This is a genomic window from Streptomyces sp. NPDC052299, from assembly GCF_040679335.1.
GTDB lineage: Bacteria > Actinomycetota > Actinomycetes > Streptomycetales > Streptomycetaceae > Streptomyces.
Window position 1 is genome coordinate 171626 of sequence record NZ_JBFAUP010000004.1, and the last position, 53129, is coordinate 224754.

60 protein-coding genes (2 of these 60 running past the window's edge) are annotated in these 53129 nt (G+C 72.6%); 28 read left to right on the top strand and 32 right to left on the bottom strand.

What is annotated here, in order from left to right:
• Nucleotides 1-1266, top strand: partial view of an MFS transporter gene (locus AB0L33_RS08525; protein WP_365678933.1) — the 3' portion only. The gene continues 51 nt to the left of window position 1, outside the view; only the last 1266 of its 1317 coding nucleotides appear in the window; its start codon lies off the left edge, out of view; its stop codon occupies nt 1264-1266.
• Between the two features lie 39 nt (nt 1267-1305).
• Here the strand turns inward: AB0L33_RS08525 and AB0L33_RS08530 are convergent, their stop codons facing one another.
• The 8 genes from AB0L33_RS08530 to AB0L33_RS08565 all read right to left on the bottom strand — a co-directional run bounded on the left by AB0L33_RS08530 (nt 1306) and on the right by AB0L33_RS08565 (nt 7996).
• Nucleotides 1306-1851 carry a GNAT family N-acetyltransferase gene (locus AB0L33_RS08530; RefSeq protein ID WP_365678935.1) on the bottom strand — a complete coding sequence of 182 codons (546 nt, stop codon included), beginning with the start codon at nt 1849-1851 and terminating at the stop codon, nt 1306-1308.
• 60 nt (nt 1852-1911) lie between these two features.
• The gene (locus AB0L33_RS08535) at nt 1912-2508 is read right to left on the bottom strand and encodes a TetR/AcrR family transcriptional regulator (protein ID WP_365678937.1); all 597 of its coding nucleotides are present in this window, start codon (nt 2506-2508) and stop codon (nt 1912-1914) included.
• Nucleotides 2496-3233 carry an enoyl-CoA hydratase family protein gene (locus AB0L33_RS08540; protein ID WP_365678939.1) on the bottom strand — a complete coding sequence of 246 codons (738 nt, stop codon included), beginning with the start codon at nt 3231-3233 and terminating at the stop codon, nt 2496-2498. The genes AB0L33_RS08535 and AB0L33_RS08540 overlap by 13 nt, the downstream gene beginning before the upstream one ends.
• 82 nt (nt 3234-3315) lie before the next feature.
• The gene (locus AB0L33_RS08545; RefSeq protein WP_365679436.1) at nt 3316-4518 is read right to left on the bottom strand and encodes a hypothetical protein; all 1203 of its coding nucleotides are present in this window, start codon (nt 4516-4518) and stop codon (nt 3316-3318) included.
• A gap of 5 nt (nt 4519-4523) precedes the next feature.
• Entirely contained in the window at nt 4524-5687 is a 1164-nt protein-coding gene (locus AB0L33_RS08550; RefSeq protein WP_365678941.1) for a protein kinase, read from the bottom strand.
• A gap of 16 nt (nt 5688-5703) precedes the next feature.
• Nucleotides 5704-6645, bottom strand: coding sequence for a trypsin-like peptidase domain-containing protein (locus tag AB0L33_RS08555; protein WP_365678943.1), 942 nt, complete (start codon nt 6643-6645; stop codon nt 5704-5706).
• A gap of 9 nt (nt 6646-6654) precedes the next feature.
• A complete protein-coding gene (locus tag AB0L33_RS08560; protein WP_365678945.1) occupies nt 6655-7128 on the bottom strand; it encodes a hypothetical protein in 474 nt (157 codons plus the stop codon).
• 127 nt (nt 7129-7255) lie between these two features.
• Nucleotides 7256-7996, bottom strand: a complete 741-nt coding sequence (locus AB0L33_RS08565; protein WP_365678947.1) for a phosphotransferase — start codon at nt 7994-7996, stop codon at nt 7256-7258.
• A 118-nt stretch (nt 7997-8114) separates the two neighbouring features.
• Here AB0L33_RS08565 and AB0L33_RS08570 point away from each other — a divergent pair, with 118 nt between their 5' ends.
• Entirely contained in the window at nt 8115-8654 is a 540-nt protein-coding gene (locus tag AB0L33_RS08570; RefSeq protein WP_365678949.1) for an AAA family ATPase, read from the top strand.
• Nucleotides 8655-8679: 25 nt separating this feature from the next.
• Here AB0L33_RS08570 and AB0L33_RS08575 read toward each other — a convergent pair whose 3' ends face one another.
• Complete coding sequence (locus tag AB0L33_RS08575; RefSeq protein ID WP_365678951.1) at nt 8680-10347, bottom strand: hypothetical protein; 1668 nt, start codon at nt 10345-10347, stop codon at nt 8680-8682.
• Nucleotides 10348-10502: 155 nt separating this feature from the next.
• Here AB0L33_RS08575 and AB0L33_RS08580 point away from each other — a divergent pair, with 155 nt between their 5' ends.
• The gene (locus tag AB0L33_RS08580; protein WP_365678953.1) at nt 10503-11081 is read left to right on the top strand and encodes a hypothetical protein; all 579 of its coding nucleotides are present in this window, start codon (nt 10503-10505) and stop codon (nt 11079-11081) included.
• Here the strand turns inward: AB0L33_RS08580 and AB0L33_RS08585 are convergent.
• Nucleotides 11078-11665, bottom strand: a complete 588-nt coding sequence (locus AB0L33_RS08585) for a CGNR zinc finger domain-containing protein (protein ID WP_365678955.1) — start codon at nt 11663-11665, stop codon at nt 11078-11080. The two genes, AB0L33_RS08580 and AB0L33_RS08585, sit on opposite strands and share 4 nt — an antisense overlap.
• Nucleotides 11666-11766: 101 nt before the next feature.
• Between AB0L33_RS08585 and AB0L33_RS08590 the strand changes: the two genes are divergently transcribed.
• The 3 genes from AB0L33_RS08590 to AB0L33_RS08600 all read left to right on the top strand — a co-directional run bounded on the left by AB0L33_RS08590 (nt 11767) and on the right by AB0L33_RS08600 (nt 13537).
• The gene (locus AB0L33_RS08590; RefSeq protein ID WP_365678957.1) at nt 11767-12507 is read left to right on the top strand and encodes a metallophosphoesterase; all 741 of its coding nucleotides are present in this window, start codon (nt 11767-11769) and stop codon (nt 12505-12507) included.
• Between the two features lie 2 nt (nt 12508-12509).
• Nucleotides 12510-13118 carry a LysE family translocator gene (locus AB0L33_RS08595; RefSeq protein ID WP_365678959.1) on the top strand — a complete coding sequence of 203 codons (609 nt, stop codon included), beginning with the start codon at nt 12510-12512 and terminating at the stop codon, nt 13116-13118.
• Nucleotides 13119-13258: 140 nt separating this feature from the next.
• On the top strand, nt 13259-13537 hold the full coding sequence (locus AB0L33_RS08600; protein ID WP_365678961.1) for a hypothetical protein: 279 nt from the start codon (nt 13259-13261) through the stop codon (nt 13535-13537).
• Nucleotides 13538-13834: 297 nt separating this feature from the next.
• On the opposite strand, the gene AB0L33_RS08605 is transcribed toward AB0L33_RS08600, so the two are convergent.
• Both AB0L33_RS08605 and AB0L33_RS08610 read right to left on the bottom strand, forming a co-directional pair.
• Nucleotides 13835-14032, bottom strand: coding sequence for a DUF397 domain-containing protein (locus tag AB0L33_RS08605; protein ID WP_365678963.1), 198 nt, complete (start codon nt 14030-14032; stop codon nt 13835-13837).
• Nucleotides 14019-14906 (bottom strand): helix-turn-helix transcriptional regulator, encoded by an 888-nt coding sequence (locus AB0L33_RS08610; protein ID WP_365678965.1) that lies wholly within the window; start codon nt 14904-14906, stop codon nt 14019-14021. Before AB0L33_RS08610 ends, AB0L33_RS08605 begins: the two co-directional genes overlap by 14 nt.
• A gap of 257 nt (nt 14907-15163) precedes the next feature.
• On the opposite strand from AB0L33_RS08610, the gene AB0L33_RS08615 reads away from it, so the two are divergent.
• Genes AB0L33_RS08615 through AB0L33_RS08625 form a run of 3 tightly spaced genes read left to right on the top strand, consistent with a single transcriptional unit; the run spans nt 15164 to nt 17348 of the window.
• Nucleotides 15164-15625, top strand: a complete 462-nt coding sequence (locus tag AB0L33_RS08615) for an ATP-binding protein (RefSeq protein ID WP_365678967.1) — start codon at nt 15164-15166, stop codon at nt 15623-15625.
• A 34-nt stretch (nt 15626-15659) separates the two neighbouring features.
• The gene (locus AB0L33_RS08620; protein WP_365678969.1) at nt 15660-16199 is read left to right on the top strand and encodes a CYTH domain-containing protein; all 540 of its coding nucleotides are present in this window, start codon (nt 15660-15662) and stop codon (nt 16197-16199) included.
• A 33-nt stretch (nt 16200-16232) separates the two neighbouring features.
• A complete protein-coding gene (locus tag AB0L33_RS08625) occupies nt 16233-17348 on the top strand; it encodes a radical SAM protein (RefSeq protein WP_365678971.1) in 1116 nt (371 codons plus the stop codon).
• 23 nt (nt 17349-17371) lie between these two features.
• On the opposite strand, the gene AB0L33_RS08630 is transcribed toward AB0L33_RS08625, so the two are convergent.
• Nucleotides 17372-18337 carry an oxidoreductase gene (locus tag AB0L33_RS08630; protein WP_365678973.1) on the bottom strand — a complete coding sequence of 322 codons (966 nt, stop codon included), beginning with the start codon at nt 18335-18337 and terminating at the stop codon, nt 17372-17374.
• 55 nt (nt 18338-18392) lie between these two features.
• On the opposite strand from AB0L33_RS08630, the gene AB0L33_RS08635 reads away from it, so the two are divergent.
• Nucleotides 18393-18806 (top strand): MerR family transcriptional regulator, encoded by a 414-nt coding sequence (locus tag AB0L33_RS08635; protein ID WP_365678975.1) that lies wholly within the window; start codon nt 18393-18395, stop codon nt 18804-18806.
• A gap of 29 nt (nt 18807-18835) precedes the next feature.
• On the opposite strand, the gene AB0L33_RS08640 is transcribed toward AB0L33_RS08635, so the two are convergent.
• The 8 genes from AB0L33_RS08640 to AB0L33_RS08675 all read right to left on the bottom strand — a co-directional run bounded on the left by AB0L33_RS08640 (nt 18836) and on the right by AB0L33_RS08675 (nt 29300).
• Nucleotides 18836-19417, bottom strand: coding sequence for a Uma2 family endonuclease (locus AB0L33_RS08640; protein WP_365678977.1), 582 nt, complete (start codon nt 19415-19417; stop codon nt 18836-18838).
• An 80-nt stretch (nt 19418-19497) separates the two neighbouring features.
• Entirely contained in the window at nt 19498-21084 is a 1587-nt protein-coding gene (locus AB0L33_RS08645; RefSeq protein WP_365678979.1) for an AMP-binding protein, read from the bottom strand.
• Between the two features lie 69 nt (nt 21085-21153).
• Entirely contained in the window at nt 21154-22314 is a 1161-nt protein-coding gene (locus AB0L33_RS08650; RefSeq protein ID WP_365678981.1) for an acyl-CoA dehydrogenase family protein, read from the bottom strand.
• A complete protein-coding gene (locus AB0L33_RS08655) occupies nt 22311-24314 on the bottom strand; it encodes a biotin carboxylase N-terminal domain-containing protein (protein WP_365678983.1) in 2004 nt (667 codons plus the stop codon). The genes AB0L33_RS08650 and AB0L33_RS08655 overlap by 4 nt, the downstream gene beginning before the upstream one ends.
• Nucleotides 24315-24320: 6 nt before the next feature.
• A complete protein-coding gene (locus AB0L33_RS08660; protein ID WP_365678985.1) occupies nt 24321-25919 on the bottom strand; it encodes a carboxyl transferase domain-containing protein in 1599 nt (532 codons plus the stop codon).
• Nucleotides 25916-27616, bottom strand: a complete 1701-nt coding sequence (locus AB0L33_RS08665) for an acyclic terpene utilization AtuA family protein (protein WP_365678987.1) — start codon at nt 27614-27616, stop codon at nt 25916-25918. The genes AB0L33_RS08660 and AB0L33_RS08665 overlap by 4 nt, the downstream gene beginning before the upstream one ends.
• A complete protein-coding gene (locus AB0L33_RS08670; RefSeq protein WP_365678989.1) occupies nt 27613-28407 on the bottom strand; it encodes a TIGR03084 family metal-binding protein in 795 nt (264 codons plus the stop codon). Before AB0L33_RS08670 ends, AB0L33_RS08665 begins: the two co-directional genes overlap by 4 nt.
• Before the next feature lie 128 nt (nt 28408-28535).
• Nucleotides 28536-29300, bottom strand: coding sequence for a helix-turn-helix transcriptional regulator (locus AB0L33_RS08675; RefSeq protein ID WP_365678991.1), 765 nt, complete (start codon nt 29298-29300; stop codon nt 28536-28538).
• Between the two features lie 88 nt (nt 29301-29388).
• Between AB0L33_RS08675 and AB0L33_RS08680 the strand changes: the two genes are divergently transcribed.
• Nucleotides 29389-29775, top strand: a complete 387-nt coding sequence (locus tag AB0L33_RS08680; protein WP_365678993.1) for a nuclear transport factor 2 family protein — start codon at nt 29389-29391, stop codon at nt 29773-29775.
• 15 nt (nt 29776-29790) lie between these two features.
• Here the strand turns inward: AB0L33_RS08680 and AB0L33_RS08685 are convergent, their stop codons facing one another.
• A complete protein-coding gene (locus AB0L33_RS08685) occupies nt 29791-30753 on the bottom strand; it encodes an EamA family transporter (protein ID WP_365678995.1) in 963 nt (320 codons plus the stop codon).
• A 250-nt stretch (nt 30754-31003) separates the two neighbouring features.
• On the opposite strand from AB0L33_RS08685, the gene AB0L33_RS08690 reads away from it, so the two are divergent.
• From AB0L33_RS08690 to AB0L33_RS08715, 6 genes are all read left to right on the top strand, one after another.
• Entirely contained in the window at nt 31004-32446 is a 1443-nt protein-coding gene (locus AB0L33_RS08690) for an ATP-binding protein (protein WP_365678997.1), read from the top strand.
• Nucleotides 32443-32880, top strand: a complete 438-nt coding sequence (locus AB0L33_RS08695) for a roadblock/LC7 domain-containing protein (RefSeq protein WP_365678999.1) — start codon at nt 32443-32445, stop codon at nt 32878-32880. The genes AB0L33_RS08690 and AB0L33_RS08695 overlap by 4 nt, the downstream gene beginning before the upstream one ends.
• On the top strand, nt 32877-33242 hold the full coding sequence (locus AB0L33_RS08700) for a DUF742 domain-containing protein (RefSeq protein ID WP_365679001.1): 366 nt from the start codon (nt 32877-32879) through the stop codon (nt 33240-33242). Before AB0L33_RS08695 ends, AB0L33_RS08700 begins: the two co-directional genes overlap by 4 nt.
• A complete protein-coding gene (locus tag AB0L33_RS08705; protein WP_365679002.1) occupies nt 33223-33885 on the top strand; it encodes an ATP/GTP-binding protein in 663 nt (220 codons plus the stop codon). Before AB0L33_RS08700 ends, AB0L33_RS08705 begins: the two co-directional genes overlap by 20 nt.
• Before the next feature lie 92 nt (nt 33886-33977).
• Nucleotides 33978-35096 (top strand): phosphoserine transaminase, encoded by a 1119-nt coding sequence (gene serC, locus AB0L33_RS08710; RefSeq protein ID WP_365679004.1) that lies wholly within the window; start codon nt 33978-33980, stop codon nt 35094-35096.
• A gap of 149 nt (nt 35097-35245) precedes the next feature.
• Nucleotides 35246-35872: a Uma2 family endonuclease gene (locus AB0L33_RS08715; RefSeq protein ID WP_365679006.1), complete on the top strand. Its 627-nt coding sequence runs from the start codon at nt 35246-35248 to the stop codon at nt 35870-35872.
• A gap of 4 nt (nt 35873-35876) precedes the next feature.
• On the opposite strand, the gene AB0L33_RS08720 is transcribed toward AB0L33_RS08715, so the two are convergent.
• On the bottom strand, nt 35877-36371 hold the full coding sequence (locus tag AB0L33_RS08720; RefSeq protein WP_365679008.1) for a GNAT family N-acetyltransferase: 495 nt from the start codon (nt 36369-36371) through the stop codon (nt 35877-35879).
• A gap of 82 nt (nt 36372-36453) precedes the next feature.
• Between AB0L33_RS08720 and AB0L33_RS08725 the strand changes: the two genes are divergently transcribed.
• Both AB0L33_RS08725 and AB0L33_RS08730 read left to right on the top strand, forming a co-directional pair.
• The gene (locus AB0L33_RS08725; RefSeq protein WP_365679010.1) at nt 36454-36849 is read left to right on the top strand and encodes a PPOX class F420-dependent oxidoreductase; all 396 of its coding nucleotides are present in this window, start codon (nt 36454-36456) and stop codon (nt 36847-36849) included.
• A gap of 56 nt (nt 36850-36905) precedes the next feature.
• Nucleotides 36906-41687, top strand: a complete 4782-nt coding sequence (locus AB0L33_RS08730; protein WP_365679012.1) for a CHAT domain-containing protein — start codon at nt 36906-36908, stop codon at nt 41685-41687.
• 21 nt (nt 41688-41708) lie between these two features.
• Here the strand turns inward: AB0L33_RS08730 and AB0L33_RS08735 are convergent, their stop codons facing one another.
• The 3 genes from AB0L33_RS08735 to AB0L33_RS08745 all read right to left on the bottom strand — a co-directional run bounded on the left by AB0L33_RS08735 (nt 41709) and on the right by AB0L33_RS08745 (nt 43631).
• The gene (locus tag AB0L33_RS08735; RefSeq protein WP_365679014.1) at nt 41709-41894 is read right to left on the bottom strand and encodes a hypothetical protein; all 186 of its coding nucleotides are present in this window, start codon (nt 41892-41894) and stop codon (nt 41709-41711) included.
• Complete coding sequence (locus AB0L33_RS08740) at nt 41863-42534, bottom strand: DUF6338 family protein (protein ID WP_365679016.1); 672 nt, start codon at nt 42532-42534, stop codon at nt 41863-41865. Before AB0L33_RS08740 ends, AB0L33_RS08735 begins: the two co-directional genes overlap by 32 nt.
• A gap of 107 nt (nt 42535-42641) precedes the next feature.
• A complete protein-coding gene (locus AB0L33_RS08745; protein ID WP_365679018.1) occupies nt 42642-43631 on the bottom strand; it encodes a WD40 repeat domain-containing protein in 990 nt (329 codons plus the stop codon).
• 58 nt (nt 43632-43689) lie between these two features.
• On the opposite strand from AB0L33_RS08745, the gene AB0L33_RS08750 reads away from it, so the two are divergent.
• From AB0L33_RS08750 to AB0L33_RS08760, 3 genes are all read left to right on the top strand, one after another.
• Nucleotides 43690-44415, top strand: coding sequence for a GDSL-type esterase/lipase family protein (locus AB0L33_RS08750; RefSeq protein ID WP_365679020.1), 726 nt, complete (start codon nt 43690-43692; stop codon nt 44413-44415).
• Between the two features lie 79 nt (nt 44416-44494).
• A complete protein-coding gene (locus AB0L33_RS08755; protein ID WP_365679022.1) occupies nt 44495-44950 on the top strand; it encodes a hypothetical protein in 456 nt (151 codons plus the stop codon).
• A gap of 213 nt (nt 44951-45163) precedes the next feature.
• Nucleotides 45164-45502, top strand: a complete 339-nt coding sequence (locus AB0L33_RS08760; RefSeq protein WP_365679024.1) for a hypothetical protein — start codon at nt 45164-45166, stop codon at nt 45500-45502.
• A gap of 31 nt (nt 45503-45533) precedes the next feature.
• Here AB0L33_RS08760 and AB0L33_RS08765 read toward each other — a convergent pair whose 3' ends face one another.
• The 4 genes from AB0L33_RS08765 to AB0L33_RS08780 all read right to left on the bottom strand — a co-directional run bounded on the left by AB0L33_RS08765 (nt 45534) and on the right by AB0L33_RS08780 (nt 48450).
• Complete coding sequence (locus tag AB0L33_RS08765) at nt 45534-46121, bottom strand: helix-turn-helix transcriptional regulator (RefSeq protein WP_365679438.1); 588 nt, start codon at nt 46119-46121, stop codon at nt 45534-45536.
• A gap of 44 nt (nt 46122-46165) precedes the next feature.
• On the bottom strand, nt 46166-46840 hold the full coding sequence (locus AB0L33_RS08770) for a TetR/AcrR family transcriptional regulator (protein WP_365679026.1): 675 nt from the start codon (nt 46838-46840) through the stop codon (nt 46166-46168).
• A 96-nt stretch (nt 46841-46936) separates the two neighbouring features.
• Entirely contained in the window at nt 46937-47815 is an 879-nt protein-coding gene (locus tag AB0L33_RS08775; protein WP_365679028.1) for a hypothetical protein, read from the bottom strand.
• Between the two features lie 209 nt (nt 47816-48024).
• The gene (locus tag AB0L33_RS08780) at nt 48025-48450 is read right to left on the bottom strand and encodes a hypothetical protein (RefSeq protein WP_365679030.1); all 426 of its coding nucleotides are present in this window, start codon (nt 48448-48450) and stop codon (nt 48025-48027) included.
• Between the two features lie 117 nt (nt 48451-48567).
• Between AB0L33_RS08780 and AB0L33_RS08785 the strand changes: the two genes are divergently transcribed.
• Both AB0L33_RS08785 and AB0L33_RS08790 read left to right on the top strand, forming a co-directional pair.
• Nucleotides 48568-49350, top strand: coding sequence for a helix-turn-helix transcriptional regulator (locus AB0L33_RS08785; protein ID WP_365679032.1), 783 nt, complete (start codon nt 48568-48570; stop codon nt 49348-49350).
• Nucleotides 49340-49579, top strand: coding sequence for a DUF397 domain-containing protein (locus tag AB0L33_RS08790; protein WP_365679034.1), 240 nt, complete (start codon nt 49340-49342; stop codon nt 49577-49579). Before AB0L33_RS08785 ends, AB0L33_RS08790 begins: the two co-directional genes overlap by 11 nt.
• A 7-nt stretch (nt 49580-49586) precedes the next feature.
• Here AB0L33_RS08790 and AB0L33_RS08795 read toward each other — a convergent pair whose 3' ends face one another.
• Nucleotides 49587-50390 (bottom strand): carboxymuconolactone decarboxylase family protein, encoded by an 804-nt coding sequence (locus AB0L33_RS08795; protein ID WP_365679036.1) that lies wholly within the window; start codon nt 50388-50390, stop codon nt 49587-49589.
• Between the two features lie 94 nt (nt 50391-50484).
• On the opposite strand from AB0L33_RS08795, the gene catA reads away from it, so the two are divergent.
• Entirely contained in the window at nt 50485-51141 is a 657-nt protein-coding gene (catA, locus tag AB0L33_RS08800) for a type A chloramphenicol O-acetyltransferase (RefSeq protein ID WP_365679041.1), read from the top strand.
• Nucleotides 51142-51154: 13 nt separating this feature from the next.
• Here the strand turns inward: catA and AB0L33_RS08805 are convergent, their stop codons facing one another.
• Complete coding sequence (locus AB0L33_RS08805; protein WP_365679043.1) at nt 51155-51493, bottom strand: SH3 domain-containing protein; 339 nt, start codon at nt 51491-51493, stop codon at nt 51155-51157.
• A 387-nt stretch (nt 51494-51880) separates the two neighbouring features.
• On the opposite strand from AB0L33_RS08805, the gene AB0L33_RS08810 reads away from it, so the two are divergent.
• The 3 genes in view from AB0L33_RS08810 to AB0L33_RS08820 are tightly spaced (at most 60 nt apart) and all read left to right on the top strand, a layout consistent with a single transcriptional unit that may run on beyond the window.
• Complete coding sequence (locus AB0L33_RS08810) at nt 51881-52306, top strand: hypothetical protein (protein WP_365679045.1); 426 nt, start codon at nt 51881-51883, stop codon at nt 52304-52306.
• Between the two features lie 60 nt (nt 52307-52366).
• A complete protein-coding gene (locus tag AB0L33_RS08815; protein WP_365679047.1) occupies nt 52367-52834 on the top strand; it encodes a hypothetical protein in 468 nt (155 codons plus the stop codon).
• A 27-nt stretch (nt 52835-52861) separates the two neighbouring features.
• Nucleotides 52862-53129 carry the 5' portion of a hypothetical protein gene (locus AB0L33_RS08820; RefSeq protein WP_365679049.1) on the top strand. Its footprint extends 188 nt past the window's final position, so the window shows 268 of its 456 coding nt (coding positions 1-268); its start codon is at nt 52862-52864; the stop codon falls past the right edge of the window.

The following is a 53129-nucleotide window of genomic DNA, read 5'->3' on the forward strand; positions in this document are numbered from 1 at the left end:
GGCGCCCGGCCCTCGCTGTGGCGCAACCGGGACTACGTCGGCTGGTGGGCGGGGCACGGCCTCTCCGCGCTCGGCACCAGCGTCTCGAACATCGCCTTCCCGCTGCTGATCCTGTACGCCACCGGATCGGTCGCCCGGGCCGGGGTGATCACCGCCGCCACGATGGTCGGCACCCTCGCGACCACGCTCCTCGGCGGCGCACTCGCCGACCGGGTCTCCCGCCGGCTCATCCTGATCACCGGCCCCCTGGTGCAGGCGGCGGCGCTCGGCGCGGTCGCGTACGCGGTCCACCGCGGCGACGCGGCGGTGTGGCTGCTCTCCGCGCTCGCCTGCGTGGCCGGTGCCGCGTCCGGGATCACCTCGGGGTCGACGATCCCCTCGCTGCGCCGGATCGTGCCGAAGGAGCAGATCGGGGAGGCCACCGCCCGCTCGATGGGCCGGGACATGGCGGCCCGCGTCATCGGCGCCCCGCTGGGCGGGCTGCTGTTCTCGGCGGCGCGCTGGGCGCCGTTCCTGGCGGACGCGGTGTCCTTCCTCTTCGCGTCCCTGGGCGCCGCGCTCATCCGCCGCCCGCTCGGCCCGGACCGGGAGCCGGGGGCGGAGCGCCCCGGCATCGGCCGGGACGTGGTGGCCGGTTATCGCTTCGTCCGCGACCACGCCTATCTGCGGTTCACGGTGATCTGGATGGCGCTGCTCAACGCGGTGGCCCAGGGCTTCTTCCTGCTGCTGATCGCCCTCGTGAAGCACCGCGGCGGCGACCCGCAGACCATCGGCTTCGTCAACGCGACGGCCCTGGTCGGCGGGGTCGTCGGCGCGGTGATCGGCCCGCTCCTGCTGGCCCGGGTCCGCGCCCGGACCGCCCTGCTGGTCTCCGCCTGGGTCTTCGTGGAGTCCTTCGCCGTGGTCGCGCTGGTCCCCGAGCCGTGGCAGATCGGCGCGGTGCTCCTGGTGGCGACGGCCGCGATGGTCCCGCTGAACGTGATCCTGGAGACGTACGAGGTCCGGCTCGTCCCCGACGAGTACAGCGGCCGGGTCTCCGCGGTGAGCCGCTTCGGCATGCAGGCCCTGCAATGGACGGGCCCGCTGGGCGCCGGTTTCCTGGGCGACCGGATCGGGGTGCAGGGCGCGGTGCTGTTCCTCATGGTGCTGATGGCCGCGCTGGCGGTCACCCTGCACCTGACCCGCTCGCTGCGGGTGCTGGACGGCCCGGTGGACGCGGTGGAGGAACTGCCGGTGCCAGGGGCGCGCGAGGAGGCGGGGGTCTGAGGCGTCGGGGGTCCGGGGCGTCGAGGTCCGGGGCGGGCCTCAGTCCCGGTCGAGCGCCCAGGTCTGCAGGGCGTACGGACGCCCCTTCTCCTCGCCCTCGATGAGCGGTACGCCGAGCAGCCGGAAGCCGTTCGCGGTGGCGACGGCGACGCTCGCCGCGTTCTCCGCCTCCAGTTCCAGGATGACCCGGTCGACGCCCAGCTCCTCGAAGGCGTACGCGGCCATCACCCGCACCGCCCGCCCGGCGAGCCCCTGCCCGCGGTGGGCGGGGCCGACCGCGTAACCCAGCTCCGTGCCCTCGGGGGCGCGCCGCAGCATGACCTCGCCGAGCGGGGCCCCGCCGTCGAGCGTGATGGCGAGCAGGACGGCCGTGCCGTCCGCCCGCAGCTGCCGGGCCTTCACCAGCCGCGTGCGGGCGGCCTCGGCGTCGAAGGGCGAGACGATCGGCGTCCAGTACGCGATGTCCGGGTGGTCGAAGAGCTCCGGCATGGCGGCGAGGTCGTCCTCGGCCCAGTCGCGCAGGACGAGCCCCTCGCCCGTGAGCTCGATGTGCTGGGGGAAGGGGGGCGTGGCGCTGCTGGTCATGGTGGGGACCCTATCCGGGCGCTCCCCGGACACCAAGGCGTTTGTGCCGCCCCGGTCCGCTCACCCCAGGGCCCGGTCCAGGAGTTCGGCCCACTGGGCGACCACCTTGCGGCGGCGGGCGGTGTCGTCGGTGAGGACGTTGGCGAGGCCGAGCCCCCGGGCCATGTCGAGCAGCCCCTGCACGGTCTCGCGCACCCCGGGCCGCTCCTCGTCGGCGCGCAGGAGGTGGACGGCGATGCGGTGGGTCTCGCGGCCGACCCGGGCCTCCAGCTCCGTCACGCGGGGCCGCAGTTGCTCCTCGTTGGACGCGGCGACCCAGAGCTGGAGGGCGGCGCGGAAGAGGGGGCCGGTGTAGAGGTCGACCAGGGCGGCGACGACGGCGGCCCGGTCCTGGTCGGGGACGGCGCGCAGGGCGGCGGAGCGTTCCTCGGCGACGTATTCGACGGCGGCGGTGAACAGGTCCTCGCGGGTGGGGAAGTGGTGCTGGGCCGCGCCCCGCGAGACCCCGGCCCGTTCCGCGACGACGGCGACGGTGGACCCGGCCCAGCCGTGCTCGGCGAGGCAGGCCACGGCGGCCTCCAGGAGACGGCGGCGGGTGGCGCGGCTGCGGTCCTGTTTGGGGCCCGGGCCGGTGGAGCCCGGAGTCACAACGCCCATGCGGGGTCCCGTCGTTCGAGGAAGGCCGTCATCCCCTCCCGGGCCTCCTCGGAGGCGAAGAGCCGGGCGGAGCGGGCGATGAGGTCTTCGGCGTGCTGGTCGAAACTCTGCAGCACAGTAGCCGTGACCAGCGCCTTGGAGGCCGCCAGCCCCTGCGGGGAGGCCCGCCGCAGATCGTCCAGTACGCCGTCGACCGAACCGTCCACGTCGTCGGCGGCCATCGTGACCAGCCCGATGCGCTCGGCCTCGTCCGCGTGGAACTTCTCGCCGGTCAGGTAGTAGCGGGCGGCGGCGCGCGGGTCGATGCGCGGGAGCAGCGGCATCGAGATCACGGCGGGCGCGAGCCCGAGCCGGGACTCGGTGAGCGCGAAGGTCGCCCCGGCCCCGGCCACGGAGATGTCGCACGCCGCGAGCAGCCCGAGCCCTCCGGCCCGGACGTGCCCGGTCACCCGGGCCACCACGGGCTTGGGCAGCGCGACGATCCGCCGCATCAGCGCCACGAAGTCGTGCGGATCGGCCGGGGCGCGCAGATCGGCGCCCGCGCAGAAGGTGCCCCCGGTGTGGGTGAGCACGACGGCCCGCACGGCCGCGTCGGCCGCGCACGCGTCCAGCGCCTCCGCCAGCCCGGCGACGAGCCCGGCGCTGAGCGCGTTGCGATTGCCGGGCGAGTCGAGCGTCAGGGTGGTGACGCCGCGCGTGTGGGCGGGCGGTGCGAGCGGGCTCATCCGCGGTCTCCTTCTCTGCCGGCCGTCGCGTCGAGCGTGGCAGCAGCCACCGGAACAATCAAGCGCGCTTGCATGATTCTGCTCAGCGGGGCCCCTCGGAGAACGGCGAGAGCGAGGTGCCTCCTTCCGTGGCGATGCCGTGGACGTCGTCCATGGTGAGGCCCTGCTCCTGCGTGCGGTCGCCCGCGAAGAACAGGACGCGGCGCGACCGCCCCATGCGCTCGAAGCGCTTGATGATCTCCTGTGCGAGGCCGGGGAGCGCGTCGGCGGATGCCGAGAGGGCGCCGAACGTGCCCTCGTGGAAGTCTCCGGTGCGCGGGTCGCGCAGCGTGGCCCAGCTGCCCCGGAGGGGCAGGATCTGCAGCAGGTAGGTGTACGTCCCCGGGGCGGACGCGGCGTGCGGAGCGGCCGGTGGGACGCGCCCGGGGCTCTTCCGGACCGGCACGAGCAGGTAGTCGCCGTCCCCCGCGGGACCGGCCAGGATGTGCATGCGCCTGGAGCGCCCCCAGGAGTCGGGGGCCAGCGCGCCTTCGCGTTCCAGGTCGAGCAGCACGGACTGGGCGAGGGCGTCGCGGGTCGCGTGGTCGCCCATGGTGCGGGGGCGGGCCCCGCGGATGTGGAGGAGGGGCGCGTCGTCGGGGAGGAGGGGGAGGAACCGGGTCACCACGGCGAGGGCGTCGTCCGTCGTCGGACGGATGGGGCCGTCCCGTACGACGAGTACGCCCTCGATCGCGTTCGGGTCCATGGGGGTGACGTCGGAACGGCCGGTGGGGAGGACCGGCACGGTCAGCTCCCGGCCGTCGCAGGCGGTGTTCGCGCAGGAGCCCGCGACCACTTCGGCCTGGTCGACGGAGGCCGTGTACGAGGTCGGCCTCTGCGCCTTCAGGCAGTCCCTGCACAGCGTGTACCGGCACTTCTGGCACTGGATGCCGATGGGGTTCGTCGGCTGGAACTGCACATCGTTGCCGGCGAACAGGACCGCGTGCGTCGAGTACCAGCGGGCGTCGCAGGCCGAGCAGGCCGTCGTGATCGGCGCCAGCAGCGCGCTCCACTGCTGCGTCTCGGTCGGGGGCTCGATGGACGTCAGCCGCCCCGTACGGCTCTGGGCCAGCACCGAGAGCGCCACGTACAGTCCGTCGAGGTTCTCCGGATCACGGCGCAGCCGGCGCAGGACTTCGTCCAGCGCCGTACGGTGCCGTCCCTCCGTCAGCAGATCGCCCACCGTGCGCCGCAGGTCCGTCAGGCGCGGGCTTCGTTTCCATTCCGCCAGGTCGAACCGCCGCATGGCGGTCACCGCCAATCCGCTAGTTCGGTTGCTTCCGCATGCCGGCCGGCCCTGGTCAGCGCCTGCACCGCCGTCTGCCGCGCGGTCTCGAAGAGAGCGTCGGGCAAGGGCGTCGCCAGCAACCGGTTGAGCCGGCTGATGGCCTCGTCGAGCCGGCCGAGCCGGATCAGCACCTGGGCCAGCGACAGTGATCTGCGCTGCTGGTCGATCTGGGGCAGCGGAGTCTCCGGGGCCTCGACCGGCGGTCTCCGGAGCGCTCGGGCCAGCATCTCGGCGACCATGGTGAACGACTGCGGGCGCTCCGACAGGTGCTGCTGCAGGCAGCTCGACAGAAGGATGCTGACGCCCTCGCCGGGCGGGGTGACGGGCACCTGGGTCAGCTCGGACTGCCCCCAGTAGTAGAGCTCGCTCTGCCGTTCACCCGGGCCCGGGGACGCGTAGTAGTCCAGTAGCTGCGCCCGCTGGGCGACCGGGTCGCGTGCCAGGGCGAAGGGGTAGGGGAGCCTGCCCGTGCACGCCTCGTACAGGAGCACGCCGAAGGAGAAGATGTCGGCGCGGGTGTCGCAGGGCTCCCGCCGCAGCACCTCGGGCGCCGCGTACGCCCACGTGCCGCCCCGCGCGCCCGCGTAGCGTCCGTCCTGGATGCGCACCCGCTGGGCCAGGCCGAAGTCCGCGACCTTGGCGTGACCGTTCCCGTCGATGAGTACGTTCAGCGGTTTGAGGTCGAGGTGGGCCACCTCGACGATGCGGGACAGATGCGCCATTCCGGCGCACACCTGCTGCAGGATTCCGGCGAGCGAAAGCCCGGGGCCCAGCCTGATCAGGTCGGCCAGGGTCGAGGGCGCGTAGTCGAGGACGATGCCCTGCTGCCCGCGTACATCGATGACCCCGAGCGTGGTGACGGTGTGCCGGTGGGGTTCGAGCCCGAGCAGCATCTCCAGTTCCTCGTCGCCGACGAGTGCGCCGGACAGCGGGACCTTGATCGCGCGGCGCCCGCCGCGTTCGAGGTCGTCGACGATGAGGACCCACGCCTGCCCGCCGCGGCGGATCTCCGCCACCGCCCAGCGGTCGGACAGCACCTCGCCGATGGCGGCGGGCGCGCCGGAGAGCGGTGGAGGTGGCTCGTACGGTCCGGCGGCCGTCAGGTCCGTGTCGGAATCGGCGTCCAACTGGTTGATCACCCCTTCATTCAGGCGCCTCCGGCGTCACGTTGGCGTTCGGGTCGAACAGGTCGGGTGCGGAGAACTCGACCAGCATCGTGCCGCTCCCGACGCTCAGCCGGTCCTTGTCCCCGACCGGGCAGGAGTCCCCCTTGGCGAGCTTCAACTGACGTGTGGCGCCCGCCAGGTAGGCGGGGTGCGAACCCAGGTGCTGGTAGGTCAGGGTGGCACCGATCAGCGAGAGGTGCCCGTGGAAACGGCTGTCGCGGTGGTCCGGCAGATACACCCGGTTGTGTACGTTGCGGCCGAACGAGACGGTGAAGTCATCTGATTCCAGGATGAGTTCAGCCGTTCCGTCGCGCAACCAGGACAGCCGGAGCGTGCCGTCGGCGTGCCGGTGGGCGGGGGCGGCCAGGCGCAGCCGCCCGGGCGCGAGCGCGACGAGTTCCGAGGCGGGGGCGAGCAGCACGGAGTCGCGGTTCCAGCTGGCCGAGTTGAGGCGGGCCGACACGATGCCGATGACGCTGCCCGTGCCGGTGAGCAGCACGGGTGCGCCGCTCATGCCCGGCTGGGCGTGCCGGCAGCTCACCTTCACCCAGGTCCGGCCGTTCTGCGCCGTCGTGCCGACGTAGTGGCCGACGCCGGAGTCGTGGTCGCGGGACGCGGCGAAGCCGCGGAGGTGGACCGGGTCGCCGGGGGTGGCGTTCGTGTGCGGGGTGAGCGTCATCGGGTCCCAGTCACCGGCTTCGCGTACCTGGATCAGCGCCACGTCGGCCGCGCCGTCCGAGGGCGGCGAGCAGTCCACGGGGAACGAGAATCCCGGCGCGGCGATCGGCTCGAAGGTCCACCGCGCGGCCTCGTGCGACGCCAGGACGTGGGCGGCCGTCGCGGCGAGGCCGTCGGCGGTGAGCACGACCGCCGTCGCGACGGGCTCGCCGTCGCGCACCAGCCTTCCGATGGGGTCCACGGCGGCGCCTCAGGCCGGGAACAGCCGGTTGGCCAGTTCGAGCAGGGGGTCCTGGCCGGTCCGGCGGTCGGCGGACAGTTGTTCCGTGTCCGGGCCGCTGCCACCGGGAGCACGGGACGCCTGGACCGCCGCCGCCAGCCGGTGCCCGTTGAGGGCCGCCGTCTCGTTGGCCTGCGCACGGGACTCGGCGGCCTCGGTGCGGGCCGCCAGATCCGCCACCCGCTGCCGCTGCACCGTCGTGCCGAACAGGGCACCGATGGCCGCGAACGCGACGGCCTCCACCGAGCCGAGGACGATGAGCAGACGCGACCAGGCGACTTCGCTCGCGTCGGTGTGGAACGCCAGCCAGGCGAGCAGCCCGAGCCACAGCACGATGACCGTGACCGCGACGACGAGCGCGACCCCGACGAGCGGCGTGCCCGGCGCTGCGGCATCCGTCGTCCCGGCGCCCGTGTCGACAGCCGGATTCTCGGTATCGGACATGTGCCCCCCCTGCGTACGGACGCCTGATCGTCACCATGGTGCGCGAAATGGGCCTGGGGCGCCTGCGATTCCGGCGACTTGAAGCCCAAACGCCGTCAACGGTGTTGGTTTCAGGCGCAGTTACTCATCACATCGCGGCCCGCAGGACGTCCAGTTCGCACCCCGGCGCCGCCGGGTCGAAGCCGTGCTGGACCAGCCAGCGGTACGCGGTGAGGCTGCGCAGCGACCACCAGGCGCGGACGGTGTCCGGATCGACGTCGGTGCCGTATCCGGCCAGCAGGTCGGCCAGGTTCTCCTCGTGCCCCAGGGTCAGCGTGGCGAGGTCGGAATGCGCGTCCCCGCACGCCGCCTCGGACCAGTCGATGATGCCGGTGACCTCGTCGTCGTCGCCGGTGAACACATGGGTGATCTGGAGGTCGCCGTGCACGAACACCGGCTCCCACGATCGCAGCGCCGCCTCGGCGATCCGGCGGTTGCGGGTGACCAGCCCGGCGGGCAGGACCTCGTTGGCCAGGAGCCAGTCGCACTCCCGCTCCAACTCGGCCGCCAGGCCGTCCGCGCTCCGGCCGGGCCACGGCGGCAACGGCGCCTCGTGCAGCCTCCGGATCGCGGCCCCCGCCGCGGCCCACGCCGCCGGTGACGCAGGCGACGGCTCCCCGAGGCGGCCGAGCGCGGTGCCCCGGACGGCGGCGAGCGCCAGCACGGACGGCTTGTGCCACAGCACCTCCGGCGCCGGGACCGGCGCCAGCGCGATCGCCTCCGCCTCGACGGCGAGCCGCGCCCGGTCGGCGTCCACCTTCAGGAACATGTCCCCGACACGCAGCGTCGTCCGCTCGGAGTGCGCGACGACGACCTCGATCTCATCCATGCCGCCCAGTGTCGCGCGCAGCCGGCCCCCGGCCCGGCCCGGCATCCTCATGACGGCCGGTGAAGCGCACCCCACCGGCGACGGGGACGCGCTCGGACTCCGGGCTTACGATGCCGGGATGCGTACGGATCTCCCTCGCGTACCCGCCGCCCTCCTGATCAACGGCACCGTCGGCGTGGGCAAGACCACCGTCGCCGGGGCGGTGGGCGGCCTCCTCTCCGAGGGCGGCGTCCCGCACGCCGTCCTGGACCTGGACTGGCTGCGGCAGGCATGGCCCGCGCCTCCGGGCGACCGGTTCAACTCCGCCGTGCTGCTGCGGAACGTGCGGAGCGTCGCCGGGAACTACCTCGGCGCGGGCGCGACACGGCTCGTGCTCGCGGGCGTGATCGAGCATCGCGCCGAGCGGGACCGGTTGGCCCGGGCCGTGGGCGTCGACCTCACCGTGGCCCGGCTGCGCGCCGATCCCACGGCACTCCACCGGCGGCTCGCCCAACGGCACCACAGCGAACCCGAGGCCCTCCGCTGGCACCTGGACCGGACCTCGGAACTCGACGGCATCCTCGACCGAGCCGCGCTCGACGACTTCACCGTCGACACCACGGAGGTGCGCGTCCCGGACGTGGCCGCGGCCGTGCTGAAGGCGGCGCGCTGGCTGTAGGGCCCCGGCGTCCGGGCCGTCCCGGCTACCGCCCGTCCAGCTGCAACGGCGGGTTCGGGTCCGTCTCGTCGCTCATGAAGTCCTTCATGCCCTGCCAGAGCGAGCGGGCCCGGTGGACCGTGGCGCCCCGGGCGTCGGCCAGGACCTCGGCGCGCTCGCCGAAGCCGACCGGGAGGGGCGGGAGGCCGAGCGCGTTCAGGGTGCGGATCAGGAGCTCCGACGCGTCCCCCGGGTCCCGCAGCAGCCGCGCGATCTCGCGGGCGTCGCCCTGGCCCGCCGCCGCGACGAGCAGCTGGGCGTGCTGCTGCGCGGTCTCCTGGGACGGTACCGAACCGGCGCCCGCCCACCGGTGCCGCGCGGCCGTCCGGCCCTTGGCGACGACGGTGAGGACACGCGCGTCGCTCCCCTCGCAGCGGGCGACGAGCGTCGTCATCCCGGCGGAGTCGAACGCGGTCTCCGCCACCGCCGCCAGACCGTCGAGCCGCAGCACCGTCGCCCGGCGCCCGCGCTTGCCCGGCGTCTCCTCCGACGGGGCCGACTCCATCAGCGTCCACCGCCCGGCCGGGGCGAGCCGGACGGTGGCCCCGCACAGCAGCAGCTCCTGCGAGACGCGCTGCGGCGCCCCGGGCACGTACGCGATCTCGTGGGCCGCCTCTGCCCGCACGGAGTCCGGCAGGGGCACGGCGGGGGCGGGGACGGTGCCGTTGCGGGGGATGGAGGCGGCGAGTCCGGCGCGGGCGCTGTCCCGGATCGCCCGGAACATCTCCAGCGGCTCGCCCGCGTAGGTCCACGGGTCCCTGGTGGCGTACCGCCCGATGGAGCGGTAGACGTCCAGCGACTCGGCCCACCGCTCGCGCCCGTTCAGCACCCACACCAGGTGGTTGCGGATCAGCCGGGCCGCGTGGTCCTCGGGCGGGCGGGAGGCGGAGTACGCCTGCGCGGTCGCGATGATCGCGTCGATCCCGTCCGGGCCGGGGATGCCGTCCTCGCGGCGCCGCGCCTCCTCCGGGACGACCTCGGTCAGGGCCACGACCTCCAGGGCGCGCAGCGGGGAGTCCTCCGGCGCTTCGGCGGCGACGCGGGCCGCGTAGCCGAACATCTCCTCGTGGCTGCCGTGCCACTTGGCGGCGAGGTACTGCACGGCGTGCAGATGGGTGGGCAGGTGGTGGGGCGCGCAGGCGAGCGCCCGGCCCAGGCACTCCTCGAAGACCTCGCGCGGGGCCTGGGCACCCATGCAGTGGGCCAGCGCGGCGGACCACGGCACCGGGTCGCCGGGGCTCGCCGCGACGGCCGCCTCGATGACCGGCAGCGCGTCGTCCAGCAACGTGTGGAAGGCGCGGAACTGCTCCTCGCTCACGTCCTTGGCACGCGCGGCCGTGCGGACCGCCCACGCCTCCTCGACGCGCCGGAACGCCTCGACGGTGAGCACGTCGGGGTCCTCCGGCGACTCGTCCAGCCAGGCGCCCAGCCAGGCCGCGTCGGCCACGGCGATCTCGGCGAGTGCGGCGACGGCCTCGTGCCGGAGCGTCCAGTCGGCCTCCGCGCGGGTGGCGGCGAGCAGCGCCCGGGCCGGAGCGTGGGCGCCGCGGCGGGCGGCGTCCAGCGCCTCGACGGCCCGCGCGTCCGGCGCGTCGACGACGACCGCGTGATCCGGCACCAGCCCGACCCCGGTCGCCTCCAGGTTTCTGACCATCCGCCCCACTTTGCCGAACACGCGAGCCCCCTCCGTGAAACCGTTTGTTCCGGCCATGATCCAGGCCGCACCGCGCGCACGGCACTCCGGCCCCCGGGTCGTGTCCATCCCGCCGCCCCGGCGTGACCGCAGGCGCGCCCCCGTACCGTGCCCCCATGGGATTCTCAGGTCATCTGGTCTTCGCCCGCAGTCAACGCCCCCTGCTGGAAGCGCCGTTGTTCACCGACATCGCCCCGGAACCGGGCGACGAGGCACACGAGTGGCCGATCCGCCCGGGCGGCTGGCGGACCCTGCAACTGGAGGCCGGCATCTGGGAGTACGAGATGCTGTCCGGCCTGGTCGAGTGGACCGGCGCGCCCGCCTGCGTCGCCCAGGTCACCGACAGCGGCACCGCCCTCGTCACGGGCCTGGACCCCGAGCGCCACCACTGGCACGCGTGGCTCAACCCGGACAACGCCGCGTCCACGTTCCTCAAGTCCGCCGCGGGCATGGACGACGACGGCGTATGGAACAACTCCCCGGAGTACGAGGAGGCCCGTGCCCGTAAGCGAGCGGAACTCGACGCCGAAATCCCCGCCAACGCCGCACGCGCCCTCGCCTGGGCGACGGCCGCCGGCGTCCGAGCGACGGCCGAGCAACACCACATCGAGGAACTGCTGCGCACCCACACCCCGTTCGCGGAGGACCTGTTCGCGTCGCTCCTGGACGAACTGGACTTCCCGGAGGCGGCCTAGTCCCCACCCTCCCCCCGCTGCCGCCGATAGTGGCGAGCCGCCCGCGCGCGGTTGCCGCAGGACGGCTTGCACCACTCCTGGCGGCCGTGGGCCTTGACGAAGTAGCGGACGCAGCGGGGCGCGGTGCAGGAGCGGAGCCGGTCGCGCTGCGGGCCGCTCAGGAAGGTGATCGCGTCGCGGGCCAGGGCCGCGACGAGGCGGACGTACGGGTCGTCCTCCATGGTCAGCAGGTTCGCGGTGGGGGTGCCGTCGGCGGGCCAGTCGAGCTGTGGGGCGACCGGCTCCCGCGCGGCGGCCGCGTTGAGGCGGGCCGTCGCCTCCTCGGCGGGCATCAGGCGGTGGGCGTCCGCCGGGCTGGCGGGCGCGGGGCTGACCGCTCGGGCGAACAGGGCGCGGACCGCCTGCCGCAGCTCGACGAGGTCGAGGCGGAAGCGTTCGTCCGCCACGAGGTCACCTGCCGAGGGCTCCCCGTGCTCCCGGATCCAGCGCGTCGCACCGGCGACCGTGGCAAGGTCGTCCGCGACACCGCCGTCCCCGTCATGGCGGACCGTGCTCGCCAGTTCCACTGCCGGCCAACGCTCCACGAGGCGCCCCTTCCTGTCACCGACCACTTGAACACACCCTCGCGCACACCCTAAAGTCCCTAACGGAAAAACTGAAAACAACCGTTAGAGGTGACCGCGGCATGACCCTGCTCGCACAGATCAGCGACCTGCACCTGGACGGCAGTACGCGGGCCACCGGGCGCGCCACCCGCGTCATGGACTACCTGCGCGCCCTGCCCCACCCCGTGGACGCGCTCCTGGTCACCGGGGACATCGCCGACCACGGCGCGGAGGCGGAGTACGAGGAGGCGGCCCGCATCCTGGCCGCCCCGTTCCCCGTGCTCACCTGCCCCGGCAACCACGACGCGCGACCGGCGTACCGCAAGGCCCTCCTCGGGGAGGCGCCCGACGACGGCCCCGTCAACCGGGCGCACCACATCGCCGGGACCGCGGTCCTGATGTGCGACGCCACCATCCCCGGCCGCGACGAGGGGCGCCTCGACGCCGAGACGCTCGCCTGGATCGACGCCACGCTGACCGCGCTGCCGCAGGACGCCCCCGCGCTGATCGCCTTCCACCAGCCGCCCGTCGAGCTGCACCACCCGCTGCCCGACTCCGGCATGCTCGAACAGCCGGAGGAACTGGCCGACTTGCTCGCCGCGCACCCGCGGGTCGTCGCCGTCCTCACGGGCCACGCCCACACGGCAGCCGCGTCCGCCTTCGCCGGGCGGCCGTTGATCGTCGGCCCGGCGGTCACCTGGACCCTGCGCCTGCCCTGGGAGGGCACCGAGTTCGCGGACCTCGACCAGCCGCCCGGCCTCGCGTTCCACGTCCTGTCCGACGACCGCCGCCTGACCACCCACTACCGGGTCGTGCTCTGATCGTGGTCCACCCCGTCGCGGTCGCCGGGTTCCTGATGGCGGTCCTCCCCCTGATCGCCACCCCCGGCGCCAGCCTGACCCTGCTGGTCCAGCACGTCACCGAAGGCGGCCGCCGCCGCGCGCTCCCGGTCGCCCTCGGCACGGTCACCGGCCTGTACGTACACGCCGCGCTCGCCGTGGCCGGCCTGTCGACCCTGGTCATGCGCTCCGGCGTCGCCTTCACGACCGTCAAGCTCATCGGCGCGGCCTACCTCATCGGCCTGGGCCTGTGGACCTGGCGCACCGCCGCGCCGACCCCGCGCCGCTCCCGCACGAGGAGTACGGACTCCGTCTACGCCCAGGCGCTCCTCGCCAACGTCCTCAACCCGAAGGCCGCCGCGATCTACCTGACCCTGGTCCCCCAGTTCGTCACGCCCCGGCACCCCCTGCCCGCCCAGATCCTCACCCTGGCCACGGCCCACGCCCTCCTGATCACGCTCTGGCTTACGGCATGGACGCTCCTCCTCGCGCGCGCGACCCGCGCCCTCCGGGGTCCCCGCTTCAAACGAATGGCCGCCCGGGCCACTTCAGCGGTCCTGATCGCCCTCGGCGTCCGCGCGGTGGTGGCGTAGCCGAACGCCCGCGTGTCGCGCCCGGCGCCCCTTGTTTGCGCCCGTGTCCGGGAGACGCACCAGCCCCGTCGGTAGTCTCTCCGGAACAACCCCGGCGAACGGTGAGAAGTCCAGTGGTCCGAGACCTGTACAACGTCCGCGTGCAGCTACCGGAAGGCGGCCCTACGCCGCTGACCGAGGAGGAGGAGCAGCGCGCGCGGGCGGTCCTGTTCAGCGACCTCGGCAACACCATCGCCGAGCGGGGCTGGGTCCGGTTCCCTGCGTACTCGCCGGAGGAGCGTCGCCGACTGCTCGATGTCGCGCACCGCCTCAGTGCCCACTGGGGGCAGCAGGTGTTCATCGAGGCAGAGGATCAGTGCGCCATGAAGCTCTATCTCGCCGGTCACGGATCACAGTCGACGCACCCGCCGCTGCCATAGGCGGGGCCGCGGTCACGGCTCAACCGTGGCGACTCGGCCGCGGGCGCTGTCAGGGGCGCTGCACGATCTCGTCCTTGCCAAGCCATTCGAGGTCGGCACAACCGAGCCCCGCGGCCACCGCCGTGGCCGTTTCCTTCCAAGAAATCAGCTCGGCGAATGTCACGTGCGGTAGGTCGGTGGCACGCGTGACGCGCGCCCGCAGCGATGAGGTCCTGCGCGCAGCTCTCCCGGTCGGACGGCGACAGCGCGAGCATCCAGGGGAATGCCTCGGCCACACGCGCTGCGAGCAGAGTGCTCTCATGCAGCGTCATCGCCCTGGACCAGGTCCCCGATGAACGCCCGCCACCCGCCCGCGCCGCACCTCAGCACCGGGCCCTCCTGCACCTTGCTGTCCCGCACACCCACCGCAGTACCGAGGTTCGCGACCTCGACGCAGTTTCCATTTCCGTTGCTGTAGCTCGACTTGAACCAAGCAGCGTCGTCAACCCTTTTCATAGCTCCCTGCTACCTCACCGATCAGGCGCAGTGACGCCTGATCATCCAGCGATGCGTTCCAGATGTCGTCGAAGGCCGCGTCGTACTGTTGCACCTCTCCCTCCTTGTCCAGGTACAGCCCTCCGGTATACCCGTCCGCGAAGACCGTCGGGGGCTCCGTGTCGACCCCGTCGCCAGTCAGCGGGAACCGCAGGATCACGAAGGGGCCCGTCACCACTCCGGCATGCATGCCGGCGGCGAAGGGGACCACCCTGATGGAGACGTTCTTGCGCTCCGACACGTAGATCAGGTGGGCGAGTTGCTGAGCCATCACCTCGCGGCCACCGATCGGACGCCGGAGCACCGCTTCACCGATCACCGCTCGCAGCACCGGAGGGTCGGTGACGCGGGTCAGCATTGCCTGGCGTTCGATGCGCAGCCGCACGCGTCCGTCGAGATCCGCCTCACCGATGTCACTGATGTGCTTGCGGATGATCTCGCGCGCGTAGCCCTCGGTTTGCAGCGGCCCGGGGACGATGTCGCTCTCGTACATCGCCAACGACGATGCCGCCTCTTCCAGACCTACGTATACGTCGAACCCCTCGGGGATCAGGTCGCCGTAGGAGTGCCACCAGCCGCGGGCCTTCGTTTCCTTGGCCAGCCCCATCAGCGCCTGTGTGAGGTCCGCAGGCGCCCCGTACACGAGGCACATGGCTTGGACGTCGAGACTCCTTAACGCGGTCTGCCCGGTCTCGATGCGCCACATCTTCGCCTCGGACCACTCCAGCTTCGCCGCAGCCGCGCGCACGGTCAGGCGAGCCCGGTTGCGCAACCCTCGAAGGTTTCGCCCCAGCTGGCGCCGCGGAACGGTCGACCCGGTCGGACCCTGTGCCATCTCAACTCCCCTTACGCGCCTCAGTATGAAGGGCTTTTGCCCCTCGCGATGAAAGCAGGTTGATGCTCGTTACGCAGTACAAGACATCCGTTCGATGCTTTAGAAGCGGTACATCGCTATGAAGTCTTGCACGGAGATTGCTTCGCTGTGCAGTCTTGAAACCACTCTCCGTGAGCGTCGAGTGGGTGATCCAGAGACAGCCATGCCGACGCGCACGCCTCACCTGCCGCGTACGGCACTGGCCCTGAGGACCACTCGTGCTCGACCTGCCCCAAGCCGCCCCGAAGTCCGCCTGCTGCACGCGCCCCGTCGGCCCGCCTCCGTCCCTGCTGCTTGCCAGCGAGAGGCAATCCCCCGCCCACACGCGGGCGTTCGTCCGCGAGTACATCGGCCACCACGTCCCCGACGCCTCTGCCGAACACACGGACACCGCCGTCCTGGTGACCAGTGAGCTCGTCACCAACGCCTACCGGTACGGAACCGAGCCGGGAGACCTGATCTCCGTCGTCCTCGACACCGACGGCACCCGGACCCGCATCGAGGTCCACGACCCCGTACGCCGCGCGCCTCGTCACCGGGCAGGGCCCAACACGTACGGCCGCGAGCACACGCGCGGGCGTGGCCTGTTCATCCTCGACGCGCTGTGTCCGAAGCGGTGGGGCGTCGGTGACCGGCCGCTCGGAAAGTTCGTTTGGGCTGAGGTGCCGTACGCGGTCTGATGCGCCGGCCGACCAAAAGCAAGGAGCGAAGACCATGACGAACATCGAGTACGAGACGAAGGCCCTCGACATCGACATCCGGGACATCATCCGCAGGATCCTCGGCGCAGGCGGCGTCGAGGCGACGCCGAAGCGCCTCATGCGGCGTTACGTCTACGACACCGTCCCGCCCGTGCCCGGGCGCTGGGTGCGCCTCCGTGACACAGGCGACACCACCACGCTGTGCGTCAAGGAGATCACCACCGACGCGGTCGACGGGACGCGCGAGACCGAGGTGGTGGTGGACGACTTCACCGAGGCGGCGGCGCTGCTCAACCTCGCCGGTCTTGTCCCGCGCGGCTACCAGGAGAACCGCCGTACGTCGTACAGGCTCGGCGCGGTCCGCCTGGAGATCGATGAGTGGCCGCGCATCCCGCCGTACCTGGAGATCGAGGGCGACGACGAACGGCAGGTATGGGAGGCGGCCGCCGCCCTCGGCTTCTCCCCCGACCGACTCACGTCGCTCAACACGACCAAGGTCTACGCCCTGTACGGCATCGATCTCGACGGCATCAGCGACCTGCGGTTCGAGTAGACCCACGCAGCACACGCGAGAGGGGACGCCCCCATGTACGACCTGTCGAACCTGCCGGTCGAAGTACGGCCGGACCGAACGTTACGCGTCAAGATCATCGACGCCTGTGGACTTGCCTGCTCCTTCTGCCACAACGAGGGCACCCCTGTGGCGACCGACAACGCGGAGCGCGCGCCCGGGGATTTCACCGGTGCGCCCGGCCGCTCCGGCCGTGTCTCCATCTACCTGCGCACCAACGGTGCCGACTTCCTCCCCGCGCGAATCGCCGCCGACGCCGAGTTCGCCCTCGCGCTCGCCGCCGTACGCGGAGCTCTGCCGACCAACGAGGTGCACTTCACCGGCGGCGAGCCCACGCTCCACCCTGACCTGCCCGGTCTCATCTCCATCGCCCGCCGCATGGACCTCGCTGTGGGCATCACGTCGAACGGGGAGGCCGGCGCCGAGGTGCTGCCCGCCGCCGCTGCCGCCGGGCTCGACCGCATCAACCTGTCGGTCTTCGGTACGACGCCCGAGGAGCTGGCCGCCGTCCAAGGGCCCCGCCTGGCGTCCCCGAAGCTGGCCGCACGCAAGCTGGCCGCGCTCGACGCCACGATCGAGACCGCCGTCGCGCACGGGGTGAAGGTGTCGGCGAACATCGTCATCCCGGACCACAGCCACGTCGAGCGCGTGCTCCGCATCATCGAGCGGCACGGGCACTCCGTCGTCGTCCGCATGCTCGTGTCCCTTGAGACGGGCGGTGCGTCCCTCGACGCCATGCAGGCCGTCGTGGACCACCTGGGCGCCGTCCCCGTACCCCGTATCGTCACGGCCGGTGCGTCCGACCAGCGCGTGCGCTATCGCCTCCCGGACGGACGCACCCTGTACGCCAAGAGCATCCGGCCCGTACGTCTGCCCGAGACGTGCACCGGGTGCCGCTTCAACAACGACCGGGACTGCCAGGAGGGCTACTACGGCGTCCGGCTGTACCGGGCCACGAACGGGCCGTTCATGGTCGGGGTGTGCATCCAGCGCATGGACCTGTGCATGAGCCTCGGCGAGTTCGTGATGAGCCAGCGCTGCCGCGAGGTGGCGGCCTTCCGCGACGACGAAGCCGCGCGCCTCGTGAGACTGCACTCCGCGACAACGCCCACAGGGATTGCTGCGGGGTGAATGCGGGAGGGCGCGCCCGCGCCCTACCCCCCGACCGGCCCCACCCCCGTGGCCGCGACGGACAGGTCCCACAGGCGGGCCGCCGCGTCGGGGGCGACCGCGTAGGCACGGACGCCCGCTTCGTCCTCGGGCCCGGTGACGGGGGCGATCTCGCAGTCCTCCAGATACACGCCACCCCGGTCCGCCAACAGCGGTGACGTGGCTGCCCACAGGCCCGTGGCGGCGCCCTGCGAGGCGGTCTTGAAGTCCTCGCCGATCACGTTGCCGTGCTCGTCCACCCATCCGTTGTCCATCTGCTCCTGGAGCGTCATGTCCCGCTGCAGCGCGGTGATGATCTTGCCCGGGTGGAGCGAGAAGGCCCGGACGCCGTCCTCGCGGCCGAGGGCGTCGAGGTGGACGGCGAAGAGCGCGTTGGCGGTCTTGGACTGGCCGTACGCGTGCCACTTGTCGTATCCGGTACGGAAGTGGGGGTCGTGCCAGCGGATGTCGGTGATCCCGTGCCCGGCGGAGCTGTAGGCCACGACCCGCGCTCCGTCGGCGGCGGCCAGGAGCGGGTACAGCTCGCAGGCGAGGGTGAAGTGCCCGAAGTGGTTGGCAGCCAACTGGCCCTCCCACCCGGGCCCGACGCGCCGCTCCGGGGTGGCCATGACTCCGGCGGTGGCGAAGAGCAGGTCGAGCGCGGTCAGCGACGCACGCAGGTGCGCGGCCGCCGCCCGTACGGTTCCGAGGTCGCACAGGTCCATGGGGACGACCTCCACGTCACCGCCCACCCCGGCGAGCGCGGCACGGGCGGCGTCGGGCCGCCGCGCCGGAACGACCACCCGCGCCCCGGCGCCGACGAGCGCCCGGGTGGTTTCGAGCCCGAGCCCGGAGTAGCCGCCGGTCACGACGGCGTTCCGGCCGGAGAGGTCGAGGCCCGCGATGACGTCCTGGGCGGTGCTGGCGGCGGAGAAGGGAGAGCCGAGAGGCTGCTGTTCGGTGTCGGTCATGGATGCGACGCTACGATCTAGACCTCGCTCTAGATCAAGTCCTACGCTCCCCCGTATGGCAACCACCACGGACGCGCTGAGCATCGGCGAGGTGTCCGACCGCACCGGCCTCGGCGTCCACGCCCTCCGCTTCTACGAACGCGAGGGCCTGCTCGTGGGCCCGGTGCACCGCACCTCCGGCGGCCGGCGCCGGTACAGCGCGCTCGACGTCGAATGGCTGCTGATCTGCGTGAAGCTGCGGGAATCCGGAATGCCCCTGGCCGAACTGAAACGGTTCGCCGACCTCGTACGCCAGGGCCCGGGCAACGAGGCCGAGCGCCTCCACCTCCTGGACACCCACCGCCAGCGCGTCGACGCCCAGATCGCCGCCCTGGAGGAGTGCCGCTCGGTCATCACCTGGAAGGTCGGCGTCTACGCGGACCACCTGGCCCGGGGCGAGGCGACCGGCCTCTGGGACCCGACGGCGTGACGGCGATCACGCGCGGGGCCCCTGTCGCCTCAGCCGCGGCGGGGCGGGGCGAGCTTCGCCAGGTCGAGGTCGATCTCGAAGGGCACCGGACGGGTGAGTGAGCCCCTGAAGATGCCAACGGGTACGTAGGTCGCGGTCGGCCCGTCCAGCTCGTAGACGTGCACGACGGGTGCCCCGCCCTCATCCTCGATGCACCAGTAGTGCGGGATGCCGGCCTCCGCGTACTTCCGCAGCTTCACCGTGCGGTCCCGGTGTGCGGACTCGGGGGAGACGACCTCTACGGCGAGCCGTACTTCGTCCGGTGCGAACCAGGTGCGGTCACCGTCGAAGTCGGCTGTCGTCACCAGCAGATCCGGCTCGGGCCGATTGCGCTGGTCGAGTTTGATGGTCATCTCCCGTCCGACCCGCACATCGGCCGGTGCCTGCTCCATGAGAGCCACGGTGAGCATCGTGACGAGATGGCCGTGCCACCACCGCTGCGGGGACATCATGAAGACGAGTGCTCCGTCGATCAGCTCGGTGTGGCGCGGCGCTTCCGGGAGGCGGTCCAGGTCCTCCGCGTACCAGCCTTCCGCGCGGGGCGGGCGCATCCAGTCGGGCAGTGCGGTCATGCCTCAACCGTATCGACTCGGCCCGGTCCGGGCCACGAGGCAGCGCGCCGGACCGGCAGCCGGGCCCCGCGCCCGCCCGCTCAGCGGCTCCCGGCCCGGTCCCGCAGTTCCCGGCGCAATATCTTCCCCGACACCGCCCGCGGCACCGTCTCGATGAATTCGACCTGGCGCACCTTCTTGTACGGCGCCACCCGCTCCGCCACCCAGGCCATCAGGTCGTCCGCCGTCACCGCCTTCCCCGCGCCCCGCACCACGTAGGCCCTCGGGATCTCGTTGCCGTCGGGGTCGCGGACGCCGATCACCGCCGCGTCCGCCACGCCCTCGTGGCCGAGCAGCAGCGCCTCCAGCTCCGCGGGGGCGACCTGGTAGCCCTTGTACTTGATGAGCTCCTTCACGCGGTCGACCACGAAGAGCCAGCCCGCCTCGTCGACCCGGCCGACGTCGCCGGTGTGCACCCAGCCGTCCGGGTCGATCATCTCGGCGGTGGCTTCGGGGCGGTTCAGGTAGCCCTTCATGACCTGGGGGCCCCGGATCAGGATCTCCCCGGGCTCGCCGGGCGGGGCGTCGGCGGACGGGTCGTCCAGGGACACGATCCGCATCTCGGTGCTCGGGAGCAGCGTGCCGACCGCTCCCGGCGGCGGGTTCTCCGCGGCCAGCGGGACGACGTGCGTGCCCGGGGACAGCTCCGTCATCCCGTACGCCTGGCGGACCGGCGGCAGGCCGAGGCGGCGGGAGCACGCGGCGGCCAGGTCCGCGTCCAGCGGGGCGGCGGCGCTGACGATGTACTCCAGCGAGGACAGGTCATAGCGGTCCACCACCGGGTGCTTCGCCAGGGCCAGCACGATCGGCGGAGCCACGTACAGGCCGTTGATGCGGTGCGTCTCGATCGCCGCCAGGAACTGCGCGAGGTCGAAGCGGGGGAGGACGACGACCGTGGCACCGAGGCGCAACGGCGCGTTCATCAGGGCCGTGAGGCCGTAGATGTGGAAGAACGGCAGGACCGCCAGAATCCGGTGCCCCTCCCCCAACGGCACGAACGGGACCAGCTGTTCCAGGTTCGTCGCCAGCGACCGGTGCGTCAGCATGACGCCCTTCGGGGCTCCCGTCGTGCCCGAGGAGTACGGGAGCGCCGCGACGTCCTCGGCCGGGTCCACGGTCACCATCGGTTCCGGGGCGGTCGTGGTGAGCATGTCCAGGAGCGAGGTGTGTCCCTCCGCGTGGTCGCAGACGAACACCTCCTCGATGCCGCCCACGAGTTCGGCCGCCCGGCGTGCGACCGCGAGCAGCGGGGACACGGTGACGATCCAGCGCGCCGCGGAGTCCCGCAGCTGCTTCGCGAACTCCTCGGCCGTGGCCAGCGGGTGCACCGTCGTGACCGTGGCGCCCGCCCGCGTCGCGGCGTGGAAGACCGCCGGGTACGCGATGGTGTTCGGGCTGTGCAGGGCGAGCACGTCGCCCTTGACCAGCCCGGCCGCGGCCAGACCGGCGGCGATCCTGCGGTGGAAGGAGTCGAGCTGCGCGTAGGTGAGGCGGTTGCTCTCGTTGGTGCCGTCGATCAGGGCGACGGTGTCACCGAACCGTTCGGTGGCGTGCCCGAGCACCGCGTCGTGGATGGCGGCGTCGAGCGGCTGTACGTCGGGGTAAGCGCTGCGGAACACGTGCACCATGCCGGTTCGGTCCCTTCGATGCGGTGGGGGCGGCGTCCTCTCGCGTACGTACGGGCAACTGTGCCCTTCTCAGTACGACTTGGGGAGACCCAGGGTCTGGTGGGATACGTAGTTGAGGATCATTTCCCGGCTGACCGGGGCGATCCGCGCCACCCGCGCCCCGGTGATCAGCGAGGCCAGCCCGTACTCGCGCGTGAGCCCGTTGCCGCCCAGCGTGTGCACCGCCTGGTCCACCGCCTTCACGCACGCCTCGCCCGCCGCGTACTTCGCCATGTTCGCCGCCTCGCCCGCGCCGAGGTCGTCGCCCGCGTCGTACAGCCGGGCGGCCTTCTGCATCATCAGGCGGGCCAGTTCGAGTTCGATGTGGGCCTGGGCCAGCGGGTGGGCGATGGCCTGGTGGGCGCCGATGGGCTCCTTCCAGACCTGGCGCGTCTTCGCGTAGTCGACCGCCCGGCCGAGCGCGTAACGCCCCATCCCGATGCCGAAGGCCGCGGTCATGATGCGCTCCGGGTTGAGGCCCGCGAAGAGCTGGAGCAGCCCCGCGTCCTCGTCCCCCACCAGCGCCTCGGCGGGCAGTCGCACGTCGTCCAGGACCAGTTCGAACTGCTTCTCCGGGGCGTGGACCTCCATGTCGATCCGGTTCCGCTGAAAGCCGGGCGTCTCGCGCGGGACGATGAACAGGCACGCCTTGAGCTTTCCGGTCCGCGCGTCCTCCGTGCGGCCGACGATCAGCGTGGCGTCCGCGATGTCGACGCCCGAGACGAAGACCTTGCGGCCGGTGAGCAGCCAGTCCCCGCCGTCCCGGCGCGCCGTGGTCGTGATGCGGTGCGAGTTGGAACCGGCGTCCGGCTCGGTGATGCCGAAGGCCATGGTGAGGGAGCCGTCGGCGAGCCCGGGGAGCCACTGCCGCTTCTGCGCGTCCGTGCCGAAGCGGGCGATCACCGTGCCGCAGATCGCGGGCGACACGATCATCATCAGGAGCGGGGAGCCTGAGGCGCCCAACTCCTCGAGCACGATGGACAGTTCGGCCATTCCCGCGCCCCCGCCGCCGTACTCCTCGGGGAGGTTCACGCCGAGGAAGCCCGCCTTCGCGGCCTCGGCCCACAGCTCGCGGGGGTGGCCGCCCTCGCCGACGAGGGACTGCATGTAGGCGCGCCCGTACCGCTTCCCGAGGGCGGCGACGGCGGCGCGCAGGGCCTGGTGCTCTTCGGTTTCGAGAACGGTGCTCATGCGGGCTGCTCCTCAGCGGGGTCGGTGACTACGGCGAGCAGGGCGCCGACCTCCACCTGGAGGCCGGGCGCGACGTGCAGGGCGGTGAGCGTGCCGGACGCGGGGGCGAGGATGCGGTGCTCCATCTTCATCGCCTCCAGCCAGATCAGCGGCTGCCCGGCCTCGACGGCCGCCCCCTCCTCGAGGCCGTCCGCGAGGCGGACCACCGTGCCGGGCATGGGGGCGAGCAGCGATCCGGGCTCGGTGCGGTCGGCGGGGTCGGTGAAGCGCGGCAGGGCGGTGAAGGCGTACGAGCCGGAGGCGGTGTCGACGTACACCTTGCCGTCGGCCGGGAGGACGTCGAAGTGCCGTGTCACGCCGCCGTGTTCGAGGGTGACCCGGGCGCGTCCCGCCGACACCACGCGGACGCCCTCGGTGCCGACGGTCAGGCCGCCGTCGCGGGTGGGCCGGTACGTGATCTCGTGGTCGGCCCCGTCCGGTTCGCCGCGGTAGCGCCGGAGCTGGGGCTGCGAGGGGAGGTTGCGCCAGGCACCGAAGCGGGTGAAGCCGCCCCCGGTGGTGGCGGTGGCGTTACGGGCCGCCTCGGCCACGGCGGCGGCGGTGGCCGCGAGCCGGGCGGACGTCCCGTCGCCCGGAGCCGTCAGCTCCGCCAGGTGCCGGTCGTAGAACCCGGTGTCCGGCCGCCCGGCCACGAAGTCCGGATGCCGCAACGACCGGACGAGCAGGTCCCGGTTGGTCACCGGCCCGTGGATGCGCGCCCGCTCCAGGGCGCGGGCGAGCAGCCGCACCGCCTCGGCCCTGGTCGGCGCCCGGGCGATCACCTTGGCGATCATCGGGTCGTAGTGGACGCCGATCGTGTCGCCGCCGGTGTAGCCGGTGTCGAGGCGCACCCCCGGCGCGCCCAGCACCCCCGGCACGTCCCGCGCCCCCGGCGCGCCCAGCACCCCCGGCACGTCCAGCGAGAGCAGTGCTCCGGTCTGCGGCTGCCAGTCCCGCGCCGGGTCCTCCGCGTACAGCCGGGCCTCCACGGCGTGCCCGGACGGGGACGGCGGCCCGGCGGCGGGCAGCGGCTCGCCCTCCGCGATCCGGAGCTGGAGCGCGACGAGGTCGAGCCCGTACACCTCCTCGGTCACCGGGTGCTCCACCTGGAGCCGCGTGTTCATCTCCAGGAAGTACGGCCGCCCGTCCGCGGCGACCAGGAACTCCACGGTCCCCGCCCCCCGGTAGCCCACCGCCCGGGCGGCGGCCACCGCCGCCTCGCGCAGCCGTTCGCGCAGCCCCTCCGGCAGGCCCGGCGCGGGCGCCTCCTCGATGACCTTCTGGTGCCGCCGCTGGAGCGAGCAGTCCCGGGTCCCGAGCGCCCACACCCCGCCGTGCTCGTCCGCCATCACCTGGACCTCGACGTGCCTGCCGCGCTCCACGTACGGCTCGGCGAACACCTCCCCGTCCCCGAACGCGGACAGCGCCTCGGCCCGGGCGGCGGTCAGCTCCCCCGGCAGATCCCCCAGGTCCCGCACGATCCGCATCCCCCGCCCCCCGCCACCGGCCGCCGCCTTCAGCAGCAGTGGCAGGTCTCCGGCGGTCGCGGCGGCCGGGTCCACCGGTGCGAGGAGCGGCACCCCGGCGGCGGCCATCAGCTCCTTGGCCCGGGTCTTCGACGCCATCAGCTCGATCGCCTCGACGGGCGGCCCGATCCACCGCAGCCCGGCCTCCCGCACGGCGGCGGCGAATCCGGCGTTCTCGGAGAGGAACCCGTAGCCGGGGTGCACGGCGTCCGCCCCGGCCGCGAGCGCGGCGGCCACGACGAGATCGCCGCGCAGATACGTGTCGGCGGGGGCCGCGCCCGGCAGCCGTACGGCCGTGTCGGCCTCCCGGACGTGCAGCGCACCGGCGTCCGCGTCCGAGTACACGGCGACGGTGGCGATGCCGAGGGCCCGGCAGGTGCGGAAGATGCGGCACGCGATCTCGCCCCGGTTCGCGACGAGCAGACTCTTGATCATCTCAACTCACATCCGGAAGACGCCGAAGCCGCCCCGGGCGCCCTCGACCGGTGCGGTGTGGATGGCGGACAGGCACAGGCCGAGCACGGTCCGGGTGTCGCGCGGGTCGATGACCCCGTCGTCGTACAGCCGCCCGGACAGGAACATCGGCAGCGACTCGGACTCGATCTGCTGCTCGACCATCGCGCGCAGGGCGGCGTCCGCCTCGTCGTCGTACGGCCGCCCCTTCGCGGCGGCCGAGGCGCGGGCGACGAGGGAGAGCACCCCGGCGAGCTGCTGCGGCCCCATGACGGCGGACTTGCTGCCGGGCCAGGCGAAGAGGAAGCGCGGGTCGTACGCCCTGCCGCACATGCCGTAGTGCCCGGCGCCGTAGGAGGCGCCCATCAGGACCGACAGATGGGGGACCTTGGAGTTCGACACCGCGTTGATCATCATCGCGCCGTGCTTGATGATGCCGCCCTGCTCGTATTCCTTGCCGACCATGTAGCCGGTGGTGTTGTGCAGGAAGAGCAGCGGGATGTCGCGCTGGTTGGCGAGCTGGATGAACTGCGCGGCCTTCTGCGACTCCTCGCTGAACAGCACGCCCTGCGCGTTGGCGAGGATGCCGACCGGATAGCCGTGCAGAGCGGCCCATCCGGTGACCAGGCTCGTGCCGTAGAGCGGTTTGAACGCGTCGAAGTCCGAGCCGTCGACCAGCCGGGCGATCACCTCGCGCGGGTCGAACGGCACCTTCAGGTCCCCGGGCACGATGCCGATGAGCTCGTCCGGGTCGTACTTCGGCGGCTCGGCGGGGCCCGGATCGGCCTGCGCCTTGCGCCAGTTGAGGCGTGCGACGATCCGGCGGGCCTGGCGCAGGGCGTCCTGCTCGTCCACGGCGAAGTGGTCGGCGAGCCCGGACGTACGGGCGTGCATCGCGGCCCCGCCGAGCGATTCGTCGTCGCTCTCCTCGCCGGTCGCCATCCTGACCAGGGGCGGTCCGCCCAGGAAGACCTTCGAGCGCTCCTGGATCATCACGGTGTGGTCGGACATGCCGGGGACGTAGGCGCCCCCGGCGGTCGAGTTGCCGAAGACCACGGCGACGGTGGGGATTCCGGCGGCCGAGAGCCGGGTGAGGTCGCGGAAGAGCGCGCCGCCCGGGATGAAGATCTCCTTCTGCGACGGCAGGTCCGCACCGCCGGACTCGACCAGGCTGATGACCGGCAGCCGGTTGGCGAAGGCGATCTCGTTGGCGCGCAGCGCCTTCTTCAGCGTCCACGGGTTCGACGCCCCGCCGCGTACGGTCGGGTCGTTGGCGGTGATCAGGCACTCCACGCCCGCCACCACCCCGATCCCGGTGACGAGCGACGCGCCGACCGCGTAGTCACTGCCCCAGGCGGCGAGCGGCGACAGCTCCAGGAACGACGTGTCCGGGTCGACGAGCAGTTCGACGCGCTCCCGGGCGAGCAGCTTCCCCCGCTTGCGGTGCCGTTCGACGTACTTCTCCCCGCCGCCCTCCAGGGCCTTGGCGTGCGCGGCCTCCAGCTCGGCCAGCTTGTCGAGCATGGCGGCCCGGTTGGCCGCGTAGTCGGGGCTCGCGGTGTCGAGCCCGGTGGGCAGGACGGTCATGCGGGCACCTCCAGAAGGGCCATGGGTATCTCCAGGTGGCGGGCGCGCAGCCACTCCCCGAGCGCCTTGGCCTGCGGGTCGAAGCGGTGCTGCGCGGCGACGCCTTCGCCGAGCAGCCCGCGCACGGTGAAGTTCAACGCCCGTAGGTTGGGCAGGACATGGCGTACGACGGTGAGCCCTTCGGTCTCCGGGAGGAGCAGGCGGAAGCGGTCGACGGTCAGCTCGTGCGCCAGCCACCGCCAGGCGTCGTCGCTCCGGACCCACACCCCGACGTTGGCGTCCCCGCCCTTGTCCCCGCTCCGGGCCCCGGCGACGCGGCCGAGCGGGGCGCGCACGGTGGGGCCGGGGGCCAACGGCGGCGGCAGGCAGGGCGGTTCGACGTCCCGGAGCTCCAGCGTCCGGACGGGGTGCTCCATCGTGCGGCGCGTCCCGTCCGGCAGCACGGCGACGTGCTCCACGTCCTCCGCCGGTACGTACCGCGCCTCGAACACCCCGTACGGCGCGCCCTTCCCGGGCGGGGCGGTGACGTGGAAGCCGGGGTAGCTGCCGAGCGCCAGCTCGATCGCCGCGCCGGACAACGCCCGCCCCACGGGCTCCTGTTCGCGGTCCCGGACCACCAGCCGGAGCAGGGCGCTCGCCGTCTCCTCGGTGCCGGCGTCGGCCCGGTCCGTGCGGACCAGCTCCCAGCGGACCTCCTCGGGCTGCCGTCCGGCGCGCGCGAAGGCGTCGGCGAACTGGGCCCGGACGAGCGCCGCCTTGGCCTCGATGTCGAGCCCCGTCAGCACGAAGACGACCTCGTTGCGCCAGCCGCCGAGCCGGGTCAGCCCGGCCTTCAGCGTGGGGGGCGGGGCCTCCCCGCGTACGCCGGTGATCGCGACCCGGTCCGGCCCGTCCTGGGTCAGCGTCACGGTGTCGAGCCGGGCGGTGACGTCGGGGCCCGCGTACCGCGCGCCGCCGGTCTCGTACAGGAGCTGGGCGGTGACCGTGCCGAGGTCCACGACGCCCCCGGTGCCGTCGTGCTTGGTGATGACGGAGCTGCCGTCCGCGTGGATCTCCGCGACCGGGAAGCCGGGGCGGCGGACGTCGTGCTCGCGGAAGAAGGCGTAGTTGCCGCCCGTGGCCTGCGTACCGCACTCCAGGACGTGCCCGGCGACGACGGCCCCGGCGAGCGCGTCGTGGTCCTCGGGCCCCCAGCCGAAGTGGGCGGCGGCTGGGCCGGTGACGAGGGCGGCGTCCGTCACCCGGCCGGTGACGACGACCTCGGCACCGGCCCGCAGGCAAGCCGCGATGCCTGCTCCCCCAAGGTACGCGTTCGCGGTGAGAAAGCCCTCCGGTACGGGGATGCCGTCGCCCTCCACGTGCGCCACCCGCACCGGCACGCCCACCTTCCCGGCCAGCTCCCGGATGGCGTCGGCGAGCCCGGCCGGGTTGAGTCCGCCCGCGTTGGCGACGATCCGGACGCCCCGCTCGTGGGCGAGCCCGAGCCCGTCCTCCAGCTGCCGCAGGAACGTGGACGCGTAGCCGCGGGCCGGGTCCTTCAGGCGGCCGCGGCCGAGGATGAGCATCGTCAGCTCGGCGAGGTAGTCGCCGGTCAGGACGTCGAGCGGGCCGCCGGTGAGCATCTCGCGCAGGGCGTCGAAGCGGTCGCCGTAGAACCCGGAGGCGTTGCCGACGCGGAGGGGCGCGGGCCCGGTCACCGCTCCCCCTTCGGCGCGCGCCCCGCCCCGGCGGGCCCCGCGAAGGCCTGCGCGATCGACAGCCAGGCGTCCGCGTCCGCCCCCTCCGCGCGGACGGCCAGGTCGTCGCGGTGGGCGCGCTGCGTGACGAGCAGGCAGAAGTCGTGCAGCGGCCCGGTGACCCGCTGGGCGGCGTCCTCGGGGCCGTACGTGATCACCTCACCGCCGGGTGCGGTCAGCTCCACCCGGAATTCCCCGGCGGGCGGCTGTTTCCCGCGTACGAAGAAGGCGTAGTCGCGGGCCCGGACCCCGATCCGGGCCACGTGCCGCAGCCGGGCGGTCGGGGTGCGGGTGACCCCGAGTGCGTCGGCGATGTCCTGGCCGTGGGCCCAGGTCTCCATGAGCCGCCCGGTCGCCATGGAGGCGACGCTCATCGGCGGCCCGTACCAGGGGAACTTCGTCCCGGCGGGCGCCGCGCGCAGGGCCTCCTGCAACCGCTCGCGGCCCTCCCGCCAGCGGACGAGCAGCGCGTCCGGCGGGTACGCGGCGACGACCTCGTCGGCGGCCCGGTCCACGAAGCCCTCCGGGTCCTTCAGGGCCTTCGCCACCTCGTCCCCGAAGCGGCCGGGGTCGGTGACGGAGATCAGCGCGACGTCGTCGGTCCAGCTCAGGTGCGCGATCTGGTGGGCGAGGGTCCACCCCTCGGCCGGGGTCTCCCCCGCCCACTGTCTCGCGGTCGCCCCGGCGACGAGCAGGTCGAGCTCCAGGCTCTCGCTGCGCAGATCGTCCAGCACGGCTGAGGCATCGGACACGGTGCGCTCCCCTCGGGGCGTGACGGCGTGCCCGGGAGCCTGCCAGCGGAACACAAAACAATCAAGCATGCTTGCATGATTTTTTTCGTGCGGTGCGTGCGGTACGCGCGGTGCGCGACCGGGTCCGCTCAGCGGAAGTACGCCGCGCTCTCCTCGTCCGCCGGGTAGTACAGCTCGATCGCGATCTCGTCCAGCGTGATGTCCATCGGGGTGCCGAAGGTGGTGATGGTCGAGAACATCCGCACCTCCCGGCCGCCGAGCCGCAGGATCATCGGGATCACGACATCGGCCCCGGCGGCGATCGACGCGCCCTCAGGCTCGTCCCCGCCGGGCGCCAGCAGCTCGTCGTAGAGGGCGGCCAGACGGGCGTCGGGGGCGGTGGCGAGCTGACGGCCGACGCGGGCCCGGAACACCGTCCTGACGTCGGCGAGGTTGACGACCAGGGGCGCGAAGCCCCGGGGGTCGAGGCCCAGGCGTACGAGGTTGACCGGCGGACGCAGCAGCTCGGGGGCGACGCCCGCGAAGAACGGCTCGACGGCCCGGTTGGCGCGCACGATGTCCCAGTGGCGGTCGAAGGCCACCGCCGGATACGGCTCGTGCGCCCGCAGCACCCGCTCGACCGCATCCCGGGCCGCCGCCAGCGCGTCGTGCCCGAGGGGGCGTTCCGCGTACCGGGGCGCGAAGCCCGCCGCGAGGAGCAGCCGGTTGCGCTCGCGCAGGGGGACGTCCAGGTGCTCCGCGAGCCGGAGGACCATGTCGGCGCTGGGGTTCGACCTGCCGGTCTCGACGAGGCTGACGTGCCGGGGCGAGACGTCGGCCGCGAGCGCCAGGTCGAGCTGGCTGACGCCCCGGCGGTGGCGCCAGTGCCGCAGGAGTTCGCCGACTGTCCGCACGAGCGCCGACCGTACCCGCCGCCGGGGCCGTCCGCCATGACATGGCATTTCATCGACAGCCGGGGCGGCGGCGGAAAGCATGGGCCGCATGAGCGACGAGAACAAGACCATCGTGGGGCGGGCCCTGGCCACCCTGCTCGAAACCGGCAGCACCGAGGCGCTGGCCCCGCTCCTGAGCGAGGACTTCACGCACCACCGGCCCGGCGGGGCCACCTCCACCAAGGCGGAGTGGCTGGCTGCCGTGGAGGCGGCGATCGCCCCGACCACCGGGATGGAGGTCGGGATCGATCACCTGCTGGCGGACGGCGACCACGTCGTGGTGCATTCCCGGCGCGGCCTTCCCGGCGGTCCGCAGATCGTGGTGGTGGACATCTGGCGCGTCGAGCGGGGGCTGATCGCGGAGGGCTGGGAGGTCATCGAGCCGGTGGCGCGGGCCACCGCGAACCTGTCGTGGTGGGAGCCCGAAGCGGGCTGACCGCGTCGGCCCCCGTCACCGCTTCGCGACTCCGCGCACCTGACTCCGTACCGCCCCCATGCTCGCCCCGATGACCAGCGCGATGGCGAGGGCGTCCGTCAGGGACAGGGCCTGGTGGAGGATGAGGAATCCGGCCATGGCGGCGATCGCGGGTTCCAGGCTCATCAGGATGGCGAAGGTGGGCGCGGGCAGGCGGCGCAGCGCGATGAGTTCCAGGGTGTACGGGAGCACGGAGCTGAGCAGCGCGACGGCCGCGCCGAGGCCGAGGGTCGAGGGGACGACCAGCTTGGCGCCCGCGTCCATGATGCCGAGGGGCAGCGAGAGGAGCGCGGCGACCACCATCGCCAGGGCGAGGCCGTCCGCCTGCGGGAAGCGGCGGCCGGTGCGGGCGCTGAAGACGATGTACGCCGCCCACATGGCCCCGGCCCCCAGCGCGTAGGCGGCACCGGCCGGGTCGAGCCGGTCGAAGCCTCCACCGCTGAGCAGGACGACGCCGCCGAGGGCGAGGGCCGCCCAGACGACGTTGACCAGGCGGCGCGAGGCGATCACGGACAGGGCGAGCGGGCCGAGCACTTCCAGGGTGACGGCGGCGCCGAGCGGAATGCGGTCGGCGGCCTGGTAGAACAGCGTGTTCATGCCGCCCATGGCGATGCCGAAGGCGACCACGGTGCCCCAGTCGGCCCGCGAGTGGCCGCGCAGTTTCGGGCGGCAGACGACGAGCAGGACGAGCGCGGCGGCGGCCAGCCGCAGCGTGACGACGCCGAGCGCCCCGGCCCGGGGCATCAGCAGCACCGCGATGGCGGCGCCGAACTGCACGGACAGCCCGCCCGCGACCACCAGGGCGACCGGGGCGAGCGCGGCCCGCCGCCCACCGGGCCGCTCCGCCGCGCCGACCGCCGGTGAGGCGACCGCCTCCGGCACGGCGACGGCGGCCGCTGCGGCCGGATCTGCGGCGGTGGTGGGGGGCCGGTCATTCACTGGGGCCTGTCCTTCTGAGTCCTGAATCGTGCGGTATTTCCGCTCCCCTCAGGCTAACGGTCAGAAATTGACAAGTTGAAATCAGAAACAGAACAGCTCCCGTCACAAGTTCTTCCCAACCGGTTCCCCAATTCTCATATAGTGACGGGGACTTACTCCTGAATCAGCTGTTCCCGCTGTCCCGCTCAGCCCTGGTGCCACGCCCGTCCGAACCGCCCCGTCCGCCGCCGTCCGCCCCAAGGACTCCGCTTTGCGCCCCTCTACCCGGCCGACCGCACTGGCCCTTCTGGTCACGGCGGCCCTCTCCGCAGCCCTGAGCGTGTGGGCGACCTTCGCCGCTCCCGGATCGGCCAGGACCGCGGTGGCCTGGGGCTCCGGCGGGGCCGCCGTCCTCCTCGTGGCCGCCGTCACCACCGCCGCCCACGCCCGGGCCGCGGTGCGCCGCCTCCGCGAGACGCACGCCGCCGAGAGCGGCCGGTTCACGGCGGAGGTCTCCCGCCTGGTCTCGGCCTCCGCCGCCGACGCCCAGCGGTTCACCGCGGAGACCGCCCGCCTCAGGGCCGCCGCCGCAGCCGAGACCGCGAAGGCCAGGGAGGAGGCCGAGGCCGGCGCCGCCCGCCTCACCGCCGAGAACGCCCGGCTGAAGGCCCGCGCCTCGCGCGCCGAGACCGAGCGCTCCGCCGCCCTCACCGCCTGCGCCAACGCCGCCGGCCGGATGCAGGCCCTCGCGACGAGCATGCTCGCCGACCTCCGTGAGATGGAGCACCGGCACACCTCCGAGGACGTCCTCGCCGACCTGCTCCACCTCGACCACCGCACCGCCCAGGCCGGCCGCCTCGCCGACTCCGTCGCCGTGCTCACCGGCGCCCGCTCCGGACGGCGCTGGGCCAAGCCCATCGTCATGGAGTCCGTGCTGCGCGGCGCGATGGGCCGGATCGGCGGCTACCAGCGCGTCCGCCTCCACTCCACCAGCGACGTCGCCGTCGCCGGCCACGCCGCCGAGGGCGTCATGCACGCCCTCGCCGAGCTCCTGGACAACGCCGCGACCTTCTCGCCGCCCACCGCCGAGGTCCACGTGTACGTGGAGGAGGTCCCGGCCGGGATCGTCATCACCGTCGAGGACAGCGGCCTCGTCATGAGCGACGTGCAGCTGCGCCGGGCGGAACGCGCGGTCTCCGCCGAGGACGCCGACCTCACCGGCCTGACCGGCACCCGCCTCGGGCTCGCCGTCGTCGGCCGGCTGGCCCGCAAGCACGGGCTCACCGTCTCCTTCCGGCCCTCCGCGCGCGGCGGCACCGGCGCGCTGATGATGCTCCCGCAGGAGATCATCACCCGTACCACCGCGGTCCGGACCGCCCCCGGACCCGCGTCCGCCCCCGCCGAGCCCGAGCCCGTCCACACCCTGGGGACGGACCCCGCCGCCCGGCCGCCCGCCCAGGAGCCGCTGCGCTCCGACTCCGCGTCGGACACCACCGGCAATCTCCCGAAGTTCGGCGAGAGCGGCCTGCCCAGGCGTTCGCGCGGACGCACCCTGGCCGCCGCCGAGGCCCGGGCCCGGGCCTCCGCTCCCGCGCCCGCCCGGGAGGCCGGCGCCACGGACGCACCCGACCCCAAGGCCCGGGCGGCCCGCTTCAGCAGCTTCCGCAACTCCGTACGGCCCGACTCCCCACCCCCGGAGGACAGCTCCCGATGACCGCGACCACCGACGAGAAGCTCAACTGGCTGCTGGAGGGGCTCCTCGAACGCACCCCCGGCGCCCGGCACGCACTCGTGCTGTCGAGGGACGGCCTCAAGCTGTGCCGTACGCCGGAACTCTCCGTGGACCAGGCCGACCAGCTCGCCGCGATCTCCGCCGGCATCCAGAGCCTGTCCCACGGCGCGTCCGTGGAGTTCGGCACCGGCAACGGCGGCGTCCGCTCCGCCATGGCCGAGTTCTACGGCGGCATCCTCCTCATCGTGGAGGCGGGCGCGGGCGCCCACCTCGCGGTCGTCGCCGCCGAGAGCGCCGACGTGGGCCTCGTCGGCCACAACATGAGCGAGCTGGTCGAGCAGCTGGGCGAGCACCTGGTCGCCCCGCCGCGCGAACCCGCCGACGCGGTCGCCGCCGCCCGGGGCACGGCCGTATGACACCCCGCCCCCGTCCCGGCAGGGACGACTCCCCGGACCGGCTCTACACCCTGACGGGCGGCCGCACCCGGTCCGACTCCGCCGCCTTCGACCTGGTCACCCTCGTCGTCGCCGAGTGCGAGCCGGCCCCCGGCATGCAGTCGGAGCACGTGGCGATCCTCCGGATGTGCGAGCGACCCACCGCCGTCGTGGAGATCGCCGCCGACCTCGACCTGCCCGTCAGCATCGTGCGCATCCTGCTCTGCGATCTGCTCGACACCGGCCGGATCAGCGCCCGCCATCCGCGTACCGCACGCGTTTCGGACCGGCTCCCCGCCCCCGACATCCTGGAACAGGTGCTCGTTGGACTCCGCAACCTCTGACCGCGCCGCCCTGAGAGCGACGGCCGACAACGGACTGAAGATCGTCGTCGTCGGCGGCTTCGGGGTCGGCAAGACCACCATGGTCCGATCCGTGAGCGAGATCCGTCCGCTCAACACGGAGGAGACGATGACCCGCGCGGGCGAGGCGGTCGACCACCTCGACGGCGTCGGGTCCAAGACGTCCACCACGGTCGCCTTCGACTTCGGCCGCATCAGCCTGGACGAACGCTCGGTGCTCTACCTGTTCGGCGCGCCCGGCCAGGAGCGCTTCTGGTTCCTGTGGGACCGGCTGTTCTCCGGCACCCTGGGCGCCGTCGTCCTCGTCGACACCCGCCGCCTGGCCGATTCCTGGTACGCGATCGACCGGCTGGAGCACCACGGCACGCCGTTCATCGTCGCCTGCAACGACTTCGGCGGCCCGCTCCACACCGAGCAGCAGATCCGGGAGGCGCTCGACATCTCCCCGGACGTCCCGCTCGTGGAGTGCGACGCGCGCGACCGGTCCTCCAGCAAGTACGTCCTGATCACCCTGGTCGAGCATCTGCACCGGCTCTCGGCGGCCCGCAGCGCGGACGCCGCCGCGCCCGCCGGGGACGCCCCCGCCCTGGCCCCGGGCGCCGGACTGCCCGCCGAGCTGAGCTGAACCGCCCGGCCCACGGGCCACGAGTCGGACTCCCCGTCTCATCCGACGGACAGGCCGCATGGCGTCCGCACCGAGGCGATACGCTCCGACTCGTGGCCGACATCCAGATTCCCGCTGACATCAAGCCCGCAGACGGGCGCTTCGGCGCCGGTCCCTCCAAGGTGCGGACCGAGGCGCTCGACGCGCTGGCCGCCACCGGCACGTCTCTGCTCGGAACGTCCCACCGCCAGGCCCCGGTGAAGAACCTGGTCGGCGCGGTGCGCGAGGGCGTACGCGACCTCTTCTCCCTCCCCGAGGGCTACGAGGTGATCCTGGGCAACGGCGGCTCCACCGCCTTCTGGGACATCGCGACGCACGGTCTGATCGAGTCGAAGTCCCAGCACCTCAACTTCGGTGAGTTCTCCTCGAAGTTCGCGAAGGCCGCCAAGCTGGCCCCGTGGCTGGCGGACCCGACCGTCATCGCCTCCGACCCGGGCACCCACCCGGACCCGGAGGCCGAGGCGGGCGTCGACGTCTACGCCTTCACGCACAACGAGACCTCCACCGGTGTCGCCGCGCCGGTCAAGCGCGTCGCGGGCGCCGACGAGGGCGCGCTCGTCCTGGTGGACGCCACCTCCGGCGCGGGCGGCCTCCCGGTCGACATCGCCGAGACGGACGTCTACTACTTCGCCCCGCAGAAGTCCTTCGCCTCCGACGGCGGCCTCTGGATCGGCGTCTTCTCGCCGGCCGCCCTGGAGCGCGCGGCCCGTGTCCACGCCTCCGGCCGCCACATCCCGGAGTTCTTCTCGCTGCCCACGGCGATCGACAACTCGCTGAAGAACCAGACGTACAACACCCCGGCGCTCGCCACGCTCTTCCTGCTGAACGAGCAGCTGACGTGGATGAACACCCAGGGCGGCCTGGACTTCACGACCGGCCGCACGGCCGCCTCCTCGGGCCACCTCTACGGCTGGGCCGAGGAGTCCAAGTACGCGACCCCGTTCGTCACCGACCCGGCCAAGCGCTCCCAGGTCATCGGCACGATCGACTTCGCGGACGAGATCGACGCCTCCGCGATCGCCAAGGCCCTCCGCGCCAACGGCATCGTGGACACCGAGCCGTACCGCAAGCTCGGCCGCAACCAACTCCGCGTGGCGATGTTCCCGGCGATCGACCCGGCGGACGTCCAGGCCCTGACGGCCTGCATCGACTACGTGATCGAGAAGCTGTAGCCGTACGCCCCGGAACGGCCCTGCGCACCGCGAGGTGTGCGGGGCCGTTTCTGCTTCACTCGACCGTGTGGCATATGCCAGAAACACGGTCTGAAGCCGTTCCGCCCTACGATGATGGTCTCGACACCAGCCATTCCAGGAGGCCCGCAATGTCTGCAGCAGCAGTCGAGCACCCCTGTGACGATGGACCGGAGCCCCTGCTCGTCACGGCCGAACGGCTCGCCGAGCAGAATCCCGGCCATCGCGTCGAGATCATCGGAGGCGTCATCACCGTGGCCCCACCCCCGGACGCTCCGCACGCGGACGCGCTGACCACGCTCATGATCCCGTTCCTCGCCGCAGGTCTGCACAGCACGGAGTCGAGAGTCCTCCAAGGCATCGGCCTGTGGCTGCCGGGTGGACCCGAGGACTTCGCGATCCCCGATCTCGCTCTGGTCGACGCGGACTACGCTGAACACCTGATCAAGAACAACAGCTACGATCCCGCAATCTTCCGCCTCGTCCTGGAGGTCACCTCCAGCAACTACGCCGCCGACCTCCGGCACAAGGTCGCCGCGTACGCCGAGGCGAAGATCCCCGTCTACGTGATCCTCGACCGGAAGCACGACCGCGTCCACGTCCTCACGGAACCGCTGGGCAGCACGTACGACCGCCACGAGGTGTACGCCCCCGGCCAGCAGGCGCCCCTGCCCGCCTCGATCGGCGCCGAGGTGAGCCTCGATGTCGCCGAACTGATCCAGGCGGGCCGCGCCAAGCCCCGTACGCCGGACGCCTGAGGCGCTAGAAGACCAGCCGCCACCGCTCCTCGCCGTCCTCCCACTCCCCCGTCCGCGCCAGGCCCGCCCCTGCGGCCACGGCGGCGGACGCCGCGTGTTCGGGGTGGATGTGGGCGACGACGGCCGTGACGCCCGCCCCGTGGAGGTGCGCGACCAGGCCCCCGGCCGCCTCGCGGGCGTACCCCTTCCCCTGCCACGGGACGCCCACCACCCACGCGATCTCGGCGCGGTCACCGCGCACCGTGGCCTGCACGTAGCCCACGAGACCGTCCCCGGCCCTCAGCACCCAGTTCCACCACAGCTCGTCCGGGTCCGGCGACCCGGCCGTCTGACGGGCGTAGCGCGCCCGCAGGGCCTCCGGGTTCTCCGGGGCGCCTCCGGTGAAGGCGTACAGGGCCGGGTCCGCCAGGACGGCGGCCATCTCGTCCGCGTACTCCACCCGCAGGGGCAGTGCTTCCAGGCGGGGCGTGGCGAAGGGCTCGGGGGTGCGGGGGCTCATGATCCCGGGACCCTACGTGAAACCGCTGCGGGGCGCCCCGTGCCCGGATGAGCCCCGGCCCGCCCCGGCGGACCATGGACGTATGGATACGGTTCCGCAGCTCAGGCCCTTCGTGAAGCAGTACGCGGTCCTGCTGAGCACGCGGCGGCAGGACGGGACGCACGCCGACACCCCGGTGAACATCGCGGTCGAGGGCGACCACGCCTACATCCGGACGTTCTCCTCGGCGTGGAAGGTGGAGCGCATGCGCAACCACCCCGTGGTGCGGATCGGCCCGTGCACCGTACGCGGCCGCCCCACGGGCCCCCAGATCGAGGCCCACGCGCGCCTGCTCCCGGCGGGCTCGAAGGAGAACACGCACGCGTCGCGGATGCTGTCCCGCAAGTACCCGGCGATGCAGGGAGTGCTCGTCCCGCTCGCCCACCGGCTGAAGCGGGACCGGACCCTGCACTACGAGATCCGGCCCATGGATTCCTGAGTCAAGTCCCTTCCTCGGTCGGTAGGTTGGAGGAACTGCCGGCCGACGGGAGGGCGATGACACCGGGGACCGCAGAGAGTGCCGCGCGCCGCATCCTCGACCTGGCCGCCCGCGCCGGGACCGACGCCCGCGCCCTGGAGTGGTTCCTCGGCGCCGAGGCCACGGCGGCGGCCCAGGAGGTGCGCGCCTGGACCACCCTGCCCGACGGGAGCGTGTGGGCCCTCGGGGCCCTCGCCCTCGGCCACGCCGAATGGTCCCGCTTCCTCGCCACCCACGAGGCCGACCCGGTGGCCCTCGGCGCCGCCGTCCTCTGGTTCGCCGCCCTCGACGGCCAGGCCCCCGGGCCGCCTCCGCACGGGCTGCGCCCCCTCCTCGCGACGCTGGCCGGCGAACCGGACGGCGCCGCCACCGAGCCCGGCCTCGCATACCAGGCGGCCGTCGGGATGACCGTGCTGTTCCAGCAGGGCCGCGCCCCGGGCGCCCTCCCCCTCGCCGAGACCCTGCTGCGCCACGCCGCCACCGCCGCAGGCGAGGGCAGCCTCGAACAGGGCAGCTACCTGTCCGACCTGGGGATCGTCCTCCTCTACGGGGCACAGGACGGCTCCGGACCGCAGGCGCTCGCCGCCGCCGAAGAGGCGTCCCGCGCCGCCGTCCGCTGCGCCCCGGGCCCCCGGGACGAGCAGGCCCGCCGGCACGGCAACCTCGGCCACGTCCTGCGGCACCGGGCCGAGGCGACCGGCGACCCGGACGCGGTCCGGGAAGCCCTCGCCGCGTTACGGAAGGCGGCGGAGCTCACCACCTGGAACAACCCGAGCCGCGCGCAGATCGGCGCCACCCTCGGCTCGGCCCTGTGCGCGGCGGCCAGAATCCTGGACGACCCCGCGCTCCGGCACGAGGGCGTCGCCCGGCTGCGCGACGTCCTCGCCGAGCGCGACGCCCCGCTGCCCGCCCGCGCCTCCTTCCTCTCCGACCTGGGCGTCGCCCTCGTCCAGGGCTCCCCGCAGGACCGCACGGCGTACGAGGAGGGCATCGCGGCCTGCCGCGAGGCGGCCGAAGCCGCGCCCAACCCCTACGAACGCACCGTGTACCTCACCAACCTCGGCCTCCTCCTGGGCGGCCACGCCGCCAACACCCAGGACCGGCAGGTCCTGGAGGACGCGTACGCGGTCGCCCGGGAGGCCCTGGACGGCGCACCGGACGGGCATCCCGTCGCCGCCCAGGCGCACTGGGTCCTCTCCCGGGTCCTGGACAGCCGGTACGAGGCGTCGGGCAGCCCGCGCGATCTGGCGGACGCCGTCGCCCACGCCCTGCCCGGGATGGCGGGCATGCCGCCCGGCGACCTGGTCCGGCGCGTGCTGCACGCCGTCCAACTGGCCGACCTGGTGACCAAGCGGGCCCTCCGGCAGACCCGGAGCACCGTGCCGGAGAGCGACCCGGCCGACCTGCGCGCCCCGGCCGCCCTGATCCGCGCCCTGGCCGGGGACCTGCCGCCCCGCTCCCCCGAGCGCGCCCGCGTCCTGGCGGCGCTCGGGCGCTGCCTGCGCCTGTCCAGCGATCCGTCCGACGTGGACGAGGCCGTCGGCCGCCTCCGCGAGGCGCTGGCCCTGCCCTCCCCCGAGGACGGCTTCCAGGCCGCCACCCGCTTCGCCCTCGGCGGCGCGCTGGCCCGCCGGGCGGGGGCGGACGAGCGGGCGTGGCGGGCGGGCGCCGACGAGATGCGCGGGGCGCTCGCGCTGTTCCCGCCCGGGAGCCGGGCCTACTGGGACCACCACGCGGAGTTCACGAACGTCCTCACCGCACGGGCCGACGAGACGACCGGCGTCGAGCTGTACGAGGAGGTGGCGGGCCTTCTGCGCGAGGCGCTGGCCCGCGCCCCGCTCACCCGCATCGAGCACTCCGTGTTCCGGTCGAACATCGGCCTGGTCCAGCTGAAGACCGCGCTCCGCGCCGGCCGCCCCGAACTGCTCACCGAGGCGGTGGCGTCCCACCGCGAGGCCGTCGCCCGGTCCTCGCCGGACGACCTGCTCCACGCCCACCAGCTCCTCTGCTTCGGCGAGGCCCTGCTCGCCCGCGCCGAATTCTGCTCGGACACCGCGGCGCTGCGGGAGGGCATCGAGATCCTGCGCCGCGCGGTGGCCGCCTCCGACGAGGACGACTACGGCGGCCCCGCCTCCCGCACCGCCCTCGGCGACGCCCTGCGCAACCTCGCCCGGCTCGCCGCCGACCCGGCCCCGCTGGAGGAGTCCGTCCACTGGCACCGCGAAGCCCTGGTGATGGTCCCGGACCCGCCCGGCCCCGTGGCCCTGCTCGGCCTCGCGAACAGCCTCTCCGCGCTGCACCACTACACCCGGGACCCCCGCCAGGCCGACGAGGCGGTGTTCCAGTTCCGGGCCGCCCTGCGCGCGCTGAGCCCGTCGACGGCCGAGGCGCGCGGCTCGATCCTGTCCGGCCTGGGGGGCCTCCAGTGGCGGCTGGCCCGCCACACCGGCGACGAACCCCTGATGGACACCGCGGTCGAGACCCTGCGCGAGGCGGTCTCCTGCGCTCCCCGGGCCCGGATCGCCATGGCGCTCACCAACCTGGGCGGCGCGCTCATGGACCGGGGCCGGCGCACCGGGAACCGGGCCTGGATGGCGGAGGCCGTGGCGGTGCTGCGGCGGGCGCTCGACCGGAGCATGCCCGCGGCCATGGAGCGCACGCTCCACCTGAACAACCTCGCCGAAGCCCTGCGCCAGTGGGACGGCCTCACCGGCGACACCGCGGGCACCGCGGAGGCGATCGCACTGCTGCGCGAGGCGATGGCCGTGGAGAACGGCGACCGGGAGGGCGGCGAGTGGGCCGCGATGAACCTCGCGGACCTGCTGACCGGCCTCGCCGGGGCGAACGGCGACGCCGAGATCGCCGACGAGGCACGCCGGCTCCTGGAGTACGCCCTGGACCGGCTCGGCGACGGCCACCCCTCACGCTTCTTCGCGCTCCAGAAGCTCACCATGGCCTGCCACATGAGCGTCCGCCTCGCCGACGACCCGTCCGGACCGACCGCCCGCGAGGCGTGGAAGCGCGCCGCCGACGCCGCCCGCGAATCCCTCACCGGCCTGGCCGAGAACGACCCGAGCCGCACCCTCTCGGCGGTCCTGCTGGCCATGGCGCAGCTGAGCCGCCACTCCCTGGGCGAGCCCGTCGACCTGACGGAGGCCCTGCGCCTCGCCCGCGACGGCGCCCGCGATCCGGTCGCGCACCGCGTGGCCCGGATCGAGGCCGGCCGGGTCTGGGGGCTGGCCGCGCTACGGGCGGGCGACCGCGCCGAGGCCCTGGAGGGTTACGCGTACGCCGTGGGGCTGCTGCCCGGCATCGCCCCGCGCGGCCTCGCCCGCGTCGACCAGGAGGCCCGCCTCGGCGGCACCGACGGCCTGGCGAGCGACGCCGCCGCGCTGGCCCTCGAAGCGGGCGCCCCGGAACGCGCGCTCGCCCTGCTGGAACAGGGCCGGGGTGTGCTGCTGGGCCAGGGCCTGGAGAACCGCGCCGACGTGTCTCTGCTGCACGCCCTCGACCCCGCCCGCGCGGCCGAGTTCGAGCGCGTCCGCGACGCGTTGAGCGCCCCGCCCGGACTCGCCCCGTCCCCGGACGGGCCGCCCGGGGCGAACGAGGGCGCCGAGGCCCGCCATGCCCTGGCCCGCCGCTGGGACCGGCTCCTCGCGGAGGTCCGGGAGCTGCCGGGCCTCGCGGACTTCCTGCGCCCTCCGTCCGTGCCGGAGCTGCTCTCGGCGGCCGAGGGCGGCCCGGTCGTGGTCGTCAACGTCAGCACCTACCGCTGCGACGCCCTGGTCGTCACCTCCACCGGGATCGACGTGGTCCCGCTGCCCGGCCTCACCCGGGAGACCGTCGCCGGGTGGGCGGCGGAGTACATCGACGGCGTCGAGACCGCGTACGGCGCACGCGGCAAGGACGAGGCCGTCGCCATGATGCGCACCCTGTCCGGCACGCTCGGCCGGCTCTGGGACACGGTCGCGGAGCCCGTGCTCGGCCACCTCGGCCTCGACACCGGACCGGCCGCCGGGCAGCCCTGGCCCCGGCTGTGGTGGTGCCCGACCGGCCTGCTGTCCTTCCTGCCCCTGCACGCGGCCGGGCGCGGCGGACCGGACTCCGGCACCTGGGTCATGGACCGTGCCGTCTCCTCGTACACCCCGACCCTGCGCGCCCTGGCCCGCGCCCGCGCCGGACTCGCCGCCGGTGCCCGGGGCGCGCGGCCCGCGCCGCTGGTCGTGGCCCTGGCCGAGACGCCGGGGGCCTCGCCGCTGCCCGGGGTCGCGCGGGAGGCCGAGGTGCTGGCGGAGCTGTTCCCCGGCGGGCGGCTGCTGGCCGGCCCCGACGCGACCGTGGACGCGGTCGGCGGGGCGCTCGAAGCGCACCCGTGGGTCCACTTCAGCTGCCACGGGGTCAGCGAACTGCTGGCCCCGTCCCGGAGCGGCCTCGTCCTCCACGACGGTCGCCTCACCGTCCCGGACGTGGCCGCCCGCCGCCCGGCGGCCCCGGAGCTCGCCGTGCTCTCCGCGTGCTCCGCATCCCGGGGCGGCACCCGGCTCTCCGACGAGGCGGTCCAGCTGGCCGCCGCCTTCCAGCTCGCCGGGTATCCCCATGTGATCGGCACGCTGTGGCCCATCGCGGACAAGCTGGCGACCCGGGTGACCGAGGCGTTCTACGGGGCCCTCGCGAAGGACGTCTCCGGCGGCCGCCCCATCGACCCGGCCGCCGCCCTGCACGCCCCGGTCCGGGCCCTGCGCGACCGCTACACGGCCGCCCCGCACCTCTGGGCGGCGCACATCCACACGGGGCCTTGAGAACCCGGGCCGTGAGGCCCCTCACTCCTCGTCCGGCTCGCCGCCCTGCTCCTCCGGTCCGCTCATCACCGACCCCGAGGGCCCCTGCGGAAGTTCGTCCGGCTCGACCATGAGGCGGGTGGGCCGGTACGTCTTGGTGGAGGTGAACTCCTCCACCCATTCCGCGAGTTCGTCGTCACTGCCCGGCTCCGGTTCCCGTTCGCTCACCCTCGTCCGCTCCTCTCACCACCGGCCGCCGCCGCGTGGGCGGCAGCAGCACCTCCAGTACGTCGATCTCCTCCGCGCGCACGTACACGCCCCCGGTGTCGGGCACCCGGCCCACGAAGCTGCCGTCCGGCGCCATCCGGTACTGGGCCTCCAGATAGAGGTCCCCGCTGTGCGGATACGCCGACGCGGCGGACCGCGTGCCCAGCCAGCCGCCCACCCAGAGCCCGCTCTTGAGCCGCACGCGTACGAAGCAGGAGCCACGCCCCCGGAACAGCGCGTCCCAGGCGGTCGGCGTCGGCTCGTACTGCGCCCGGGCGTCCCGCCGCCGCCAGGCCGCCTCCGCCCAGGCCAGGGCCGCGGGCACGACGACGATCAGCAGGAGCGCGGCGAGACCGGCCTGCCGGGGCTGCCGTGCCACCCCGGCGAGGGGCCCTTCACCGTCGCCCAGGAGCAGCCGCAGCAGCCAGGGCCCGGCGGCCACCACGTACAGGGTGTCGAGCAGGGCGCCTGCGGCGATGGCGCGTACGAGGCGGTTCTGCGGCTCCTGCTCGGCGGCGAGCGGGCCGCGCAGGCGCTCCCGGACGGCTTGGTGGAAGACGCCGGGCAGCACGAGGATCAGCAGGATGGTCAGCTGCTGCACCGTTCCAGGAACCATCGTGGTGCCGCACCCCCGTGCCGTGTACGTGCCCGAACCTGCCGCCCCAGGATGACGCACCGGACGCGCCCGCGTCAGGGAATCCGGCGCCCTCAGCCCTTGCGGCGCCGCCGCCCCAGGAACAGCAGCAGTCCGATCCCGGCGAGCACGGCGACGCCGGTCAGCGTCGTGCCCTTCACCGGCACGCCGTCCCCGTCGTCTGCCGTGTCCTCGATCCCTCCGGCCCGGTGCGCGGCCCCGCCGCCGCCCCCGTCGCCGGTCTTCTTCAGGTCCACCCGTACGACACTGCTCCGCTTGCCCTCGGAGCCGTACATCAGGGCGGAGCCGTCCGCCGTGTACGTCACGGACTCGGACTGCGGAAGCAGCGGTGACTCGACGTCGTAGTCCTTGCCGAGGCGGCCGTCCGCGAAGGCGTAACCGCGGGCGCTGAAGTAGGAGCGCAGGACGAGTTCCTTGCCGTCCGGCGAGAAGGCCCCGTCCGTCACCCAGGGGACCTCCCCGACCCGCCGGAAGACGTTGTCGCCGCCGGTGCTGAGCTTCGCGGGCCCCTCGTACAGGCCGCCGCCGTCCTCGTTCTTCGACGCGATGTAGACGCGCCCGGTCTTCGGGTGGACCATCAGCGCCTCCGCGTTGCGCGGCCCGTCCGCGTACTTCACGTCGAACTGGGTGGCCCGGACGGTGGCGTCCTTCAGGGTCTTCGGCTCCGGGAAGCGGTAGATCCAGACGTGGTCCCAGCTGCCGTTGAGGTTGTCGCCGATGTCGCCGACGTAGACGTTCCCGTCCGGGCCGATCGAGATGGCCTCGACGTCGCGGGGGGCGCCCACGCCCTTCATGGTGATCGTCGCGACCGTCTTCCCCGTGCGCGAGTCGACCGCGAAGACGTACGGGCCGTCGTCGCTGTCGTTGTGCGTCCAGTAGATCCCCGGGTGGAGGCGGCTCGCGGCGAGGCCGCTGGACTCGGTGATCCGGGGGTCCTCGATGGTGAAGCTCCGGTCGGCCCCGTCGTCGGCGAGCGCGGGGGCCGCGGCGAGGGCGAGGAGCACAGCGGCGCCGAGGGCGGAGGTCAGTCGGTACGAACGCATGGCACAAGTGTCCATCGTCACCTACCGGCGCGTAGCCCGGATCGGCCATGATGACGCCATGCGTTTCATGTGTGTCGGCGATTCCATGACCATCGGGCGCGCCGGCGACTTCACGTGGCGCTACCGCATGTGGCAGCACCTGGAGGCGGCACCGGACGGCCCGCACGAGCTGGTGGGCCCGCGCACGGGCCTGTACGACGCGGAGACGGGCACCGCCTCCTCCTCCGCGTACGCCGCCGCCGACTTCCCGCCCGCCGCGCGCCGCCACCTGGCGGGCTGGGGCGAGGGCTGGCTCCACATGGCCCCCCTGATCGCGGACGCGGTGACCGCGCACCGCCCGGACGTCCTGCTGGTCTCCCTCGGCCTGATAGACCTCGGCTTCTACACGGACAGCGAGCAGACGGCGGAGAACGCCGCCGCGTTCCTGACGGCGGCCCGCGGGGCGAACCCGCACATCCGGATCGTCCTGCTCCCGGTGATCCCGAACGTCCGGGCGGAGACGGACGCCCCGTTCGCGGCGGAGTGCGCCCGCTTCAACGAACTCCTGGCCAAGGCGACGGCCGACCTGGCCACCCCCGCCTCTCCCCTCCTCCTGGCCTCCCACCCCCCGGCCTACGACATCCACACCGCCACGTACGACGGCACCCACCCGAACCCCACCGGCGAACACCACCTGGCCGCCGCCTTCGCGGACGCGATGCACCAGGCATGGGGGGTGGGCGGCCCGTACACGGGGACGCCGGGGCGCCGGGCACGGGAGACGGCTGCTTCCGGGACCAGGTGAGCTCGTCCACACGCACCGGCTCCGTGATCGAACAAATACCTTGACACCGCATCAGTCCCCCCTGCTTCATGGGTCCCCCGTGTCCCAACAGCCCCACCAGGAGGCCCAGATGATGCGCAAGTCCCACAAGGCGCTGCTCACCGTCAGCGCCGCGGCGCTTTTGATGATGATGAACCCCGCGACCGCGTCCGCCGCCTACTACGGAAGCGAGACGGACTACACGGTCAACTACGTCCCCTCGGGCAAGGCGTGGTTCCCGGCGGTGCAGATGCGGGGCGTCAGTGTCTACTTCTCGCCGGACGGCGACTACTTCCGGGTGAAGGACACCGAGGTGGACGGTTACGCGGCCGTCGTCGAGTGGTCCGACAACAACGGCCGCAAGGGCTCCTGCGTGAACAAGCTCGGCGGGGGGTCGGACGGCACCTGCAACAAGAACTTCAACGAGGACTACGCCGTCACGTACCGCGCCGCGCTGTACGACTCGGGCGAGCTGGTCGGCTGGACCTACGACTGGACCACGGAGTGGGTCCGCTAGGAACGAGCGGGCCGGAAGCCCCTCCCGGTGCCCTTCGGCCCTGCCGATCGCCGTCGGCGCCACCGTGTGACCCACATCTCCCCGCACCAGGTCCTTCTGACCTCACAGGACCGGCGGCCATTTCGTCGCAGATGAAGAAGCCGTCGTTCAGGGCCGGCCGCGTCCCCTCGGGCGTTCTCCGCGTTGTCCCGTGAGTTCAGAAGGACCACCAGCATGGAAACTCTTCGCTACGTCTTCCTCGTCTTCCACCTCTTCGGCTTCGCCGCGATCATGGGCGGGCTCTTCTACCAGCTGCGGGGCAAGGACCCGGTGACCGCCGCCTACATGCCCGTCAGCGCCGTCGTCCAATTGGTCACCGGCGCGGGCCTGATCTGGACCCGGCACTCCCTGGACCTGCCCGTCAACGACGCGAAGATGTGGGTGAAGCTCGCCCTGGACGCCCTGGTGGCGGCGGTCGCGCTGATCGGGATGCGGAACAAGCAGGCGTGGGCCTTCTACGGCGTCGGCACCCTCACCGCCGGGGCGGTCGTCGTCGCCGTCGCCTGGACGTGACCCCGGCGCCCCCTGCCGCCACCCGGCCCCGTCATCCCGACGGCTTCGCCCGTACGTGCATCCGCTCGCCCTGCGGTCCGAACAGGCTCAGGAACTCCACCGGTTCCGGCCCGGCCGCCCCCCACCAGTGCGGCGTATGGGTGTCGAACTCGGCCGCCTCGCCCGCCGTCAGGACCAGGTCGTGGTCCCCCAGGACCAGGCGGAGGCGGCCCGAGAGGACGTACAGCCACTCGTAGCCCTCGTGCACCCGTTGCTCGACCGGGCCGGACGGGCCCGTCGCGCCCGGCATGACCTGCTTGTACGCGTTGACGCCGCCGAGGTGCCGGGTCAGCGGGACGAAGGTCATCCCGTGGCGTTTGAAGGGGCGGAAGGTCACCCGGGGGTCGCCCGTGTCCGGCGCGCCGACCAGTTCGTCCAGCTGGACGCCGTACGCCTTCGCCAGGGGCAGCAGCAGCTCCAGCGTCGGTTTGCGGCCGCCCGACTCCAGGCGCGACAGCGTGCTGAGCGAGATGCCCGTCGTCTCGCTCAGCTGCGTCAGCGTCGTCCCGCGCTCGGTACGCAGCGCGCGCAGGCGGGGGCCGACGCCGGTCAGGACGGCGGCCAGGTCGTCGTCACCCATGGGGTCTGCCATGGTTCCATTTGCCGGCCCGGCAACGCCGTTTGTCAAACGGTGGCACCCCCGGCGGCTCCCGGAGCATCCGGGTGCGCCGGACCGATCATCGCCATCGACAGCCGCGTGAACTCGCTGGTCAGCCACGAAGGCGGCACCTGCCGGGGGCGCCGCCCGTGGTGCGCGAGCAGTTCGTCCACGGACCGGGTCAGCACCTTCACGACCACGTCGAGGTCGCCGTCCACCCCGTGCCCCCGCGTCCGGGCCCGTTCGGACTCCGCCGTCAGGAACTCCACCCACACCGAACGCCACATCGTGAGGTGCTCCTCCATCGCCCGGCTCACGCCCAGCACCTCCACGAAGGCCACCCGGGCCGCCTGCGGGTCCCGCGTCACGGCCCGGACGTACGCGTCGAAGAGCCTGCGGACCCGCTCCTCGGTCGGACAGGTCTCCATGCCCTCCGCCGCCAGCTCCGCCTGCGCGGCCTGCATCCCGGCCATCGCGACCTCGTCGTACAGGTCGGTGAGCAGCGCCTCGCGCGAGGCGAACTCGCGGTGGAAGTCCCGGACCTCCACCTGCGCTTCCGCGCACAGGTCCTCGACGGACGTGTGCGCGTAGCCGTAGATCGCGAACAACGTCCGCCCGGCCGCCATGAGTTGCGCACGCACCCGCGCGGGGTCGCGCACCGCTCGTACGCCGTCCCAAAGCTCCACCACGGTATCCACCACGGGTCCTCCTCAGTCCGTACCGGCCCCCGAGCCACCACTGTCCTCGCCCCGCCGCGTCCACGGCAAAGACCGCCACACCACGAACGGACGTACGCCTCACGGCGTGGCCGCGCCCGCTTCCAGAATCGTCGCGACCCGTTCACGCCAGGGCCGCCTCCGCTGCGGCCACTTCGCGAAGTGCGCCTCCTCGGCCTCCTGCCGGGCGCACGGACCGCACAGCGTCTCGTCCGCCCTGGGCCGGAACACGTGCTCCGGCCCGTCCCCCTCGCACGTCACGTGCGGTCTGACCGTCGCCACCGGCGCGACGGGAGCGGGCGCCTCCGGCAGCTTGTGCACGAGGCGGTGGCGTACGAAGCCGTACGCCGACCGCACTCCCTCCGCCGGGAGGCCGTTCACCAGCGCCTGCCGCAGATCCGCCGCCTTCACGCCCCGCCGCAGCCAGTCCGCCGCCGTCGCGGAGAGGCTGCGCGCCTCGCGTACGCCGAGGTGCAGTTGCGGGTTCGCGTGCCGCAGCGAGAGCAGTACGCGTTCGGCCTGGGCGACGTCCGGGTCGGTCGCGGCGACCGGCTCCGCCGCTTCGGCCGCAGGCGCGTTGGCCGCAGGCGCGTTGGCCGCAGGCGCTTCGGTGGGTGGGTGGGGGTTGTTCTCCCTACGTTCTTCTTCAACCTCTGGTTGGGGAGATCCGACCGGCCGAGTGCCCGCCTGACCGCCCGCCGGTGACCGATCAGCCGGTGCGGCCTGCGCGTTCGCCTTCCTGAGCCCCCGCGCCTCCTCGTCCGTGAGCGGCACGTTGGAGAACAGCTGATCCGTCATCCACAGCCCGCCCTGGCCCTGCCACCGCCACTCGTGGACGTAACCGGCTTCCTTCAGCTGGGACTTGGCCTTCTGGTACGCCCGGCCCTTGATGCCGATCCGCTTCGCGTGATCGCTGAGCGCTTCGCTCGCGCGGGACTCGGGCAAACCCTGCACATACATGATCAGAACCTTTGCGTCACTGCTCAGGTTCGAATGACGCACGACATCGTGCGCGGCCTTCACATAGGCGCGGGAGGGCGAGATAGCATGCCAAAGCATCTTCGGTGGACCTCGTGAATCCATCAGGGGTGAAGGCCCTCGGATCGGGTGTTGTGAGCACCCCCCGAGGGCCGCCCCGTGCGCGGCGCGCACGGAGCGTAACGACGTCGTCACCGTACAGCAGAAATTCCGCCCGACACCACCTTGGTTACCAGCTCGAACAGAAGTGCTGTATCCACGAACGGATCGTCGGTCGTCGGCTCCGAACGCCAGTCCAGCGGGTACGTCAGCCCGCGTAGCGCGGGCACGCCCACGAAGTCCGAGCCCTTCCGCACGAGCGCGTCCACGCCCGCCGGCCAGCGGTAGGCACTCGCCGTGCCGGGCTCGACCAGGAAGTACATGCTCCGCATCCCGATCCAGGAGCGGATGATCGGCCCGGCCCGGAAGTCCGTGAACTGCATGATCTCGTAAGAGACTTGCTCGCCGAGCACGCCGGAGATCCGGACCGCGTCGAAGTGGATGCCCGCGTGCCGCAGGGCGTGACCGCTGGCGGGAATCCAGCAGGGCACCGGGTTCGGTGAATTTTTCGGTTCCATACGGTAAGCGTCGGCGCCCGCACCTACTGTGACCAGGGACACAAGGCATCTGTGCACTGCTGTGCACTTGGAGGTGGGGCTGTGCACTCCAGTAGTACCGATGGTGGAACCGTTGCGATGTTCGGGGCGCTGTTACGGCACTACCGCGAGCTGGCTGAGCTCTCGCAGGAGGCGTTGGGACTCAAGATCGGCTTCTCCAAGTCGCAGGTGGCCATGGTGGAACGGGGGCACCGGCCACCGAAGGGGGACTTCGTCCCGAAGGCGGACTCGGCCACGGGTGCGAAGGGCGCGCTGATCGCTGCGGCGCTGAAGTTGAAGTTCAGCCACCTGGCTTCTTGGTTCGCACCCTTCGCCGACGAGGAAGCCAAGTGCGTCGCCCGGTACGAGTACGAGTCCAGCACCGTGCCTGGCCTGCTGCAGACCGAAGCGCACGCCTACGCGCTGCACCGGGCAGCGTGCCCACCACTCGATGACGACGAGATCGACAGGTTGGTGGCCGGGCGCCTTGCACGGCAGGCTCTGCTCACACGCAGGCCCCCCGTGGACGTGAGCTTCGTCCTGGAGATGAGCGCGCTCACTCGCCCCATCGGCGGACGGAAGGTACACCGGGCGCAGCTTCAACACTTGCTCGACCTCGGCGAGTTGCGGAACGTAAGCATCCAGGTGATGTCGCCCCACCGGGAAACACACGTCGGGCTGAACGGCCCCTTCGTGCTGCTGGAAACCGTCGACCGGCGGCGGCTCGCGTACTTGGAAGTGCAGGGACAAAACTTTCTTGTCAGTGAGCAGCCCCAGCTGGGAATCTTGTTCAGCACGTATGGAATGCTGCGGACCCATGCTCACGGGCTGGAAGAGTCGCGCGAGCTAATCAAGCAGACGGCGAAGGACTATGAGCACTGACCTGAAGTGGATCAAGAGCAGCTACAGCGGTACCAACGGTGGCAACTGCGTCGAGGTCGCACTCTCCTGGTCCAAGTCCAGCTACAGCGGCTCGAACGGCGGCGACTGCGTAGAGGTCGCCACCTGCCCGCACACCGTCCACGTCCGCGACTCCAAGGACATCACCGTCCCCGCCCTCACCGTCTCCCCCGGCGCCTGGGACACGTTCATCCGCCACACCGCCGCGTAACGCGGCGCTACGCGCCGTCCCGCGCCGCGAACACCTCGCGTGCCGCCGCGAGCCCGTTCAGCGCGGCCGGGAAACCGGCGTAACCGGCCATCTGCGTGATGACCTCCACGGCCTCCTCCCGCGTGCCGCCCACGTTGAGCAGGCCGTGGAGGTGTACGCGGAGCTGCGGGCCGACCGTGCCGAGGGCGGTGCAGAGGGCGACGGTGACGAGTTCGCGGGTCGGGAGGTCGAGGCCGGTGCGGGAGTACACGTCTCCGAAGGAGAACTCCAGCACGTAGCGGGCGAGGTCGGGCGCGATGTCCTTGAGGGAGTCGATGACCTGCTGGCCCGCGTGCCCGTCGATGTCGGCGAGGGCCTGCTGACCGCGTGCGAGCCGGTCGCCGCCCTGGTCGGCGGAGGAGTCGGCGGGTACGAACGGCTCCTCGTCGGGGCGGGACTCGAAGACCTCGCGGGCGGCGGTGATGCCGTTGAGGGCGGCGGGGAAACCGGCGTACACGCAGACGTGGATCAGCACCTCCACGATCTCCTGCCGCGTGCAGCCGACATTGAGCGCGCCGCCGATGTGGAAGCGGAGCTGGGGCGCGGCGTTGCCCATCGCGGCGAGGGCGGCGACGGTGCTCAACTGGCGCTGGCGATAGGTGAGTCCGGGGCGGGTGTAGATGTCGCCGAAGCCGAATTCCACGATGTAGCGGCCCATGTGCGGGGCGATGTCGGCGAGGCCGTCGATGACGGCGTCCTGGGCTCCGTTCGCGACCTCGCTGAGGGCCGCGTAACCACGCTCGTACCGGTCGTTCTGCTGTTCGGTGCTCATGCCGATGACCGTAGGAGTTGGAGTGCACTCCAACGCAAGCGCGCCCCGCGAAAACGGGTGGGGCGAGGGCGGGGGTGGCTGCGATGATGCCCGGATGGACGTGCCGAACCCGATCGATCTGGACACCTGGCCGCGCCGGGAGCACTTCGCACACTACCGGCGCCGCGTGCCGTGCACGTACTCGATGACGGTCGAGGTGGACGTCACCGCGTTCACGGCCGCGCTGCGGCACTCGCCGCGCAAGTCGTACGTGGCGCAGGTGTGGGCGCTGGCGACGGTGGTGAACCGGCACGAGGAGTTCCGGCTGTGCCTGACGGAGGCAGGGGACCCGGCGGTGTGGCCGGTGGTGCACCCGGCGTTCACGGTGTTCAACGCGGAGCGGGAGACGTTCGCGTGCGTGTGGGCGGCCTACGACGCGGACTTCGGGGCGTTCCACGACGCGGCGGCACCGCTGCTGGCGGAGCACGCGGGCGCGACGGAGTTCTTCCCGCAGGGGCCGCCCCCGCCGAACGCGTTCGACGTGTCGAGCCTGCCGTGGCGCGCCTTCACGGGCTTCAACCTCAACATCCGTGACGGCTACGACCACCTGGCCCCGATCTTCACGCTGGGCCGGTACGTGGAGCGCGAGGGGCGCGTGCTGCTTCCCCTCGCGGTCCAGGTCCACCACGCGGCGGCGGACGGCTTCCACACGGCGCGCCTGGTCAACGAGGTGGAGGCGCTGATGGCGGACCCGTCGGGATGGCTCGTCTAGGGCCCCGGGCGGGTCAGCACTTCTTCGTCGACCCGATGCCGTCCAGGTTCCCCTCGTAGATCCAGCCGCTGATCTCGTCGCCGGTGAACCGGTTGTAGGCCCGGACGTGGTCCCAGATGTTCGCGGAGCTGTTGATGGTGTAGCAGTGCAGATAGATGTCGTAGTTCCAGTCCGCCCGGCCCACCACGCCGCAGCCCTGGTTCGGGCCCGTCCTGATCGGTGCTCCTTCGAGCAGCTCGTAGCGGACCTGGTCGACACCCGCGTCCTTGTTGGACCAGCTCGGGTGCGTACAGGTGTCCGCGCCCTCGGCGGCCGCCGTCGCGGCGGGCGCGGTGACGATTCCCATACCCATGAACAGAACGGACAGACCGGCAGCGGCAAGCCGGCGCGACGTCGCACTCATTCCAGACCCCTCAAAGTTCCCTGTAGGCGTTTTTCTCGCAGTCGAGGACGAATCGCCCGAACCCACCGGGCATACCTTCGCTACCCCGTCGCAGCACGCTCCCACCAACAGGCCATCCTGAGAACAGACTTGAGGGAAATCTGAGCTTCGACGCTGCATTCGCAAATAGTTGCTGCAAAGGGTATTGACACTTCTTCGGCGGTGGTGCTTGATGTGACGCACACGGCGGCCGGAAGGACATCAACTCCGGCGTTCACAACCGGAATTGAACTCTCCCCCGTCACAGCCGGCCGCCGTTCCACCCACCTCTGTATACAACCCCCTGGAGGTCTCTCCATGCGCCTTTCCGGAAAGGCACTGCTCGCCGTGGGTGCGGCATCGGCATTGATGCTGCTGACCCCGTCCCTCGCGTCCGCCGCCTATTACGGCTCGGAGACGGACTACGTGACCAACCCGACCCCCGCGGACGTCGACCAGTACTGGGCGGCCTCTCAGATCACCGGGGCCCACGTCTACTTCACGGCCCTCGGCGACTGGTTCAAGGTCTACGACACGGAGAAGGACGGCTACTCCGCAGTCGTCGAGTGGCGTGACGTCGACGGGACACGCAAGGGAGCCTGCGTCAACAAGCTCGGCGGAGGGTCTTCGGGCGCTTGCAACAAGAACTTCCCCGAAGGCCATGAAATCCAGTTCCGGGCCGCACTGTACAACAACGGGAACTTTGTCCGAAGCGCGTCCAGCTGGTCTCACAACTACGCCTGACACTCCCCGTCGGAATTCCGACTTCCGCATCAGATCCGGCCCATTCCACAAGGAGGTTCCATGCACATCAGAAGACTCAGATCGGCCGTCGGCGTGGCGTTCGCAACGTTAGCGATTCTCGTCGGAGTCGGTAATGCCCCGGCGCACGCCATTTCCTGGCCGATCAACGACACCGTCGCCGTCGAGAAGGACATGGGCGTGCCTTCTTCCGCCCCGCCCGGCTCCGCCGTGTGTTCCACGCTCACGTTCATCTACGCCCACGCCTGCTTCGTGCAGGACGGCGACTACCTGTACGTGCTGGACAAGCGGTCCGACGGGCACTCCGCGGTCGCCCTGTGGGAGGACTACACGGCGAACGACCAGCTGTGGCGACAGGGGATGTGCCGCAACGCCGAGGGCGAGGGGCACTGGGTCCGCTGCAACAAGAACTTCTACGAGAGCCACACCCTGGCTCTCTCCGAGGGCCAGGCCGAGGGCTGGCGGCTCCTGAACTTCTACGGTTCGTTCCGATGGATCACGGTCGCGTGACCCCCGCACGAGGCAAGGGAGACCCGCATGCGTAAGGCACTCATGGCCCTGGCCGTCTCGGCCGGCCTCCTCGCACCGGTCCTGCTGACGTCCCCGGCGCAGGCAAACCACGAATGGCCCTGGAACGACATCGTCACCGTCGAGCACAACAACGGCACGGAAATCAGCAAGCCCAGCCTCGCAGGAATGAAGTGCAAGTTCGGCGAGAGCGCGACCGTCTGCTTCGACCCGGACGGTGACGTCTGGTACGTCCGCGACGAACAGAAGGACTACCGCTCGGGCATCGCGATCTGGG

Coding starts and splice junctions, on each gene's coding strand:
- AB0L33_RS08640 (WP_365678977.1), bottom strand. CDS start 19,417: ATGACCGCACTGCCCGACTGGATGCGCCCGCCCCGCGCGGAAGGCTGG.
- AB0L33_RS08695 (WP_365678999.1), top strand. CDS start 32,443: ATGACCGCGACCACCGACGAGAAGCTCAACTGGCTGCTGGAGGGGCTC.
- AB0L33_RS08680 (WP_365678993.1), top strand. CDS start 29,389: ATGAGCGACGAGAACAAGACCATCGTGGGGCGGGCCCTGGCCACCCTG.
- AB0L33_RS08610 (WP_365678965.1), bottom strand. CDS start 14,906: ATGGCACAGGGTCCGACCGGGTCGACCGTTCCGCGGCGCCAGCTGGGG.
- AB0L33_RS08565 (WP_365678947.1), bottom strand. CDS start 7,996: ATGGATGAGATCGAGGTCGTCGTCGCGCACTCCGAGCGGACGACGCTG.
- AB0L33_RS08725 (WP_365679010.1), top strand. CDS start 36,454: ATGGATACGGTTCCGCAGCTCAGGCCCTTCGTGAAGCAGTACGCGGTC.
- AB0L33_RS08590 (WP_365678957.1), top strand. CDS start 11,767: ATGACCCTGCTCGCACAGATCAGCGACCTGCACCTGGACGGCAGTACG.
- AB0L33_RS08630 (WP_365678973.1), bottom strand. CDS start 18,337: ATGACCGACACCGAACAGCAGCCTCTCGGCTCTCCCTTCTCCGCCGCC.
- AB0L33_RS08645 (WP_365678979.1), bottom strand. CDS start 21,084: ATGGTGCACGTGTTCCGCAGCGCTTACCCCGACGTACAGCCGCTCGAC.
- AB0L33_RS08650 (WP_365678981.1), bottom strand. CDS start 22,314: ATGAGCACCGTTCTCGAAACCGAAGAGCACCAGGCCCTGCGCGCCGCC.
- AB0L33_RS08560 (WP_365678945.1), bottom strand. CDS start 7,128: ATGTCCGATACCGAGAATCCGGCTGTCGACACGGGCGCCGGGACGACG.
- AB0L33_RS08745 (WP_365679018.1), bottom strand. CDS start 43,631: ATGCGTTCGTACCGACTGACCTCCGCCCTCGGCGCCGCTGTGCTCCTC.
- AB0L33_RS08660 (WP_365678985.1), bottom strand. CDS start 25,919: ATGACCGTCCTGCCCACCGGGCTCGACACCGCGAGCCCCGACTACGCG.
- AB0L33_RS08750 (WP_365679020.1), top strand. CDS start 43,690: ATGCGTTTCATGTGTGTCGGCGATTCCATGACCATCGGGCGCGCCGGC.
- AB0L33_RS08715 (WP_365679006.1), top strand. CDS start 35,246: ATGTCTGCAGCAGCAGTCGAGCACCCCTGTGACGATGGACCGGAGCCC.
- AB0L33_RS08780 (WP_365679030.1), bottom strand. CDS start 48,450: ATGGAACCGAAAAATTCACCGAACCCGGTGCCCTGCTGGATTCCCGCC.
- catA (WP_365679041.1), top strand. CDS start 50,485: ATGGACGTGCCGAACCCGATCGATCTGGACACCTGGCCGCGCCGGGAG.
- AB0L33_RS08620 (WP_365678969.1), top strand. CDS start 15,660: ATGACGAACATCGAGTACGAGACGAAGGCCCTCGACATCGACATCCGG.
- AB0L33_RS08580 (WP_365678953.1), top strand. CDS start 10,503: ATGGGATTCTCAGGTCATCTGGTCTTCGCCCGCAGTCAACGCCCCCTG.
- AB0L33_RS08575 (WP_365678951.1), bottom strand. CDS start 10,347: ATGGTCAGAAACCTGGAGGCGACCGGGGTCGGGCTGGTGCCGGATCAC.
- AB0L33_RS08790 (WP_365679034.1), top strand. CDS start 49,340: ATGAGCACTGACCTGAAGTGGATCAAGAGCAGCTACAGCGGTACCAAC.
- AB0L33_RS08635 (WP_365678975.1), top strand. CDS start 18,393: ATGGCAACCACCACGGACGCGCTGAGCATCGGCGAGGTGTCCGACCGC.
- AB0L33_RS08810 (WP_365679045.1), top strand. CDS start 51,881: ATGCGCCTTTCCGGAAAGGCACTGCTCGCCGTGGGTGCGGCATCGGCA.
- AB0L33_RS08795 (WP_365679036.1), bottom strand. CDS start 50,390: ATGAGCACCGAACAGCAGAACGACCGGTACGAGCGTGGTTACGCGGCC.
- AB0L33_RS08730 (WP_365679012.1), top strand. CDS start 36,906: ATGACACCGGGGACCGCAGAGAGTGCCGCGCGCCGCATCCTCGACCTG.
- AB0L33_RS08655 (WP_365678983.1), bottom strand. CDS start 24,314: ATGATCAAGAGTCTGCTCGTCGCGAACCGGGGCGAGATCGCGTGCCGC.
- AB0L33_RS08815 (WP_365679047.1), top strand. CDS start 52,367: ATGCACATCAGAAGACTCAGATCGGCCGTCGGCGTGGCGTTCGCAACG.
- AB0L33_RS08760 (WP_365679024.1), top strand. CDS start 45,164: ATGGAAACTCTTCGCTACGTCTTCCTCGTCTTCCACCTCTTCGGCTTC.
- AB0L33_RS08765 (WP_365679438.1), bottom strand. CDS start 46,121: ATGGGTGACGACGACCTGGCCGCCGTCCTGACCGGCGTCGGCCCCCGC.
- AB0L33_RS08720 (WP_365679008.1), bottom strand. CDS start 36,371: ATGAGCCCCCGCACCCCCGAGCCCTTCGCCACGCCCCGCCTGGAAGCA.
- AB0L33_RS08700 (WP_365679001.1), top strand. CDS start 32,877: ATGACACCCCGCCCCCGTCCCGGCAGGGACGACTCCCCGGACCGGCTC.
- AB0L33_RS08805 (WP_365679043.1), bottom strand. CDS start 51,493: ATGGGTATGGGAATCGTCACCGCGCCCGCCGCGACGGCGGCCGCCGAG.
- AB0L33_RS08530 (WP_365678935.1), bottom strand. CDS start 1,851: ATGACCAGCAGCGCCACGCCCCCCTTCCCCCAGCACATCGAGCTCACG.
- AB0L33_RS08605 (WP_365678963.1), bottom strand. CDS start 14,032: ATGAAAAGGGTTGACGACGCTGCTTGGTTCAAGTCGAGCTACAGCAAC.
- AB0L33_RS08625 (WP_365678971.1), top strand. CDS start 16,233: ATGTACGACCTGTCGAACCTGCCGGTCGAAGTACGGCCGGACCGAACG.
- AB0L33_RS08540 (WP_365678939.1), bottom strand. CDS start 3,233: ATGAGCCCGCTCGCACCGCCCGCCCACACGCGCGGCGTCACCACCCTG.
- AB0L33_RS08545 (WP_365679436.1), bottom strand. CDS start 4,518: ATGCGGCGGTTCGACCTGGCGGAATGGAAACGAAGCCCGCGCCTGACG.
- AB0L33_RS08535 (WP_365678937.1), bottom strand. CDS start 2,508: ATGGGCGTTGTGACTCCGGGCTCCACCGGCCCGGGCCCCAAACAGGAC.
- AB0L33_RS08570 (WP_365678949.1), top strand. CDS start 8,115: ATGCGTACGGATCTCCCTCGCGTACCCGCCGCCCTCCTGATCAACGGC.
- AB0L33_RS08785 (WP_365679032.1), top strand. CDS start 48,568: ATGTTCGGGGCGCTGTTACGGCACTACCGCGAGCTGGCTGAGCTCTCG.
- AB0L33_RS08775 (WP_365679028.1), bottom strand. CDS start 47,815: ATGTATGTGCAGGGTTTGCCCGAGTCCCGCGCGAGCGAAGCGCTCAGC.